Annotated in this window: 53 protein-coding genes, 1 tRNA gene and 1 riboswitch (2 of these 55 only partly in view); of the genes, 28 read left to right on the top strand and 26 right to left on the bottom strand. The window is 66.7% G+C overall.

All coding sequences use genetic code 11. The features are described 5' to 3' along the window. The 4 genes from AB4120_RS21750 to AB4120_RS21735 all read left to right on the top strand — a co-directional run. Positions 1 to 789, top strand: the end of a protein-coding gene (locus AB4120_RS21750; protein WP_149136456.1) for a DUF342 domain-containing protein. It extends 825 nt beyond the left edge of the window; only the last 789 of its 1614 coding nucleotides appear in the window; the start codon falls outside the window, past its left edge; it ends in the stop codon at positions 787 to 789. A gap of 189 nt (positions 790 to 978) precedes the next feature. Further along, entirely contained in the window at positions 979 to 1425 is a 447-nt protein-coding gene (locus AB4120_RS21745) for a response regulator transcription factor (protein ID WP_187645083.1), read from the top strand. Between the two features lie 398 nt (positions 1426 to 1823). Beyond that, positions 1824 to 2102: a type II toxin-antitoxin system RelE/ParE family toxin gene (locus AB4120_RS21740; protein ID WP_144201665.1), complete on the top strand. Its 279-nt coding sequence runs from the start codon at positions 1824 to 1826 to the stop codon at positions 2100 to 2102. 19 nt (positions 2103 to 2121) lie between these two features. Then, a complete protein-coding gene (locus AB4120_RS21735; protein WP_313818701.1) occupies positions 2122 to 2406 on the top strand; it encodes a HigA family addiction module antitoxin in 285 nt (94 codons plus the stop codon). 115 nt (positions 2407 to 2521) lie between these two features. On the opposite strand, the gene AB4120_RS21730 is transcribed toward AB4120_RS21735, so the two are convergent. Together AB4120_RS21730 and AB4120_RS21725 are read right to left on the bottom strand one after the other, a co-directional pair. Beyond that, positions 2522 to 2597: transfer RNA gene (locus AB4120_RS21730), tRNA-Thr, on the bottom strand. 179 nt (positions 2598 to 2776) lie between these two features. Then, positions 2777 to 3844: a porin gene (locus AB4120_RS21725; RefSeq protein WP_149136455.1), complete on the bottom strand. Its 1068-nt coding sequence runs from the start codon at positions 3842 to 3844 to the stop codon at positions 2777 to 2779. A 199-nt stretch (positions 3845 to 4043) separates the two neighbouring features. On the opposite strand from AB4120_RS21725, the gene AB4120_RS21720 reads away from it, so the two are divergent. The 7 genes from AB4120_RS21720 (at position 4044) to AB4120_RS21690 (ending at position 10166) form a co-directional block, all read left to right on the top strand. Continuing rightward, positions 4044 to 4376: a hypothetical protein gene (locus AB4120_RS21720; RefSeq protein ID WP_149136454.1), complete on the top strand. Its 333-nt coding sequence runs from the start codon at positions 4044 to 4046 to the stop codon at positions 4374 to 4376. A gap of 151 nt (positions 4377 to 4527) precedes the next feature. Continuing rightward, positions 4528 to 5364 carry an NAD-dependent epimerase/dehydratase family protein gene (locus tag AB4120_RS21715; RefSeq protein ID WP_149136453.1) on the top strand — a complete coding sequence of 279 codons (837 nt, stop codon included), beginning with the start codon at positions 4528 to 4530 and terminating at the stop codon, positions 5362 to 5364. Positions 5365 to 5407: 43 nt separating this feature from the next. Beyond that, positions 5408 to 6265 (top strand): SMP-30/gluconolactonase/LRE family protein, encoded by an 858-nt coding sequence (locus AB4120_RS21710; protein ID WP_149137568.1) that lies wholly within the window; start codon positions 5408 to 5410, stop codon positions 6263 to 6265. 149 nt (positions 6266 to 6414) lie between these two features. After that, positions 6415 to 7374 (top strand): TRAP transporter substrate-binding protein, encoded by a 960-nt coding sequence (locus AB4120_RS21705; RefSeq protein WP_441642821.1) that lies wholly within the window; start codon positions 6415 to 6417, stop codon positions 7372 to 7374. A gap of 142 nt (positions 7375 to 7516) precedes the next feature. Continuing rightward, positions 7517 to 7966 (top strand): TRAP transporter small permease, encoded by a 450-nt coding sequence (locus tag AB4120_RS21700; RefSeq protein WP_262389662.1) that lies wholly within the window; start codon positions 7517 to 7519, stop codon positions 7964 to 7966. Next, the gene (locus tag AB4120_RS21695) at positions 7957 to 9240 is read left to right on the top strand and encodes a TRAP transporter large permease (RefSeq protein ID WP_092292289.1); all 1284 of its coding nucleotides are present in this window, start codon (positions 7957 to 7959) and stop codon (positions 9238 to 9240) included. Before AB4120_RS21700 ends, AB4120_RS21695 begins: the two co-directional genes overlap by 10 nt. After that, positions 9213 to 10166: an aldose 1-epimerase gene (locus tag AB4120_RS21690; RefSeq protein ID WP_187645082.1), complete on the top strand. Its 954-nt coding sequence runs from the start codon at positions 9213 to 9215 to the stop codon at positions 10164 to 10166. The genes AB4120_RS21695 and AB4120_RS21690 overlap by 28 nt, the downstream gene beginning before the upstream one ends. A gap of 69 nt (positions 10167 to 10235) precedes the next feature. On the opposite strand, the gene AB4120_RS21685 is transcribed toward AB4120_RS21690, so the two are convergent. Both AB4120_RS21685 and pepN read right to left on the bottom strand, forming a co-directional pair. After that, positions 10236 to 11252, bottom strand: a complete 1017-nt coding sequence (locus AB4120_RS21685) for a class 1 fructose-bisphosphatase (protein WP_149136451.1) — start codon at positions 11250 to 11252, stop codon at positions 10236 to 10238. Positions 11253 to 11347: 95 nt separating this feature from the next. Continuing rightward, positions 11348 to 14059 carry an aminopeptidase N gene (gene pepN / locus AB4120_RS21680; protein ID WP_149136450.1) on the bottom strand — a complete coding sequence of 904 codons (2712 nt, stop codon included), beginning with the start codon at positions 14057 to 14059 and terminating at the stop codon, positions 11348 to 11350. Positions 14060 to 14244: 185 nt separating this feature from the next. On the opposite strand from pepN, the gene AB4120_RS21675 reads away from it, so the two are divergent. Together AB4120_RS21675 and AB4120_RS21670 are read left to right on the top strand one after the other, a co-directional pair. Continuing rightward, positions 14245 to 14967, top strand: a complete 723-nt coding sequence (locus AB4120_RS21675; protein ID WP_149136449.1) for a DUF4136 domain-containing protein — start codon at positions 14245 to 14247, stop codon at positions 14965 to 14967. A gap of 182 nt (positions 14968 to 15149) precedes the next feature. Continuing rightward, positions 15150 to 17471 carry an NADP-dependent malic enzyme gene (locus tag AB4120_RS21670; protein WP_149136448.1) on the top strand — a complete coding sequence of 774 codons (2322 nt, stop codon included), beginning with the start codon at positions 15150 to 15152 and terminating at the stop codon, positions 17469 to 17471. Positions 17472 to 17621: 150 nt separating this feature from the next. Here AB4120_RS21670 and AB4120_RS21665 read toward each other — a convergent pair whose 3' ends face one another. From AB4120_RS21665 to AB4120_RS21640, 6 genes are all read right to left on the bottom strand, one after another. Continuing rightward, on the bottom strand, positions 17622 to 17867 hold the full coding sequence (locus AB4120_RS21665; protein ID WP_149136447.1) for a hypothetical protein: 246 nt from the start codon (positions 17865 to 17867) through the stop codon (positions 17622 to 17624). Positions 17868 to 18089: 222 nt separating this feature from the next. Then, positions 18090 to 19205 (bottom strand): porin, encoded by a 1116-nt coding sequence (locus AB4120_RS21660; protein WP_149136446.1) that lies wholly within the window; start codon positions 19203 to 19205, stop codon positions 18090 to 18092. Between the two features lie 145 nt (positions 19206 to 19350). Beyond that, positions 19351 to 19872 carry a 2-oxo-4-hydroxy-4-carboxy-5-ureidoimidazoline decarboxylase gene (gene uraD / locus AB4120_RS21655; RefSeq protein ID WP_149136445.1) on the bottom strand — a complete coding sequence of 174 codons (522 nt, stop codon included), beginning with the start codon at positions 19870 to 19872 and terminating at the stop codon, positions 19351 to 19353. Beyond that, positions 19869 to 20813, bottom strand: coding sequence for an allantoinase PuuE (gene puuE, locus AB4120_RS21650; protein ID WP_149136444.1), 945 nt, complete (start codon positions 20811 to 20813; stop codon positions 19869 to 19871). The genes uraD and puuE overlap by 4 nt, the downstream gene beginning before the upstream one ends. Positions 20814 to 21041: 228 nt before the next feature. Beyond that, positions 21042 to 22448 carry a nucleobase:cation symporter-2 family protein gene (locus tag AB4120_RS21645; protein WP_144201638.1) on the bottom strand — a complete coding sequence of 469 codons (1407 nt, stop codon included), beginning with the start codon at positions 22446 to 22448 and terminating at the stop codon, positions 21042 to 21044. 171 nt (positions 22449 to 22619) lie between these two features. Then, positions 22620 to 23366, bottom strand: coding sequence for a GntR family transcriptional regulator (locus AB4120_RS21640; RefSeq protein ID WP_149136443.1), 747 nt, complete (start codon positions 23364 to 23366; stop codon positions 22620 to 22622). A gap of 355 nt (positions 23367 to 23721) precedes the next feature. Here AB4120_RS21640 and uraH point away from each other — a divergent pair, with 355 nt between their 5' ends. Both uraH and AB4120_RS21630 read left to right on the top strand, forming a co-directional pair. Further along, positions 23722 to 24075, top strand: a complete 354-nt coding sequence (uraH, locus tag AB4120_RS21635) for a hydroxyisourate hydrolase (RefSeq protein ID WP_144201634.1) — start codon at positions 23722 to 23724, stop codon at positions 24073 to 24075. Positions 24076 to 24106: 31 nt separating this feature from the next. Beyond that, positions 24107 to 25315 carry a urate hydroxylase PuuD gene (locus AB4120_RS21630; RefSeq protein ID WP_149136442.1) on the top strand — a complete coding sequence of 403 codons (1209 nt, stop codon included), beginning with the start codon at positions 24107 to 24109 and terminating at the stop codon, positions 25313 to 25315. Positions 25316 to 25443: 128 nt separating this feature from the next. Here AB4120_RS21630 and AB4120_RS21625 read toward each other — a convergent pair whose 3' ends face one another. The 7 genes from AB4120_RS21625 to xdhA form a co-directional block, all read right to left on the bottom strand. Continuing rightward, positions 25444 to 26022, bottom strand: a complete 579-nt coding sequence (locus tag AB4120_RS21625; RefSeq protein WP_149136441.1) for a TMEM165/GDT1 family protein — start codon at positions 26020 to 26022, stop codon at positions 25444 to 25446. Positions 26023 to 26118: 96 nt separating this feature from the next. Continuing rightward, a riboswitch (yybP-ykoY riboswitch) is annotated at positions 26119 to 26291 on the bottom strand. A gap of 68 nt (positions 26292 to 26359) precedes the next feature. Continuing rightward, on the bottom strand, positions 26360 to 27529 hold the full coding sequence (locus AB4120_RS21620) for a fatty acid desaturase (protein WP_149136440.1): 1170 nt from the start codon (positions 27527 to 27529) through the stop codon (positions 26360 to 26362). Between the two features lie 150 nt (positions 27530 to 27679). Next, positions 27680 to 29002, bottom strand: coding sequence for a guanine deaminase (guaD, locus tag AB4120_RS21615; RefSeq protein WP_441642820.1), 1323 nt, complete (start codon positions 29000 to 29002; stop codon positions 27680 to 27682). Between the two features lie 56 nt (positions 29003 to 29058). After that, the gene (locus AB4120_RS21610) at positions 29059 to 30114 is read right to left on the bottom strand and encodes an adenosine deaminase (protein ID WP_441642819.1); all 1056 of its coding nucleotides are present in this window, start codon (positions 30112 to 30114) and stop codon (positions 29059 to 29061) included. 48 nt (positions 30115 to 30162) lie between these two features. Next, positions 30163 to 31179, bottom strand: a complete 1017-nt coding sequence (gene xdhC, locus AB4120_RS21605) for a xanthine dehydrogenase accessory protein XdhC (RefSeq protein WP_149136438.1) — start codon at positions 31177 to 31179, stop codon at positions 30163 to 30165. Positions 31180 to 31189: 10 nt separating this feature from the next. Next, positions 31190 to 33535: a xanthine dehydrogenase molybdopterin binding subunit gene (xdhB, locus tag AB4120_RS21600; RefSeq protein WP_149136437.1), complete on the bottom strand. Its 2346-nt coding sequence runs from the start codon at positions 33533 to 33535 to the stop codon at positions 31190 to 31192. Positions 33536 to 33549: 14 nt separating this feature from the next. Then, positions 33550 to 35055 (bottom strand): xanthine dehydrogenase small subunit, encoded by a 1506-nt coding sequence (gene xdhA / locus AB4120_RS21595; RefSeq protein ID WP_441642818.1) that lies wholly within the window; start codon positions 35053 to 35055, stop codon positions 33550 to 33552. A gap of 276 nt (positions 35056 to 35331) precedes the next feature. Between xdhA and AB4120_RS21590 the strand changes: the two genes are divergently transcribed. Continuing rightward, entirely contained in the window at positions 35332 to 36279 is a 948-nt protein-coding gene (locus AB4120_RS21590) for a LysR substrate-binding domain-containing protein (RefSeq protein WP_149136436.1), read from the top strand. 15 nt (positions 36280 to 36294) lie between these two features. Here AB4120_RS21590 and AB4120_RS21585 read toward each other — a convergent pair whose 3' ends face one another. Beyond that, the gene (locus tag AB4120_RS21585; protein WP_187645181.1) at positions 36295 to 37104 is read right to left on the bottom strand and encodes an extracellular solute-binding protein; all 810 of its coding nucleotides are present in this window, start codon (positions 37102 to 37104) and stop codon (positions 36295 to 36297) included. Between the two features lie 178 nt (positions 37105 to 37282). On the opposite strand from AB4120_RS21585, the gene AB4120_RS21580 reads away from it, so the two are divergent. From AB4120_RS21580 to AB4120_RS21550, 7 genes are all read left to right on the top strand, one after another. Beyond that, positions 37283 to 38380: a substrate-binding domain-containing protein gene (locus AB4120_RS21580; RefSeq protein WP_149136434.1), complete on the top strand. Its 1098-nt coding sequence runs from the start codon at positions 37283 to 37285 to the stop codon at positions 38378 to 38380. 94 nt (positions 38381 to 38474) lie between these two features. Further along, positions 38475 to 39056, top strand: coding sequence for a DUF4126 domain-containing protein (locus AB4120_RS21575; RefSeq protein WP_149136433.1), 582 nt, complete (start codon positions 38475 to 38477; stop codon positions 39054 to 39056). Positions 39057 to 39089: 33 nt separating this feature from the next. Beyond that, on the top strand, positions 39090 to 41666 hold the full coding sequence (locus tag AB4120_RS21570) for an ABC transporter permease (protein ID WP_149136432.1): 2577 nt from the start codon (positions 39090 to 39092) through the stop codon (positions 41664 to 41666). A 30-nt stretch (positions 41667 to 41696) separates the two neighbouring features. After that, entirely contained in the window at positions 41697 to 42119 is a 423-nt protein-coding gene (locus AB4120_RS21565) for a group II truncated hemoglobin (RefSeq protein ID WP_144201609.1), read from the top strand. After that, positions 42106 to 42717 carry a DUF924 family protein gene (locus AB4120_RS21560; RefSeq protein WP_149136431.1) on the top strand — a complete coding sequence of 204 codons (612 nt, stop codon included), beginning with the start codon at positions 42106 to 42108 and terminating at the stop codon, positions 42715 to 42717. Before AB4120_RS21565 ends, AB4120_RS21560 begins: the two co-directional genes overlap by 14 nt. 104 nt (positions 42718 to 42821) lie before the next feature. After that, on the top strand, positions 42822 to 43535 hold the full coding sequence (locus tag AB4120_RS21555) for a TetR/AcrR family transcriptional regulator (protein WP_144201605.1): 714 nt from the start codon (positions 42822 to 42824) through the stop codon (positions 43533 to 43535). After that, positions 43532 to 44116 carry a TIGR00730 family Rossman fold protein gene (locus AB4120_RS21550; protein ID WP_149136430.1) on the top strand — a complete coding sequence of 195 codons (585 nt, stop codon included), beginning with the start codon at positions 43532 to 43534 and terminating at the stop codon, positions 44114 to 44116. Before AB4120_RS21555 ends, AB4120_RS21550 begins: the two co-directional genes overlap by 4 nt. A gap of 30 nt (positions 44117 to 44146) precedes the next feature. Here the strand turns inward: AB4120_RS21550 and AB4120_RS21545 are convergent, their stop codons facing one another. From AB4120_RS21545 to AB4120_RS21510, 8 genes are all read right to left on the bottom strand, one after another. After that, positions 44147 to 44602 carry a diacylglycerol kinase gene (locus AB4120_RS21545; protein ID WP_149136429.1) on the bottom strand — a complete coding sequence of 152 codons (456 nt, stop codon included), beginning with the start codon at positions 44600 to 44602 and terminating at the stop codon, positions 44147 to 44149. Next, positions 44559 to 45647, bottom strand: a complete 1089-nt coding sequence (locus AB4120_RS21540; RefSeq protein ID WP_149136428.1) for a glycosyltransferase family 4 protein — start codon at positions 45645 to 45647, stop codon at positions 44559 to 44561. Before AB4120_RS21540 ends, AB4120_RS21545 begins: the two co-directional genes overlap by 44 nt. A gap of 53 nt (positions 45648 to 45700) precedes the next feature. Continuing rightward, positions 45701 to 46696, bottom strand: coding sequence for a UDP-2,3-diacylglucosamine diphosphatase (locus tag AB4120_RS21535; protein ID WP_149136427.1), 996 nt, complete (start codon positions 46694 to 46696; stop codon positions 45701 to 45703). 72 nt (positions 46697 to 46768) lie between these two features. Beyond that, positions 46769 to 47794, bottom strand: a complete 1026-nt coding sequence (locus AB4120_RS21530) for an esterase/lipase family protein (RefSeq protein WP_149136426.1) — start codon at positions 47792 to 47794, stop codon at positions 46769 to 46771. Continuing rightward, positions 47791 to 48369 (bottom strand): RDD family protein, encoded by a 579-nt coding sequence (locus AB4120_RS21525; protein WP_149136425.1) that lies wholly within the window; start codon positions 48367 to 48369, stop codon positions 47791 to 47793. Before AB4120_RS21525 ends, AB4120_RS21530 begins: the two co-directional genes overlap by 4 nt. Positions 48370 to 48438: 69 nt before the next feature. Further along, the gene (locus AB4120_RS21520; protein WP_441642817.1) at positions 48439 to 49248 is read right to left on the bottom strand and encodes a DUF3106 domain-containing protein; all 810 of its coding nucleotides are present in this window, start codon (positions 49246 to 49248) and stop codon (positions 48439 to 48441) included. Between the two features lies 1 nt (position 49249). Further along, a complete protein-coding gene (locus AB4120_RS21515; protein ID WP_149136423.1) occupies positions 49250 to 49690 on the bottom strand; it encodes a DUF3619 family protein in 441 nt (146 codons plus the stop codon). Then, entirely contained in the window at positions 49687 to 50253 is a 567-nt protein-coding gene (locus AB4120_RS21510; RefSeq protein ID WP_092292361.1) for an RNA polymerase sigma factor, read from the bottom strand. Before AB4120_RS21510 ends, AB4120_RS21515 begins: the two co-directional genes overlap by 4 nt. Before the next feature lie 346 nt (positions 50254 to 50599). Here AB4120_RS21510 and AB4120_RS21505 point away from each other — a divergent pair, with 346 nt between their 5' ends. The 5 genes from AB4120_RS21505 to pssA form a co-directional block, all read left to right on the top strand. Next, positions 50600 to 52363 carry an acetolactate synthase 3 catalytic subunit gene (locus AB4120_RS21505; RefSeq protein WP_149136422.1) on the top strand — a complete coding sequence of 588 codons (1764 nt, stop codon included), beginning with the start codon at positions 50600 to 50602 and terminating at the stop codon, positions 52361 to 52363. Continuing rightward, positions 52363 to 52854 carry an acetolactate synthase small subunit gene (ilvN, locus tag AB4120_RS21500; protein WP_008643328.1) on the top strand — a complete coding sequence of 164 codons (492 nt, stop codon included), beginning with the start codon at positions 52363 to 52365 and terminating at the stop codon, positions 52852 to 52854. The genes AB4120_RS21505 and ilvN overlap by 1 nt, the downstream gene beginning before the upstream one ends. A 128-nt stretch (positions 52855 to 52982) precedes the next feature. Next, positions 52983 to 53999, top strand: coding sequence for a ketol-acid reductoisomerase (ilvC, locus tag AB4120_RS21495; protein WP_144201584.1), 1017 nt, complete (start codon positions 52983 to 52985; stop codon positions 53997 to 53999). Positions 54000 to 54265: 266 nt separating this feature from the next. Further along, complete coding sequence (locus AB4120_RS21490; RefSeq protein WP_144201582.1) at positions 54266 to 54928, top strand: phosphatidylserine decarboxylase; 663 nt, start codon at positions 54266 to 54268, stop codon at positions 54926 to 54928. Positions 54929 to 54962: 34 nt separating this feature from the next. Next, positions 54963 to 55359: the 5' portion of a CDP-diacylglycerol--serine O-phosphatidyltransferase gene (gene pssA, locus AB4120_RS21485; RefSeq protein ID WP_144201580.1), read on the top strand. 509 nt of this gene lie beyond the right edge of the window; 397 of the gene's 906 nt are visible here — the first part of the coding sequence; its start codon is at positions 54963 to 54965; its stop codon lies beyond the right edge, outside the window.

Below are 55359 nucleotides of genomic sequence, written 5' to 3'. Positions count from 1 at the left end.
GGCTCGCTGCGCGTGTCGGGCGACATTCGCACCGGCATGTCGGTGCGCGTGACCGGCGACGTGGTGGTCAGCGGCACGATCGAGGCGGCGCACGTGGAGGCCGGCGGCGACGTGATCGTCAAGGGCGGCATCATCGGCAAGGCCGAGACCGCGCACGGCGCCGATTCTGGCGAAATTGCGAGCGTGCGCAGCAAGGGCGCGGTGCATGCGCGCTATATCCAGAATGCGATTGTCGAGGCGGCCACCGAGGTGGTCGTGGAGAGCGGCATCCGCCAGAGCGACGTCTCGGCGGGCGAGCGCGTCACAGTAGGCAGCCCGACCGGCCAGGGCAGCATCAGCGGCGGCCGCACCCGCGCGCTGGCCAGCGTCAGCACGGCCATGCTCGGCGCGCCGGCGGGCACGGCCACGACCGTGCAGGTGGGCCTCAATCCGTTTGCCGACCAGCAGAAAGCGGAGCTGGAGGAGCAACGGCGCAAGATCCTGGAGGAGCAGGCCAAGCTCCAGCAGCTGGCCGCGTTTTTCGCGAAACATCCAGAGCGCGCCGTCGGCGACATCCGCGAGAAAGCGCGCGCGACGATGTACAAGATCAACCGCGACCTGTTCGAGCTGGACGCCGAGATCGCCAAGCTGGCCGAGCAGATGAAACCGTCGGACGAGGCGGTGATCGCCGTGGGGCGGCGCATTCATGGCGGCGTGACGATGCAGGTGGGCCACAAGATCCTCAAGGTGATGGAGGACAAGACCGGCGGCCAGGTACGTGTGGTGGACGACCGGATCTCGGTGACCTGAGCGGGGCCGTGTTACGGCGGGTTGGGTCGACGTTACGGCCGCCGTAACATTGGCGCGTCCCTCCGGCCGGCATGTCCGGCGGCGGGCTTCCCTTGTCCAGCAAGGGTTTGCGGGCCGATCGACGGCCCAGTCTTCCTTTGGCACGGCCTTTGCGGATGGCTCCCCGGCAAGACCAACGGGGAGACAGCCATGCGCGCGATCATCATCGACAGCCAGCCACTGGTGCGGATCGGCATCCTGCGGATGCTGGAACACCTGCCGGACATCGGCCTCATCCGCAGCACCGACCCCGAGTCCATCGGGACGCTGCCCGTGACCGACGAACGGGTGCTGGTGGTATACGGCATGTCTAGCGAGACCACAGACAACTGGGGGCTGCTGCGCCGGCTGCATCGCAGGATGCCGCAGGCGCGCATCCTGCTGCTCTCCGACAACGTCTGGCTGCACGTGCCGTCGTCGCTGCGGGTCTGCGGGGTGGTGGAGCAGGCCCCGAAATCGGCTTCCATCGAACGGCTGGAGGCGGCTATCCAGCACCTGCTGGGCAGCGCGGGCGCCCTGCCGCAGCCGGCACCCCGCTCGGACGCCTGGCAGCCGCTGCATCCGCCCCGGGCCCTGCTCGCCCCGGCTGCGCGCTGAGCACGCCGAATGACGCCCGCTGAAGGACACCCGCCGTCGCGGGAAATCTGCACTAAGCTGGAAGGGTGTCCTGGGGTGCCGCAGGATCCGCGACAGCTAGTTCCGGGCAGCGAATGAAGACGCGGTCCAGCACACTGCGAAGGCGTTACGCGGAACCGGATCACGAGGCACTGGAATCAGGAAAGCCAACCTGCGCAAGCGGTTGGCTTTTCTTTTTGGTGGGTGGCGAACTTGGAGAACGTGGTGATTGAGAGGAATCTGATTTTGCGGGGAGGGCGGTTGCGCGTGTGCGGGCGGTCCTAGAATCGGCCTTCCCTATTTCGATGGAAAGCACGATTGGCTGATTGCGTTGTGTAACCCTAAGGGTTACACTATCCGCCGACGATTGCCGTCTCACCATGATTCGCTCATTTGCGCACAAGGGTCTCGAACGCTTCTTCACCACAGGCAGCACGGCGGCGATTCCCGCGATGCACGTCAAGCGGTTGCGGCTGATCCTGGCGCTGCTGGACGAGGCAGGCTCCGCGCGCGATATGGATGCGCCCGGCTTGCGACTGCACGCGCTCAAGGGCGATCGCGCGGAGCTTTGGGCCGTGACGGTGCAGGCGAACTGGCGGGTGACCTTCCGGTTCGAGAACGGGGACGCGCACATCGTCAACTACATTGACTATCACTAGTGAGAGGGGCGCCATGCGCATGCACAATCCACCGCATCCGGGCGAGTTGCTTGCGGAGCTTTGGCTCGAGCCGCTGCGGCTGACGATTACCGATACCGCCGCGGCGCTCGATGTTTCGCGGAAGACGGTTTCCGAGATCGTGAATGGCCGGGCTGGCGTCACGCCGGAGATGGCGGTTCGGCTTGAACTGGCGTTCGGCAAGAGCGCCGAGTCTTGGCTCGCGCATCAGGCCGCGTACGACCTGTGGCAGGTGGACCAGTACCGCAGCGAGCTGCGCGTGCGCTCGCTCCAGCCCGCGACCTGAGCTTCGCCCCAAGTGCGCCGCCCATGAAGCGCCGCCCATGAAAAAACCCGCAGCGCTTGCGCGGTGCGGGTTTTTGAAGGCGACGCGGTAAAACTGGCGCCGCCGGTAATGCTGTTGGTGCCGAAGAGAGGAATCGAACCCCCGACCTTCTCATTACGAATGAGCTGCTCTACCGACTGAGCTACTTCGGCAACACCGTTGAGTGTTTCCAGCGCCTTGCGTTGCTTGCGAAACAATCGAACTGAGCCCGCAATCTTAGCGGTGAGTTTTGGGTTTGGCAAGACCCCAGTGCAGATTTTTTGCGCGATTCTTGCTGTGGCAACGTCGCCGGAGCAACGCGGAAAGCCGGCGACGCGCCACAGGCGTCACATCAGAACTTGTGGCGCAGGCCGGCCATCACGCCAACCCGGCTGCCGTGGCCGTAGAACGGGGTCTGGAACGTGGACTGGCCGCCCAGGGTGCGCCAGGCGTCGGTCAGGTTCGTGTAATCGGCCTCGATGTACACGTCCGTGCGCTTGCTGAATGCGTAGTCGAGCATCATGGCGCCGGTGAAGCGGTTGCCGGAATCGTCGCCGTGCTTCAGGTGGTCGTAGGTGCCGAGTGCGATCACGGACCACGCGTTGGTGAACGCGTATTGCAGGCCCAGGTAGCCGGCCTGGTTCTTGTAGCCGGCGTTGTCGACATTGCTGTTGGTGTAGCCGAGGTAGACCGTGGCCGCGCCGACCTTGTAGGTGCCGCCCAGCGTCCAGACCTTCTGGTCGCTCACGGGCACGGCCACGCCGTAGTACGCCGCCGTGTCGCGCATGATCTGGTAGCCGCCGCCGACCATGAACGGGCCCGAAGCGTAGCTCACGCTGGCGCCCGTGGAGGACGAGGTCGAGAAACTGCCCGCCACTTCGCCGAATGCGTGCTGCGCCGCGATCGAGAACCCGCCGAAGCGGCCCGAGTACTTGATCATGTTGTCCTGACGCACGCCACCCGTGTAGTTGCCGCCCTGGAAGCCGACGATGGCGAGGTTGGCCAGCGCCATCGCGTCGTAGCTGGCGATGACTTCGTGGATTACGGTGAACTGGCGGCCCAGCGTGACCGTGCCGAAGTCGCCCTGCAGGCCGACGTATGCCTTGCGGCCGAACAGGCGGTTGCCTTGCAGGCTCTGGCCGGCGTCGGGCGAGAAGCCCGATTCCAGCACGAACAGCGCCTGGTAGCCGCGGCCCAGGTCTTCCAGGCCGTACATGCCCCAACGGCTGCCGGTGAGCACGCCGTCGGTCATCTGGACCTTGCCGTTGCCGGCGGCGGATTCGTTCGAGGTGTAGCGGATCGTGGTGTCGACAATGCCGTACAGCGTGACATTGGATTGCGCGTGGGCGGGCGCCATGACGCCCAGTGCTACGGCGCCGAGTGCTGCGGTAGTGAAGAAGGGCGCGAGGGCTCGCTTCATGGTTTGTGTCTCCATCCTGGCTCGTTATGGGTTGTTGTTGCGGAATGGCCGGTGCCGGTTTTCTTTGTGGACTTCTGCGACGTCCTTGGCTCAGGCATTGACCTGCACCGGCGTGGCGTGAAGGCGGCCCTGGATTGGCAATCCAGGGCGCCGGGACTGCTGATTGCCGGGGCTGGGGAAAGGCAACTCAGGTCATCAGATGTCCTATGACATCGTACCTTACAGAAAAATAACGCCGCAAGACATAGGACGAGACATTAGTCGGCACGCAACACTAGAGCGGGGTGTCAGTTTTGCCAGGACGACTGGCCGAGGCCAGACATTTCGGCGTCGCCGGCGTGATGCCTTTGTCGGTGCAGGAACGATGCACGAAAGCCTGGGTGTCATCGATGGATTTGCGCCAATCCATGTGCAAAGCCAGTTTCCGGCCGATTGGCTGCGCGGCGTACTGCAAAAAGAAACCGTTTTCAAAGCGGTAAATTTGCCCAAAACACCAATACGCGCCAATTCGTTTCAGTTGTCTGCAAACTAAAACTTCTAGGGAATTCACTGACGTTGCACCGCCTTGACCGCAGGTTGACGGACGATTAGATTCCAGTCACGTTGTATGACGACAGATCAATCAACCTATCCAGTTATCCCGCGAGGCCCTTGGCGGGGCCACGCCAGCGCATCCCGAACCTATGTCTCTCGCACCCAAAGATCCGCTCGACGGTGTCGTCACCCGTTGCCATCGCATCCTGCTGACCGGCGCCGCCGGCAACCTCGGCAAAGTCCTGCGTGACCGCCTGAAGCGCTACGCAGACGTGGTGCGCATCTCCGATATCGCCGACCTTGGCCCGGCGGGTGCGCAGGAAGAAGTCGTGCCCTGCGATTTGTCAGATGCCAAGGCTGTCCACGCGCTGGTGGCGGGCGTCGATGCCATCGTCCATCTGGGTGGCGTGTCGGTGGAGCGTCCGTTCGAGGAGATCCTCCCGGCCAATATCCAGGGCACCTACCACCTTTACGAGGCGGCGCGGCGCCATGGTGTGCGGCGCATCGTGTTCGCCAGCTCCAATCACGTGATTGGCTTCTACAAGCAGGGCGAGGTGCTCGACGCCGATTCGCCGCCGCGCCCGGACGGCTATTACGGCGTGAGCAAGGCGTTCGGCGAGCAACTGGGCAGCTTCTACTTCGACCGCTACGGCATCGAGACCGTGGCGCTGCGCATCGGCTCGTCGTTCCCGGAGGCGAAGGACCGCCGCATGCTGGTCACCTGGCTCGGCTACGACGACCTGGAGCAGCTGGTCAAGCGCGCGGTCTTCGTGCCGGAAGTGGGCTTCACGATCGTCTACGGCGCCTCGGCCAACCGCGATAGCTGGTGGGACAACAGCAAGGCGGCGCGGCTTGGTTTCCGGCCGGTGGAGTCGTCGGAGCAGTTCCGGGCCAAGGTGGAATCGGTACCGCCGCTGCCGGCGGACGACGCGGCGGGCTGGTACCAGGGCGGCGCCTTCGTCAAGGCCGGTCCGTTCGGGGACTGACGCCGTGAGCGCCCCCATCTCTCAAGTCGAACGCATCGGCAATATGCGCTGCGGCGTGGGCGAGAGCCCCGTCTGGCATGCCGCCGAGGTTGCGCTGTACTGGACCGATATTCCCGGCCGCACGCTGTGGCGATACGACCCGTCCAGCGGCCAGACCGACCACTGGAGCCTGCCCGAGATGGCCGGCTGCATGGCGATGACGCCGGACGGCGGCTGGCTGCTGGCAATGGAAACCGGACTGTTCCGCGTGGCCCGGCTGGTGCCGGGGCAGGCCACGCCGCCGCTGCAACGCGTGGCCACGGTGGCGCATGCGCGTGCCGGCATGCGTTTCAACGATGGCCGCGCCGACCGCCAGGGCCGCTTCTGGGCCGGCACGATGGTCATGGACATGTCGCTGGCCGCGCCCGACGGCAAGCTCTATCGCCATGACCCGGCCACCGGCGCGCTGGATGTCATGCGTGACGGATTGATCACCCCCAACGGGCTCGCCTTCAGCCCCGATGGTCGCACGATGTATCTGTCCGATTCGCACCCCGCGCGGCAGGCCGTGTGGGCGTACGACTACGACACCAACACTGGCACGCCGTCCAACCCGCGCCTGTTTATCGACATGAACCGCTACCCGGGCCGCCCCGACGGTGCCGCCGTGGATGCCGATGGCGGCTACTGGATCTGCGGCAACGACGCCGGCCAGGTCCACCGTTTCACGCCCGATGGCCGGCTCGATCGGTCCCTGGCGGTACCCGTGGCCAAGCCGGCGATGTGCGCGTTCGGCGGGGCCGGGCTGGACACCCTTTATGTCACGTCGATCCGCACCGACGACACCGATCCGCTCTCGGGCGCGGTGTTCGCGCTGCAACCGGGCGTGCGCGGCCTCGAGGAGCCCACGCTGCGCGCGTGACACCCCAATCGCCGAATCGCCGAATTGCCGTATCGCTTGCCCGCAAGCACCCAAGTCTTGAAGTCTTGATCGAAAAACTACAAATCCGGAGGCACTTCATGTTTTCTACCCGACTCCCGCGCGTCCGCCTGGGCGCCCTGATAGCGGCCATGGCCGCAGCCGTTGCCACCGTTGCCACCGTGGCGATGCCGATGGCCGCGCAGGCCGCCGACATGCGCTCGGCTGATATCCACCCCGAGGACTACCCGACCGTGCTGGCCGTGCGCCACATGGGCGAGTTGCTCAAGCAGCGTTCCAATGGCCGGCTGACGGTCAAGGTGTTCGCGCAGGGTTCGCTGGGCAGCGAGAAGGATGCGATCGAGCAGACCAAGATCGGCGCGCTGTCGATGGTGCGCGTGAACTCGGCGGCCATGAACAACATCTGCGAGGCGACCATCGTCCCGACGATGCCGTTCCTGTTCCGCTCCACCGACCACATGCGCCACGTGCTGGACGGCCCGATCGGCGACGACATCCTGAAGTCGTGCGAGAAGAACGGGTTCATCGGCCTGGCCTGGTATGACAGTGGCTCGCGCTCGATGTACACCACCAAGCGCCCGATCCGCACGCTGGCCGATGCCCGCGGCATGAAGATCCGCGTGCAGCAGTCGGACCTCTGGGTCTCGCTGCTGGAGGCGATGCACGCCAACGCCACGCCGATGCCGTGGGGCGAGGTCTACACCGCGCTGAAGACCGGCCTGGTCGATGGCGCCGAGAACAACTGGCCCAGCTACGAAAGCTCGCGCCAGTTCGAGGTCGCCAAGTACTACTCGCTGACCGAGCACTCGATGGCGCCCGAGATGCTGCTGTTCTCGAAGGTGATGTGGGACCGCATGTCCAAGGACGACCAGGCGATGATCCGCCAGGCCGCCAAGGACTCGGTGCCGTACATGCGCAAGCTGTGGGACGAGCGCGAGCAGAAGTCGCGCAAGATGGTGGAGGCCGCCGGCGTGCAGATCATCAGCGTCGACAAGACCTCGTTCCAGGCCGCGATGAAGCCCGTCTACGACCGCTTCATCACCAGCGCCCAGATGAAGGACCTCGTGCGCCGCGCGCAGGATACGAAGTAAGGGTAAGGGCGCCATCATGCTTTCGTCTTCTCCCACCCCGGCCGCGCCGGTGGACGGCGCGCCGGGGCCCGCTCCGGCCCCTGTCTCCAGCCCTGCTGGCAGTCTCTACACCCGCTTCTGCGCCACGCTGGCCCGCGCCTGCATGGCGCTGGGCGTGACCGGGCTCGTGCTGCTGGTCATTGCCGTGCTCACGCAGGTGTTCGGCCGCTACGTGCTCAACGACACCCCCACCTGGGCCGAAACCATCGCCATGCTGCTCGTGCTCTACGTGACGATGCTCGGCACGGCGGTGGGCGTGCGCGACGCCGGCCACATCGGCCTGGAGTCCCTGCTGGTGATGCTGCCCGAGCGCATCCGAACCAGGATCGAGTTGCTGATCCACGTGCTGGTTGGCACCTTCGGCGCGGTCATGGCCTACAACTGCGCGCTGCTGGCGCTGTCCGTGGCGGACTACAAGCTGCCCACGCTCGGCATCTCCGAGGGCTGGCGCTACCTGCCGCCGGTAATCGCCGGCGCGCTGATCGTGCTGTTTTCGATCGAACACATCATTGCGGTGCTGAAAGGCACGGAAGTGGAGCCGGCATGGCACTGATCATTCTCTCCATCAGCTTCTTCGGGCTGCTGGTCCTTGGCGTGCCGGTGGCGTTCTCGATCGGCCTGTCGGCGGTCATCACCATCCTGTACGAGGGCCTGCCGCTGGCCGTGGTGTTCCAGCAGATGACCTCGGGCATGAACGCGTTCTCGTTCCTGGCCATCCCGTTCTTCATCTTCGCCGGCGAGCTGATGCTGTACGGCGGCATTGCGGACCGCATCGTCAACTTCGCCAAGTCGATGGCCGGCCATGTGCGCGGCGGGCTGGGCATGTCGAACGTGCTGGCGTGCACGCTGTTCGGCGGGGTTTCCGGCTCGCCGGTGGCCGATGTGTCGGCCATGGGCGCGGTGATGATCCCGATGATGAAGCGCGAGGGTTACCACGCCGACTACGCGGTCAACGTGACCACGCACGCGGCGCTGGTGGGCGCGCTGATGCCGACCAGCCACAACATGATCATCTACACGCTGGCCGCGGGTGGGAAGGTGTCGATTGCCGCGCTGATCCTGGCCGGTGTGCTGCCGGCGCTGATCCTGACGATCTGCAACCTGGCCGCCGCGTACTTCGTGGCGCGCAGCCGGGGCTATCCGGCGGGCAAGTTCCCGGGCTGGGACATCGTCGGCCATTCGCTGGCGGCGGCGCTGCCGGGGCTGTTCGTGGTGGTGCTGATCCTGGTGGGCATCCTGTCCGGCGTGTTCACGGCGACGGAGTCGGCGGCGGTGGCGGTGCTCTACGCGCTGGCGCTGACCGTGCTGGTGTACCGCTCGCTGACGCGCGAGCAGTTCGTCAAGGCCGCGGCCAAGGCGGTCAAGACCACCGGCGTGGTGCTGCTGCTGATCGGCATTTCCGGCACCTTCGGCTACCTGATCAGCCTCTATGGCGTGGCCGAGCTGACCGGGCAGTTCCTCAGTTCGCTGTCCACCAGTCCGTGGATGATCTTCCTGATGGTGAACGTAATGCTGTTCATCCTCGGCACCTTCCTGGACATGGCCGCGACCATCCTGATCTGCACGCCGATCTTCCTGCCGATCTGCCAGCACTTCGGCATGGGGCCGGTGCAGTTCGGCATGATGATGCTGATCAACTGCGCGCTGGGGCTGAACACACCGCCCGTGGGCACGACGCAGTTCGTCGGCTGCGCCATCGGCGGGGTGTCGGTGGGGCAGGTGATGAAGACGATCTGGCCGTTCTACGGGGCGTTGCTGGCGGCCCTGTTGATGGTCACCTACGTGCCGGCGTTCTCGATGTGGCTGCCGGACCTGCTGCTGAAGTGAGCGGCTGGCTGACCCCCGGCGCACTACACACCGTGCGCGCGGGCGCCCACGTTCTGACCGTGGCGCCCGCCGCCGGTGGCCGCATGGCCGCGCTGACCACCACGCGTGCCGATGGCAGCGCCATCGACTGGCTCGCGCCGATGCCGGACGAGGCGCTGCGCGACGGCTTCGAGAGCCGCGCCTGGCCCAAGGCCGGCAGCTATCCGCTGCTGCCGTACTCGAACCGCATCCGCGATGGCCGGTTCCGCTGGCAGGGGCGCGAGGTCCAGTTGCCGCCGCATCCGGGCCAGCCGCACGCGATGCATGGCTTCGGGCACGTCCGCCCCTGGCAGGTGGTGGAATCTCAGGAAAATGCAATCACGCTGGCGCTCCAGCATCCGCCCGGCATCGACTGGCCCTGGGCCGTGCTGGCGCGGCAGTCGCTGGTGCTGGGCGAGGAGGGCCTCGCCGCCGCGCTCGAAATCCGTAACGTGGGGGATGCGCCGATGCCCGTGGGTGGCGGCTTCCATCCGTTCTTTGCCCGGCCACCCGGCCTGCGCATCCAATTCGACGCGGCGCATGTCTGGCCGGCGGACGGCGGCGGGTTGGCCACGGGCCGCGCGGCCATCGGACGGCGCGAAGCCTTCCTGCGCGAGCGCCATCTGCCCGATGCGGACCTCTCTGTCTACTACAGCGGCTGGAAGCGCCAGGCCACGCTGCGGCGCACGGACGGCGCCACGCTGACCCTGCGCGCCGCCGAGCCGCTCGAACACCTGATCCTCCACGCGCCAGGCGGGTGCGACTTCGTTTGCCTGGAGCCGGTCTCCCACGTGGCGGACGCCGTCAACCTGTGCGCGCGGGGCTGGGAGGGCACCGGCCTGCGCGCGCTGGCGCCCGGGGAGTCGGTCACGTTCCGCATGCAGTGGCACATCGAGGTGCCGCGCTGACATGCAAACAGGGCGCCGGAGCGCCCTGTCTTGTCCTGCATCCCCCTATATATATAGAGAGAGACTGGCTTACGCCTTGCCTTCGGCTTCCCGGTGGTAGCGCGTGATGCGATCCACCTCGTTCCTGGAGCCGAGCACCACCGACACGCGCTGGTGCAGCTGGGTCGGCTGCACGTCCAGGATGCGGTCGTGGCCGTTGGTGGCCGCACCGCCGGCCTGTTCGACCAGGAACGCCATCGGGTTGGCCTCGTACATCAGGCGCAGCTTGCCCGGCTTCTCCGGCTCGCGCTTGTCCCACGGATACATGAACACGCCGCCGCGGGTCAGGATGCGGTGCACATCGGCCACCATCGACGCCACCCAGCGCATGTTGAAGTTCTTGCCGCGCGGGCCTTCCTCGCCGGCCAGGCATTCGTCGATGTATTCGCGCACGGGTGGGGCCCAGTGACGCATGTTCGACATATTGATGGCAAATTCCTTGGTGTCTTCCGGAATCTGCACGTCCGACTGGGTCAGCACGAAGCTGCCGGCCTCGCGGTCCAGCGTGAACATGTGCACGCCGTTGCCCACGGTCAGCACCAGCGTGGTCTGCGGGCCGTACACGGCATAGCCGGCTGCCACCTGGTGCGTGCCCGGCTGCAGGAAGTCGTGCTCGGTCACGGTCTGGCCCGGCTTGGGCATGTGCAGCACCGAGAAGATCGTGCCGATCGACACATTCACGTCGATATTCGACGAGCCGTCGAGCGGATCGAACAGCAGCAGGTACTCACCCTTCGGGTAGCGGTTCGGGATCTCGTAGAACGAGTCCATTTCCTCCGAGGCCATCGCGGCCAGGTGGCCGCCCCACTCGTTGGCGTCCAGCAGCACTTCGTTGGCGATGACGTCCAGCTTCTGCTGGGTCTCGCCCTGCACATTGCCGGTGCCGGCCGAGCCGAGTACGCCCGCGAGGGCGCCCTTGCTCACGGCGTTGGAAATGGCCTTGCAGGCGCGCGCCACCACCTCGATCAGCAGCCGGAGCTCCGGCTGGATCGTGTTGTGCTTGCGCTGCTCCTCGACCAGATAGCGGGTGAGGCTGATGCGTGTCATGTGGGTTCTCCTTCGATGGCCGCAATTCTACATGTCTGCCGCTACAGACATCGCAGTTTTACGAATGGTTGCCGCTCCGTCCTCAGCCGGCGGGGTCAGGCAGCCAGCGACTTGCCGACGATCTCCCGTACGTCCCGCGAGAGCGTCTGGCACGCCGCCACGCGCTCCAGCGCGGCGCGCATGCGGTCCCGCAGCGGCAGCGCGTATTTCTGCCAGCGATCCATCACCCGCGCCAGCCGGGCGGCCACCTGCGGGTTGATGGCGTCCAGCGCCAGCACCTGATCGGCCCAGAATTCGTAGCCGGAGCCGTCCTCGGCGTGGAACTGCGCCGGATTGCCCGAGCAGAAGCTGAAGATCAGCGAGCGCGCCCGGTTTGGGTTGCGCAGGTTGAAGGCGGGGTGGGCCATCAGCGCGCGCACGGTGTCGATGGTGCGCTTGCCGGCGTGCGGGCCCACGTCGCCGCGCTGCATGCCCTGGAGCGAGAACCACTTGTCGATGACCAGCGCGTCCTGCTCGAAGCGCTGGTAGAAGTCCGCCAGCGCGTGCTCGCGGCCCGGCGCGAAACTGTTGACGAGCGCCGAGAGCGCCGCGGCGCGGTCGGTCATGTTATCGGCCTGCTGGTAGTGGCTATCGGCCAGCGCCTGCATGGCGGCGTCGCCGCTGTCGGCCAGATAGCCGAGCGCCAGGTTGCGCAGCGCGCGGCGGGCCATCGCGTCCGCGTCGGGGCTGTACGCGCCCGGAGTGGCGTTGGCTTCATATGCGGCCAGCCATTCGCGCTGCAGCGCGCTGGCCAGGCCCTCGCGCATGAACAGGCGGGCGCGGTGGATCGCGGCCGGGTCGGCCACGCCCATGCGCTCGGCCAGATAGGCTTCGGCAGGCAGCATCAGCGCCTGCTCGCGGAACGCCGGGCTCAGCGAGCCGTCCGTCAACACGGCGCGGAAGGCAGCCACCAGCGCAGGGTCGAGCTTCAGTTCCCGGCCGGCCTGCACCTCGCCCACCAGTTTCAGCAGCGCGCGCGTGGCCAGGCGCTGGCCGGCTTCCCAGCGGTTGAACGCGTCGCTGTCGTGGGCCAGCAGGAAGGTCAGTTCGGCATCGGAGTACTCATAGTCGACGATGACCGGCGCGGAGAAGTCGCGCAGCAGCGACGGCAGGGGGGCCTTGTCGCCGCGCGGCAGCCCCGTGAAGCGGAAGGTCTGCTCGGCCTGCGTGAAGTCGAGCACGCGGGTGGTGCCACGCTGGGTGGCGTCCCCGGCGGACTCGCCTTCCAGGTGCAGCGGCAGGTCGGCGCCATCGGCACCGATCAGGCCCACCGCGAACGGGATGTGGAACGGCTGCTTTTCGGGCGTGCCCGCACGGGTCTCGATGCCGACCTTCGGGCAGCGCTGGGCCAGCGTCAGCGCCAGCGTGCCGGCGGCGCCGTCCCACGCGGTCTTCACGCTGACCACCGGCGTGCCTGCCTGGCTGTACCAGAGCCCGAACTGGGTCAGGTCGCGGCCGTTGGCGTCGGCCATGGCGGCGCGGAAGTCGTCGCAGGCCACGGCCTGGCCGTCATGGCGCTGGAAGTACAGGTCCATGCCCTTGCGGAAGCCGTCGCGGCCCAGCAGGGTCTGGTACATCCGCACGACTTCGGCGCCTTTCTCGTAGACCGTGACGGTGTAGAAGTTGTTGATCTCCTCGTAGCTGTCCGGGCGCACCGGGTGGGCCATCGGGCCGGCATCCTCGGGGAACTGCACCTGGCGCAGCACGCGCACGTCCTCGATCCGCTTCACCGCGCGGCCGGACTCGGAGCCCATCATGTCCGCCGAGAACTCCTGGTCGCGGAACACCGTCAGCCCTTCCTTGAGCGAGAGCTGGAACCAGTCGCGGCAGGTCACGCGGTTGCCGGTCCAGTTGTGGAAGTACTCGTGCCCCACCACAGATTCGATATTGGCGAAGTCCACGTCCGTGGCCGTCTGCGCATTGGCCAGCACGTACTTCGTATTGAAGATGTTCAGGCCCTTGTTCTCCATCGCCCCCATGTTGAAGTCGCTCACGGCGACGATCATGAAGCGGTCAAGGTCGAGTTCCAGCCCGAAGCGGCGCTCGTCCCAGCGGATGGCATGGATCAGGGAGTCCATGGCGTGGCGGGTCTTGTCGAGGTCCTGCGGCTCCACCCAGACCTGCAGCAGCTTTTCCTTGCCCGAGGCGCTGGTGATGCGCTCTTCCACGCAGGCCAGCTTGCCGGCCACCAGCGCGAACAGGTAGGACGGCTTGCGGAACGGGTCTTCCCAGACGGCTTCGTGGCGGCCATCGGGCAGCGCGCGCTCGGACAGCAGGTTGCCGTTGGAGAGCAGCACCGGACTGGCGGCGCGGTCGGCGCGCAGCGTGACGCGGTAGGTCGCCATCACGTCGGGCCGATCGAGGAAATAGGTGATGCGGCGGAAGCCTTCGGCTTCGCACTGGGTGAAGAAATTGCCGTTGGAGACATAGAGGCCCGACAGCGTGGTATTCGCCGCCGGGTTGCAGGCGGTGGTGATGGCGAGCGTGCCCTGCGCCGGCAGGCCGGTCAGCGTGAGCGTGCCGGCGTCTTCCTTCGCGCTGGTGAACGGCTGGCCGTCGAGGGTCACGCCGAGCAGATCCAGGGCCTCGCCCACCATGACCAGCGGGGCGTCGCCGGCCGCGCCGGACGCGCGCCGGAAGGTCAGCGTGCTGGTGACGACGGTGCGTTGCGGATCCAGATCCAGCACCAGATCGACGTGGTCGATGGCGAAGGCGGGCGGAGTATAGTCCTTGCGATAGACGGTAACGGGCGTATCGGTGCGCAGCATGGGGAATCCTGTCTTCGGGGTGACCGGGGGGCGGCCGCCACGGCGGGTGGCGGTGCGGAAGGGTCCGCGGAAGTCCCCATTGTAGCCAAGGGCGGCGGGGAATTCCGGGAGACCGCCCGTGTCTGAAGTCACGTGGGGCGAACGAACAAGAACGAGGTATCGCGATGTGGGATTTGGTAGCAGGGATGGGTCGACGGGCCGTGGTGGCGCTTGGGGCGCTGGGGGTGCTGGGTCTGGCTGGCTGCGCCAGCACGGTGACCACCGAGGTCACCGCCTTCCGGCAGGCCGGGTGGCAGAACGACGCGCCGCGCACCTACGCCTTCGAGCGTGCGCCGATGCAGGCGCCAGTGCAGGCGCCGGCTGCGCCGGCCGGGCAACCCGCCGCCCAGCAGGCCCCGCAGTTCCAGGCCCAGGATTCCCAACTCGAATATGAGACCTACCTGGCGTGGCTGGCCGAGGCGCTGGCCGGCGTGGGCTTCGAGCAGATGCCGCCGGGCCAGGCACGCTACCTTGTCAGCATGGACTACGGCGCCGTGCCTGGCATGGTGCGCGTGGCCGAAACCTATTATTCCGATCCCTGGTACGGCCCGTGGGGACCGTACTGGGGGCCGTACGGCGGCTACTACCGGCCCTATGGCCCGTGGGGCTGGGGGCCGGGCTATCCCGGCTATTGGCCGCCGCAGACCGTGGTGCGCGACGTGCCGGTAACGTTCTCCAGCCTGCGCATCTTCTTCAAGGACGCCGCGAGCGGCAAGCGCGTGTACCAGATCACCGCGCGCAACACCACCGAGGGTGGCAGTCTGGCGGGCGTGATGCCGTACATGATCCGCAGCGCGCTGACCGAATTCCCGTCGGAAAGCGGCCGGCCCCGGCGCGTAACGCTGGAAGTCGACAAGGACAAGAAGTAATCCCCGGCGCGGCGCATGGGACGCCCGCTGGTTCATCCATAAGACAAGGCGATTGCCTACCGTGCGGTAAAAGCAGTTTTACGCCAGATTCGCGCAAAACTGCTGCCGGCACGCGGCAAAGCGCAACCAGCCGCGAAATGGCTGGGCTAGAATGGCTCCTCGATTTTTTCCGGTACGAGCAAATGAGCAGCAAGACAAGCGGTGATGCACCGCAACATGCCCCCAATAGCCCTGAAGCGCAGTTGCGTCTCGCCGCGCTGGAATATCACCGCAGCCCGACCAAGGGCAAGATCCAGGTAACGGCCACCAAGGCGCTGTCCAACCAGCGCGACCTGTCGCTGGCCTACTCGCCGGGCGTGGCCTATGCCTGCGAGGAGATCGCCAAGGATCCGACCATGGCCGCCGAGTACACCTCGCGCGCCAATCTCGTGGCCGTGATCACCAACGGTACCGCCGTGCTTGGTCTGGGCGACATCGGCCCGCTGGCCGGCAAGCCGGTGATGGAAGGCAAGGGCTGCCTGTTCAAGAAGTTCGCCGGCATCGACGTGTTCGACATCGAACTCGATGCCCGCGACCCGGACAAGATCGTCGAGATCGTCGCGGCGCTGGAGCCCACGCTCGGCGGCGTGAACCTCGAGGACATCAAGGCGCCCGAGTGCTTCTATATCGAGAAGAAGCTGCGCGAGCGCATGAACATCCCCGTCTTCCACGACGATCAGCACGGTACGGCCATCATCTCGGCCGCGGCGCTGCTGAACGGCCTGAAGGTGGTGGGCAAGGACATCGGCAGCGTGAAGGTGGCCGTGTCGGGCGCCGGCGCCGCTGCCATCGCCTGCCTGGACACCATGGTGAGCCTGGGCCTGAAGCGCGAGAACATCTCCGTGGTGGACTCGAAGGGCGTGATCTATGTGGGCCGCGACGCCAACATGGAAGCCAACAAGGCCCGCTACGCGCAGGACACCGCCAACCGCACGCTGGCCGACATCGTCAACAACGCCGACGTGTTCCTGGGCTGCTCCACCGCTGGCGTGCTGACCGGCGAGATGGTCAAGACGATGGCCGACAAGCCCATCATCCTGGCGCTGGCGAACCCGGAACCGGAAATCCGCCCGGAAGTGGCCAAGGCCGCGCGCCCGGACTGCATCATCGCGACCGGCCGGTCGGACTATCCGAACCAGGTCAACAACGTGCTTTGCTTCCCGTACATCTTCCGTGGCGCGCTGGACTGCGGCGCGACGAAGATCACCGAGGAAATGAAGCTGGCCTGCGTGAAGGCGATTGCCGAGCTGGCCGAAGCCGAACTGAACGACGCCGTGGCCGCTGCCTACGGTGGCCGTGAGCTGAAGTTTGGCCCGGACTACATCATTCCCACGCCGTTCGACCAGCGCCTGATCGAGAAGATTGCGCCAGCCGTGGCGAAGGCCGCCGAGGAATCGGGCGTGGCCACGCGTCCGATCCAGGACCTGGAAGCCTATCGCCAGCAACTGACGCATTACGTCTACCACACCGGCCTGATCATGAAGCCGGTGTTCTCGGCTGCCAAGGCCGCGCCGAAGCGCGTGGCCTACGCCGAGGGTGAGGAAGAGCGCGTGCTGCGTGCCGTGCAGAGCGTGGTGGACGAGGGCCTGGCCAAGCCGATCCTGATCGGCCGCCCGCACGTGATCCAGATGCGCATCGAGAAGGCTGGCCTGCGCCTGCGCCCGGGCGTGGACTTCGAGCTGATCAACCCTGAGGACGATCCGCGCTACCGTGCCTATCACGAGGCCTACCACACGCTGCGCGGCCGCGACGGCGTGACGCCGGACATGGCCAAGGTGGCGCTGCGCCGCTCGAACACGCTGATCGGCACCATGCTGATGCATATGGGCGATGCCGATGCACTGCTGTGCGGCACCGTGGGCCGCTTCGAAGCCCACCTGGAGCACGTGCGCGACGTGATCGGCCTGGCGCCGGGCGCCAAGGTGTTCGCCGCCATGAACGCGCTGATGCTCGAGAAGTACACGCTGTTCATTACCGACACGTTCGTGAACGAGGACCCGACCGCCGAGGAACTGGCTGCCATCACCCAGCTGGCCGCCGAGGAAATCCAGCGTTTCGGCCTGCATCCGAAGGTGGCGATGATGTCGCACTCGATGTTTGGCTCGTCGAACCGCCCGTCGGCGCGCAAGATGCGCGACGCTGCCGCGATCCTGGCCAAGGTGGCCCCGCGGCTGGAAGTGGAAGGCGAGATGCAGGGCGATGCCGCGCTGGTCGAGGACGTGCGCCGTCACTTCCTGCCGAATACCAAGCTGGCCGGCAGCGCCAACCTGCTGGTCATGCCGACGCTGGACGCCGCTAATATCGCCTTCAACCTGCTCAAGATCACGGGCGGGCAGGGTGTGACGGTGGGCCCGATCCTGCTGGGCGCGGCCAAGCCGGTGCACATCCTGAATCCGCAGGCCACCACGCGGCGTATCGTCAACATGACGGCCGTGGCTGTCGCGGAGTCGAGCGCGGTGCGCTAAGTGTCTGGCGCGATGCGCTAGGCGGCTACTGGCGGGAAACCGCCCGTGCCAAAGAAAAACCGGGCCTGAGGAAACTCAGGCCCGGTTTTTTCATGTCGGTGCGCTGGCAGCGTCTGCCGGGGTTGCCAGCGCGTCGGCGGGGCGATTGCACTATTGCAGCACGTTGTACTGCTCCCGCATTACCACGATGATCGAGCGTGCCGCTGCCATGCGATGGGACAAGTCGTCAAAGGTATCCTCGCGAAAATCGACCTCAGCGCTCCAGTTGCAACCCGTATGGTCCGGCTGGTGCACACGCATGGCGTGGAGTTCCGCCTCGCCGCATTCAGGGTTGTTGTCCAGGCACTGGCTCAGGATAGCCATCAATTCCGACCGGGTCTTCGCAAAGCGCCTCATGAGTCACCTCTTTGGTTCGCCGCGGGATTCGCGCTGGTTCGTGGTCCGGCCCACAGTCCGGACAATCAATCTATGCAGCGGGCGGGGCAGTCGCCAATTGAATCCGTCTATGGAGCAGTCGTTTCCGATCCTCGCGCGGATGGCGGAAAATTGCCGCAACGCAGCATTGGCGGCAATAAAAAAGCCCGCCGAGGCGGGCTTTCGTCTGACCGGTGACGCAGATCAGAACTTGTGGCGCATGCCCACGCCGAAGGTATCGCCGTGCTCGAGGCCGGTGATCTTGTCGTAGAAATACGCTGCGTACACGTCGGTGCGCTTCGACAGGTTGTAGTCGTAGGCCACCGCGAACGTGTTGCGCTTGAAGCTGGCCACGTCGTTCAGCGTCTTCACGTAACCGTACGAAGCCAGCACGTTGCCCGCGCCCACCGGCACCGAGACGCCGGCCTGGCCGTCCATGTGCTTGATGTCGCCGTTGACGTTGGCGTTGACATCGCTCTTGATGTACTGGCCCTGCGCGAACACCTTCACGACCTTGAAGTCGTACGACAGGCCCACCTGCACGGCGTTCTGCTTGTCGAAGCCCTGGATGTACGGGCTGTTGGCGCTGCCGGTGGAGTTGGTCAGGTCACCCGGGGTGCTGTCGAACTTGACCTGCTGGTAGGCCACCGTCGCGGCGAAGTTGCCGGCGAAGTACGTCAGGTTGGCGCCGAACTTGTTCTTGCTGTTGTTGCCGGCCGACTCACCGAGGCTGTAGATGAAGTTGGCGGTCAGGCCGCCGAACGTCGGCGTGGAATAGACGATCGAGTTGTTCCAGCCCGAGTCGCCGATGATGCCCGGATCGTACAGCTGGCCGTTGTTGACCGTGAAGTACGTGTGGAAGATCTGCGGCGAGAACACGTACGAGTCGACCAGCGGGTTGAACAGGATCGTCGAGACGAAGTACGGCGTGGTGTTGCGGCCGAGCTTGACCGTGCCGTAGGTGTTGTTCTGCAGGCCGACATAGGCATTGCGGCTGAACATCGAGTCGCCGTTGAAGCGGCCCATCGAGCCGGAGTCGGTGCGGAAGAAGCCGTTCAGGTCGAAGATGGCCTTGGTGCCCATGCCCAGGTCTTCTACGCCCTTGATCCCCCAGTAGGACGTCTGCATGCCGCCCGAATTGGCCACAAAGGCCCGGTCGCCGTTGCCCGGGCTCTTGACGCCACCGACGAACATGTCGGCCTGGCCGTACAGCGTGACGCTGGACTGGGCCATGGCCGCGCCGGAAAAGAGCATGGCGGCGACGGCCGCCAGCTTGATCGCCGGCTTGGAAGCCGGCTTGTTGTTGTACTGCTTCTGCATGGTAAAGACCTCCGTGGTTGTGATGCCTGCTCAGAACGTTTCTTGTGTGTGCCGGAACCCTTCTGGGTCTCTCAGGTGTGCCGAACGTTGCTGCCCCTTCTTTCTCTCTCTTCTTCCAGTTGCCGCGCTATGGGTTACGCGGCAACTAAGTCGCGGATACTAAGTCGTTCAGCCGGAACTGCGCAATGCGATGAATCTGATTGATGCAAGTTTGCAACTCCACCTCGGGCGCGTTATCGAGGCGGCTTGCAAAAGCGTCGATGATGCCGTGGCGGTCATAGCCGCGAACGGCCAGGATGAACGGGAAGCCGAACTTCTGGTTGTAGGCGGCGTTGAGCGCCTGCAGCCGTTCGAACTCCTCGGCCGTGCATTGGTCGAGCCCCGCGCCGGCCTGCTCGCGCGTGGACTCCGCCGTCAGCTCGCCGCGTACCGCGGCCTTGCCGGCCAGCTCCGGGTGGGCGCGCACCAGCTTCAGCTGGGCGGCCTCGCCGGCGGCATCGACGGCACCGCGCAGCGCGGCGGCCAGCGCGGCGGCGTCGGCGAACGGACGCGCCTTGGCGGCGGTCTCGGCGAACCAGGGCGAATGCTCGTAGATGCCGCCTAGTACTTCGACGAATTCAGCCTCGGGCATCGCATTCAACTGGGCGAGGGTGTAGGTCGTGCTCATGCCTGGCTCCCGTGCGGATGGGTGTCGATCCAATGGCGGGCGATGTCCACGCGCCGGCAGATCCATACCTTGTCGTGCGCCTGCACGTAGTCGAGGAAGCGTTGCAGCGCGCGGAAACGGCCCGGGCGGCCGAGCAGCCGGCAGTGCATGCCGATCGACAGCATCTTGGGCCGGTCCTGGCCCTGGGGGTCGCCCTCGGCATAGAGCACGTCGAACGCGTCCTTCAGGTACTGGAAGAACTGGTCGCCCGTGTTGAAGCCCTGCGGCGTGGCGAAGCGCATGTCGTTCGAGTCGAGCGTGTACGGCACCACCAGATGCGGCTTCTTCTCGCCGCCGGTGACTTCCACCTCGGTCCAGAAGGGCAGGTCGTCGCCGTAGTAGTCGGCGTCGTACAGCAGGCCGCCGTGCTCCACTACCAGGCGGCGCGTGTTGGGGCTGTCCCGGCCCGTGTACCAGCCGAGCGGCATCTCGCCGGTCAGCTCCTTGATGATCTGCATGCCGATGCGCATGTGCTCGCGCTCGGTGGCTTCGTCGATGTTCTGGTAGTGAATCCAGCGCCAGCCATGGCAGGCGATTTCGTGGCCCAGCTCGACGAACGCGCGCGTCAGCTCGGGATGGCGCTGGAGCGCCATCGACACGCCGAAGATCGTCAGCGGCAGCTTGCGTTGCTCGAACTCGCGCAGGATGCGCCAGACCCCGGCGCGCGAGCCGTACTCGTACACGCCTTCCATGCTCATGTGCCGGTCGGGGTAGGCCGCGGCACCGATGATCTCGGACAGGAACTGCTCGGAGCCGGCGTCGCCGTGCAGCACGTTGTTCTCGCCGCCTTCCTCGTAATTGAGCACGAACTGCAGCGCGATGCGCGCGCCGCCCGGCCAGCGGGCGTGCGGCGGCTGGGCGCCGTAGCCGATGAGATCGCGTGGATAGTTATCGTGTGTCATCTCTTATGTGTCTGCTTCAGGAGAAATCTGCTGCTCGCATGAGCGAAGGTCTCGATTGTTGTCATCGCCCCTGGCTGAAGCGACTTCACTTACGCAAAGCGCGTGCCAGAGGCGTCTCATGCGAGTCCGCCGTTGTTGACATGTTTTAGCGATGGTTGCGTGCCAAATGCCGTCAAAAACTGTCGGACAAAAATGTTGAGTTCGATTGTTGAATCAGGATTGTCGGGCTCACTCCGTGCCGTGGGAGTTGGCCGCTGCGCTGCGCATGGCTTCGTCGGCAGATTGCATGCCGTTGAAGAACAGGTTCAGCACGACCGCGACGATGGTGCCCAGCACGATGCCGCTGTGCGTGAACGGATCGGTCCACTTGGGCAGGTACTGGAACAGCGTGGGCGAGAGCGTGGGGATCATCCCGAAGCCGATGGAGATCGCCACGATGAACAGGTTGTGCCGGTTGCGGGTGAAGTCGCAGCTACCCAGGATGCGGATGCCCGACGCGGCCACCATGCCGAACATCACGATGCCGGCGCCGCCGAGCACGAACTGGGGCACCGATGCCACGATGTGCGCCATCTTCGGGAACAGGCCGAACGCGATCAGGATCACGCCGCCGGCTGCCGCCACGTAGCGCGAGCGCACGCCGGTCACGGTGACCAGGCCCACGTTCTGCGAGAACGAGGTGTACGGGAAGGTGTTGAAGATGCCGCCGATGACGGTGCCCAGGCCGTCGGCGCGCAGGCCGGCGGTCAGGTCGTTGCGGCTCAGCTTGCGGCCGGTGATGTCGGACAGGGCCAGGAACATGCCGGTGGACTCGACCAGCGTGATCAGCATCACGATGCACATCGACAGGATGGCCGTGATCTCGAACGTCGGCATGCCGAAGTGCAGCGGCGTGATGATGGCCACGTAGCTGGCTTCGTTCAGGCCTTCGAACGAGACCTTGCCGAACGCCATCGCCACCACCGTGCCGATCACGATGCCGAGCAGCACCGCGCAGTTGGCGATCAGCCCCCGGCCATAGCGCGAGAGCAGCAGGATCACCAGCAGCACCAGGCCGGCGATGGCCAGGTTGCCGAGGTCGCCGTAGGCGAGGTTGGGCACGTCCTTGACCACGCCGTCGATCACGGTGCGCGTGGTGGGCTGGCCGCCGCCGGCCCAGTTGATGCCCACCCGCATCAGCGACACCCCGATCAGCGTGATCACCGTGCCGGTCACCACGGGCGGAAACAGCCCGAGCATGCGTCCCATCATTGGCGCAATCAGCACGCCAAACAGCCCTGACGCGATCACCGCGCCGTAGATGCCGAGCAGGCCCACGTTGGGGTCGTTGCCGATGGCGATCATCGGCGCCACCGAGGCAAACGTCACACCCATCATCACGGGCATGCGGATACCGAACTTCCAGAAGCCGATGGCCTGGATCAGCGTGGCGAGCCCGGCCGCGAACAGATCGGCATTGATCAGGAACGCCAGCTGGTCCTTGGGCAGCTTGAGCGCCCCGCCGACGATGAGCGGCACGGCAACGGTGCCGGCGTACATCACCAGCACGTGTTGCAGGCCCAGCGCCAGCAGGCGCCCGGAGGGCAGCCGCTCGTTGGTGAGGTCCGTGGGGACCGTTGTGCTTGGGGAAGTCATGGGTGTGTCTCCTCTCCTTTGGTTTTGATGGGAACGCGCGCCGGGGTCCATGGCCTCTTGTGGTTATGAGGGTCTCGTGCCGTGCCTCTGTCGGGCGTTGATGGCAACGAGATTTGTGGGCCTGGCATCGGCAACAGGGGTGTGCTGTTGTCCGGCGGCGGGAACATCGCGCTAGGTGGAGCGGCCCAGCACGCTGCGAAGATCGAAATTGCCGGGTTCGTCCGGCTGCACGCGGTCCGCGCAGGCGCCAAGGTGGTGCGCCATGCGCGACTGGGCGAGGGCGGCGTCGCCCTGTTCCAGTGCGTCGAGAATGTCGTCGTGTTCGTCGAACGAGCACGCGTTGTGGCCCGGGGACTCGACGCTGGCAATCATCAGCGTGGTGCGCGAGACCAGCCGGCGCATCATCGTCACCAGCAGCGCGTTGCCGGACAACTCGGCCAGCGCGGTGTGGAACTCGGCGGAGAGCCGGATCCAGCGCGGGCGCGCGTGCGTCAGGAAGGCCTGGCGCTCGGACTCCACCATCTTGCGCAGCGGGGCGATCACGGTGCGGACGTTGGGCAGGCTGGCGAGCTTCTCCAGCACGGCGCGCTCGAGCATCTGGCGCAGCTCGAACATGTCGTGCGCCTCGTCGGTGGACGGGCTGGCGATGAACGCGCCCCGGTTCGGCTCGAGGTCGACCATGCCGTCAGCGGCCAGCCGCGACAGCACCTTGCGCACGGTGTGGCGCGCGGTGGCATAGATCTCGCAAAGCGAATGCTCGGTCAGCTTGGTGCGCGGCGGCAGCCGGTGCTCCATGATCGCGTCGTAGATCTCGTGGTACATGCGCTCCTCCACGGAGCCCTTGCGGGCGGGCTTGTTATCGGAGGGGGTGGACTGGGCTTCGGCCACGGCGGCAATCAGTTTGAGATTCTTGGACATCCTGGGCACTCGCAAGGGAGACAGAGGGGATGATCGGGAGGAGCAACGATCGTAGCGAGTGGGTATCAAGTCGACATCAGGCGCCTTGATACCGGTCATACGGTCGCGTGGATCTAAAAATTGTTGACAATTATTTGGATATGCAAGCACTATTGTCAACAAAACCTGAGAAGGTTTTCGACAAGTACGGGAAATCCCCGAGTTGTCATACGGATTGGGCAGGCGCATTGTCGCCACGCACCAATCCAGCGCCGGGATGCGTTAAAAGACGTACCGAGCGGGCATCATTCCCACAAATGGTGCTAGTGAAGGCAGCGGCGCCCCTCACAACCCACACCCGCAAAGGAAGAACAGGATGGGACGCTTGACCACTCACGTTCTCGACACGGCCGCCGGCACACCCGGCAAGGCGATGTCGGTCACCCTTCATAAAATTGTCGACAATCGTCGCGAGACGCTGAAGCAACTCGTGACCAACCACGATGGCCGTTGTGACCAGCCGCTGCTGGAAGGCGATGCGCTCGTGGCAGGCGTGTACGAACTCGAGTTCGGCGCCGGCGACTATTTCCGTGCCCAGGGCGTGCAATTGCCCGATCCGGCATTCCTCGACGTGGTGACGCTGCGCTTCGGCATTGCCGACACCGCCGCGCACTACCACGTGCCCCTGCTGGTGTCGCCGTGGTCGTACTCGACCTACCGCGGCAGCTGAGCATCAGGCGGACGGGAAAAGGAGACAAGTCATGGAAGGCTACATTCTCGACTGGGCCAATCTGCTGCTGCGCTGGGTGCACGTCATCACGGCCATCGCGTGGATCGGTTCCTCGTTCTATTTTGTCTGGCTCGACAACAGCCTGACGCGCCCCGAAGATCCGGCCCTGAAGGAGAAGGGCGTTGGCGGGGAACTCTGGGCCGTGCACGGTGGCGGGTTCTACAACCCGCAGAAGTACCTGACCGCGCCCAAGTCGCTGCCCGAGAACCTGCACTGGTTCTACTGGGAGTCCTACTCCACGTGGATGACCGGCTTCGGCCTGCTGGTGGTGCTGTACCTGTTCAACGCCAGCACCTACCTGATCGACAAGAACGTGTTCGACATGTCGCCCGGCGCGGCAGTCGGCTTCGCGGTCTCGTACCTGGCCATCGGCTGGGTGGTCTATGACTCGATCTGCCGGCTGTTCGGCAAGAGCGACCGCGTGGTGGGCATCCTGGTGGCGGTGTTCGTGGGCGTGGCGGCGTATGCGGCCTGCCATATCTTCTCGGGCCGCGCGGCGTTCCTGCTGACTGGCGCGATGATCGCCACGATCATGAGCGCCAACGTCCTGATCTGGATCATCCCGGGCCAGCGCAAGGTCGTGGCGGCGCTGAAGGCCGGCCAGCCGGTGGACCCGATCCACGGCAAGCGCGGCAAGCAGCGTAGCGTGCACAACACTTACTTCACGCTGCCGGTGCTGTTCGCGATGTTGTCGAACCACTACAGCATGACGTACGCGCACAAGCAGAACTGGCTGGTGCTGATCCTGATCATGCTGGCCGGCGTGCTGATACGCCAGTTTTTCATCCTGAAGCACAAGGGCAAGATCAACGTGGCCTGGCCGGCCGCCGGCGTGGCGCTGCTGGGTGTGGTGGCAGTGATGATCGCGCCACAGCCGCGCCCGCAAGTGGCCAGCAACGCCGCTGGCGACGCCGCCAACGCGGTGAGCTTTGCCAAGGTGCAGGAAATTGTGAATGCCCGCTGCGTGCAGTGCCACGCCGAGGCGCCCAAGATGATGCCGACCGCCGCCAAGGGCATCAAGCTCGATACCGTTGACGAGATCAAGGCGCACGCGCAGCTGATCTACCAGCAGGCGGTGCAGCAGAAGGCCATGCCGCTGGGTAACGTCACGCAGATCACGGAAGACGAGCGCGCGCTGCTGGGCCAGTGGTTCGAGGGCGGCGCGAAGACCACCAACTGAATTTGACCGGGCATCGGTGATCGACGGTCCGGGGCTGTGCAGTCCCGGCAGCCGGCAGTACCGGACCGGCGAGGGTTTGAACGGGGCGCAAGCCCCGTTTTTTTATGGCGTGCCGACTCGGGCTGGTCTCAGTGGCCGCCGACGTTGAACAGCGCCAGCAAGCCGAGTACGAGGAAGATCACTGCGGCGATCTTGTGTACGAGGGCGATCGGCATCCGGTTGGCGAAGCGGTCGCCGAGCAGCACAGCAGGGGCGTTGGCCAGCATCATGCCGAACGTCGTGCCCGCCACGACGGCCAGTACTTCGCCATGGAAGCGCGCCGCCAGGGCCACGGTGGCGATTTGCGTCTTGTCGCCCATTTCGGCGAAGAAGAAGGCGACGATCGTGGTGCCGAGGATGCTCAGGGCGCCGTTTGCGGGCTTGGCTTCCTCTGCCTCGTCGAGCTTGTCGGGAATCAGCATCCAGCCCGCCATGGCGATAAAGCCGAGGCCGAGGATCCAGCGCAGCAGGTTGGCGCCAAGCACCTGCGTGATCCAGCCGCCGAGCGCACCGGCGAAACCATGGTTGACGACGGTGGCGATCAGGATGCCGGCGATGATCGGCAGGGGTTTGCGATAGCGCGCGGCCAGCACGAGTGACAGCAGTTGCGTCTTGTCGCCCATTTCTGCGAGCGCGACGATGCCTGTGGAGACGAGGAACGATTCCATTTTTATAGGATTGATACCGGGCCGCACGCATCGCGAGATGCCAATGACGCACACCTTTCCCGGCCCGGCCAGAAAGGTATGGTCATCGGTCTCGCCAGGCGTTGGACGCTTGAGTCAGGCACGAAGCCCGCCCGGGTCCTGCGCTGCGTACGCCATAACCGTTGATGCTGGACACCACGGTCAAGTCTGTTGACGTACGCCCCTGTCTGCCGTGTGCCGCATTGCGCGGCGCGGTGAGACGAGGGCGGCTACTCCCCAATGGAAGTCGTAATTGTACTAAAAGGCGGCGGACACTGTCCACCGCCTTTGGCATCGTTGCTGGGAAGCGCGGGTCAGGTCAGACCGGCACGGGCGAGTTGTCGCTGGTCTGGCGGCCGCGGAAGTCGGTCCAGCACAGGGCCTTGAAGTCGTACAGCTTGCAGCGGCGCGCGGTGCGGAAGTACCAGCGCCACGAGAAATTCTCGATGATGATGCGGCCCGGCAGTGCATGCTCCAGCAGGGCCTGGGCGCGTTTGAGCCGGTACAGCGGCACGCTCATGTCCACGTGGTGCGCGGTGTGCTCCATGATGTGGTGGAGCGCGGCGCCGATGCCGAAGCGGAAACGCAGGTGCACCGTGGTCGAGACGAACGGCTGGGCCTTGGCCCACATCGACTTGGTGTCATACCACGCCACGCTCGTGTGCGTGTGGTGGACATACAGCACGAAGCCCACGGTCAGGTTCCAGATCAGGAACGGCAGCACGAAGCCGGCGCCGACCAGGCCCAGGACCGACTGCTCCGTGGCCACGGCCAGCCACGCCAGCGCACCGATCCAGATGGCGCCGAAGCTGGCCACCAGCGTGCAGTCCCACATGAAGATCGCGCGGCGCGTGGCCATCTGGCGCTTGCTCGGGAAAAACAGCTTGAGCCACCAGATCTCGATCAGGTAATAGAGTCCGGCGCCGAAGCCATTGCGATAGACCCGCTCCATCACCCGGCGCCAGCGCGGCAGCGCGCGGAATTCCTCGAGCGAGTAGGGCGCCCAGACGAAATCGAAGCCCTTGAGGTTGGTGTACCCATGGTGGACCACGTTATGGCCGACTTCCCACAGGCTGTAGGGCGTGAGCGACGGCAGGAACGTCAGCCGGCCGAGCCATTTGTTCAGGCCGCGGCGGTCGGTCAGGCTCTGGTGGCAGGCATCGTGGCCGATGATGAACAGCCGGGCGATGACCAGGCCCAGCAGCACGCCGAGGCCCAGCTTGGCCCACCACTGCGGCGCCAGCACCACGCCGGCCAGCACGGCGGCGAAGATCGCGTAGTCGAGCGCGAACAGCGTCAGCGCGCGTGCCACGCTGCGCTCGCCGAGCGGAATCAGCCAGCCACGGATGGTCTTGCGGTTTGGGAACGGGGCCTCGAAGGCGATCGGTTCCGGCAGGGGAACGCCGGCGAGCTTGCGGGGCGGGTGGGCAGGGTTGGAAGCCGGCTCAGCGGTTTGGGCCGGCGATAAATCCAGAGGTCGGGCAGTCATGTCTGTCTTTTTGGGTCTGTCTTGGCGCACCCGATAGCCGGGGGCGGGCAATGCGACAGCCTAGAAGGCTTTGATGACGATTGTGTTGATGCTGGTCAAGGCGGACGGGCGACAACCCGTATTTGCGTGCCGTCCGTCGCCCATAAGCGATCAGCCCGCCAGTTCCCGCGTGGCTTCGCCCATGATGTAGACGTTGTCCACTACGCGGTCATCGCCCAGCATGGCAAAGGCGAACAATTGTTCCTCGAGCGTCTCGGAGCGGCTGCTGCGGCGTGCGATCAGCGGCGTGGCCTCGGGGTCCAGCACCAAGAAATCGGCCTCGCAGCCCACCGAGAAGCTGCCGATGCGGTCCGCCCAGCCCAGCGCCTCGGCGGCGCCGCGCGTGGCCAGGTAGAACATGCGCAGGGCGGTCAGGTGATAGCCGCCCATGCGCGCCACCTTGTGCGCCGCGTTCATCGTGCGGAACATCGAGAACGAGGTGCCGCCGCCCACGTCGGTGGCCAGCGTCACGTTCAGGCGGTGGGCATCGGACTGGTGGAAGTCATAGAAGCCGCTGCCCAGAAACAGGTTCGAGGTGGGGCAATGCGCCACGGCGGCGCCGCTGTCGGCCAGCCGGCGGCGGTCGTCCTGGTCGAGGTAGATCGCGTGGCCGTAGAACGCGCCGGGGCGCAGCAGGCTGTAGCGGTCGTACACGTCCAGGTAGCTGCGGGCGTCGGGGAACAGCTCGGCCACCCATTTCACCTCGTCGCGGTTCTCGGCCACGTGGGTCTGGATGAAGGCGTCCGGATGGGCACGCGCCAGTTCGCCGCAGGCGGCCAGTTGCGCCTCGGTGGAGGTCGGCGCGAAGCGCGGCGTGATGGCGTAGGCCAGCCGGCCCTTGTTGTGCCACTTCGAGATCAGGTCGGCGGAGTCGCGCGCACCGCTTTCGGCCGTGTCGCGCAGGAAGTCGGGGCAGTTGCGGTCCATCAGCACCTTGCCCGTGATCATGCGCAGGTTGCGGTCCTGGCTCGCGCCGAACAGCGCGTCTGCCGACGTGGCGTGCACCGTGCTCCAGACCATCGCCGTGGTGGTGCCGTTGCGCAGCAGTTCGTCGGTGAAGAACTCGGCCACGGCGCGCGCGTAGGCGGGCTCGCTGAAGCGGCGCTCCTCGGGGAAGGTGTAGGTGTCGAGCCAGTGCAGCAGGCCCGGCGACGGCGACGCGATGATGTCGGTCTGCGGATAGTGCACGTGGGTGTCGATGAAACCCGGCACGAGCAGCTTGCCGCGATGGTCGATCACCTCGGCGCCGGCCGGGATGTCGCGCGCCAGGTCCTCGTACAGCCCTACGGCGGCAATGCGGCCGTCCGTGACGAGCATCAGGCCATCTTCCCAATATTGATACGCCTCCTCATGGAACTGCGGATCGCGCAGGAAGTGGAGGATGCGGCCGCGGATGGCGCGGGTCGTGGCGGGATTGGGGGAAGTCGTGGTCATCTTCTCGTCTCAGGGGCGGCCGGACCTGGGGTCCGGCATCGTGTTTATGCGCCCGGTCAGGTCGTGGGAGCCGTCGCGGGCGGATTCTCGGGCGTGGCGGACCAGAAATGGTCCACTTCGGCCAGGTACTCGGCCTTCTGCTTGGCGGGCAGGAAAGCCGCTTCGAAACTGTTGCGGGCCAGCTTGTAGGCGTCGGCCGCGTCCAGCGGCAGCGCCGCGAACGAGGCCTCCCAGTTGGCGTTCATGTAGCCGCCGAAATAGGCCGGATCGTCCGAATGCAGCGTGACGGCCACGCCGGCATCGAGCAGGCGCTTCATCGGGTGGTCGCGCAGGTCGGGGTAGACCATCAGTTTCTGGTTCGACAGCGGGCAGACCGTCAGCGCGATGCGCTCGCGCGCCAGCCGCTGCACCAGGGCCTCGTCCTCGACGGCGCGCACGCCATGGTCGATCCGCTCTACATCGAGGATGTCGAGCGCATTGACCACGTACTGCGGCGGCCCTTCCTCGCCGGCATGGGCCACGCGGTGCAGCCCGAGCGCCTTGGCGCGGGCAAATACGCGCGCGAATTTTTCCGGCGGATGGCCTTTCTCGGACGAATCCAGCCCCACGCCGACAAAGCGGTCGCGGTAGGGCAGGGCAGCCTCGAGCGACTCCAGCGCGGCGTCCTCGGACAGGTGGCGCAGGAAGCAGAGGATCAGGCTGCTGGAAAAGTCGTACTCGGTGCGGGCCTGGGCCAGCGCATCGGCAATGCCGTCGATGATCACGCCCATCGGCACGCCGCGCTCGGTATGGGTCTGCGGATCGAAGAAGATCTCGGCATGGCGGACGTTGTCGGCGGCGGCGCGCTTGACGTAGTCCATCGTCATGTCGAAGAAGTCTTCCTCAGTCAGCAGCACGCTGGCGCCGGCGTAGTAGATGTCGAGGAAGGACTGGAGGTCGGTGAACGCGTAGGCCGCGCGCAGCGCCTCCACGTCGGGGTAGGCCAGCTTGACCTGGTTGCGCTGGGCCAGCCGGAAGATCAGCTCGGGTTCGAGCGTGCCTTCGATATGCACGTGCAGTTCGGCCTTGGGGGTGCGGCGGATGCTGTCCGCGAGCGCGGCATCGATGGTCATGGGGCCTCTTTTCTGTCTTTGGCGGCTGCCGGATCGCGGCGGCCGGGGTTACGGATGCATCGCTTCCGCCTGGCTGGCGGCCAGCGCCGCAGCGCGCTGGTCGCGCACCTGAAGCAGCTGGGCGACGATGGCTACCGCAATCATAGCCGGTGCCTTGTCCGTAATGCCGGAGACTCCCATGGGACATGTCATTTCCGGGAAGCGGGCCGGGTCGATCCCGTGCTCCGCCATCCGGTGTTCGAACTTCGCGCGCTTGGTTTTCGAGCCGATCAGGCCGAAGTAGGCGTAGTCCGTGCGGCGGAAGATGCGCTCGCAGAGCGCCTGGTCCAGCGCGTGGCTGTGGGTCATGACCAGGAAATACGCGCCGGGCGGGGCCTGGTCGACCACGGCCTCGGGGGTATCGGAGGCCTCGGCCTCGATGTTCTCGGGCAGGCCGCCCGGGAACAGCGTGTCGCGCTCGTCCACCCAATGCACGCGGCAGGGCAGCGTGGCGAGCACCTTGACCAGCGCATGGCCGACGTGGCCGGCGCCGAACAGCACCACGTGCATGTCGTCCGGTACCAGCGTGTCGGTCCAGGCGCCGTCGGGGCGCAGCGCCACGGATGGCAGCAGCGCGCGGCTCGGCGCCACGGTGACCGGGCCAGCGCCGGAGGCCGGCACGGACCGCTCCAGCGCGCGCCCGCTGGCGAAGGCGGCGTCCACGGCCTCGAGCCAGCCCAGGTCCTCGGCGCCCAGCACCTCGAAGGCGAGCTGCACCACGCCGCCGCAGCATTGCCCCAGCGAGGGCCCAAGCGGAATCCGCTCGATGCGGCGGGCGGCAGCGCCGGCGCCATGGGCACCCTCGCCGGCCATCATCGACCGGGCGATGTCCATCCCGCGCCATTCAAGGTGGCCGCCGCCGATCGTGCCGACCAGATCGCCGGCCGTGACCAGCATGCGGATGCCGGGCTCGCGCGGCGCGGAGCCCTTGACCTCGACGATGGTGACCATCGTCACAGGCACGCCGGCGCGCACCCAGCGGGCGGCGTCGGCGAAGCGGAACGGTTTGAGTGGGGCGTCCTGCATGATGACCGCCTCAGGCGCGCGCCGCCTGCACCGCTTCCACGGCATCGAGGATGGCCTCGCTCGTGGCCGGGGCGCGCAGCGGCGGGTTGATGCGATAGTCGCCCACCGCCGCGATGGCATCCCGGATCGCAAAGAACACCGAGAACGGCAGCAGCAGCGGCGGCTCGCCCACGGCCTTCGAGCGGTGGATGCTGTCCTCCACGTTGCTGTTCTGGAACAGCCGCACGTTGAAGGCCTCCGGGCAGTCGTTGATGGTCGGGATCTTGTAGGTGGACGGCGCGTGCGTCATCAGCTTGCCGTTCGGGTTCCACCACAGTTCCTCGGTGGTCAGCCAGCCCATGCCCTGGATGAACGCGCCCTCCACCTGGCCGATGTCGATGGCCGGGTTCAGGGACTTTCCGGCGTCGTGCAATGCATCGGCGCGCAGCAGCTTCCACTCACCGGTCAGCGTATCGACGAGCACTTCCGAGCACGCCGCGCCATAGGCGTAGTAATAGAACGGCCGGCCCTGCAGCGCCTTCTGGTCCCAGTGCAGCTTGGGCGTGGTGTAGAAGCCATCCGACCAGAGCTGCACGCGGGCCACGTAGGCTTCGCGCGCCAGGTCGCCGAAGGACAGGCGCAGCTCGCCGGCCACGACCAGGTCGTCGCCGAAGCGCACGGTGTCGGCCTCCACGCCCGCCTTGCGCGCGGCGAAGGCGGCCAGCCGCTCGCGGATCTGGCGCGCGGCGTCCTGCGCGGCCTTGCCGTTCAGGTCGGCGCCGGTGGAGGCGGCCGTCGCCGAGGTGTTGGCCACCTTGCTGGTATCGGTGGCCGTCACGCGCACGCGCTCCAGGCGGATGCCCAGCTCGTGCGCCACCACCATCGCCACCTTGGTGTTCAGGCCCTGGCCCATCTCGGTGCCGCCGTGGTTCACCAGCACCGAGCCGTCGTTGTACACGTGCACCAGCGCGCCGGCCTGGTTGAAGTGGGCCACGTTGAACGAGATGCCGAACTTCACCGGCGTGATGGCGATGCCCTTCTTGAGCACCGGGCTGGCCGCGTTGAACGCGCGCGTGGCGGCGCGCCGGGCCTGGTATTCGCTCGATGCCACCAGTTCGTCGATCAGCTCGTGGATGACGTTGTCTTCCACGGTCTGGCCGTACGGCGTGACATTGCGCTCGCCCTTGCCGTAGAAGTTGGCGCGGCGCACCTCCAGCGAGTCCTTGCCGACGTTACGGGCGATGTTGTCGAGGATGTACTCCACCGCGAACGCGCCCTGCGGGCCGCCGAAACCCCGGAAGGCGGTGTTGCTCTGCGTGTTGGTCTTGCCGCAGTAGCCGTCGATCTGCACGTTGGGCAGCCAGTAGGCGTTGTCGAAGTGGCAGATCGCGCGGGTCATCACCGGGCCGGACAGGTCCGCCGAGAAGCCGGCGCGCGACACCATCTCCACCTGCACGCCCTCGATGCGGCCCGCGTCGTCGTGGCCGACCTCGAAGTCGAACACGAAATCATGGCGCTTGCCGGTGATCATCATGTCGTCGTCGCGGTCCGGACGCAGCTTCACCGGGCACAGCAGCTTCCAGGCGGCCAGCGCGGCGCAGCAGGCGAACATCGCCGACTGCGACTCCTTGCCGCCAAAGCCGCCGCCCATGCGCCGGCATTCCACCAGCACCTGGTGCGCGTGCCAGTTGAGCATGTGCGCCACGGCGTGCTGCATCTCGGTGGGGTGCTGCGTGGAGCACCAGACGTGCATGCCGTCGTTCTCGCGCGGCGCGGCGTAGGCGATCTGGCCTTCGAGGTAGAACTGCTCCTGGCCGCCAAGCTGGATCTTGCCGGCGTCGCGATGGGCGGCGCCGTCGATGTGCGCGCGCGGCGCGCCACGCGTCAGGTGCATCGGCGGCAGCACATAGCTGCCGGCCGCGTGGGCGGCCCCGGGCGAGAGCACTGGCGGCAGGTCTTCGTAGTCGATCTCGGCCAGGCGGGCGGCGCGGCGTGCGGCGTCATGCGACGACGCCACCACCACGAAGATCGGCTGGCCGATGAACTGCACCACGTCGCGCGCCAGGATCGGGTCGTCGTGGATGATCGGGCCGCAGTCGTTCACGCCGGGGATGTCGTCCACGGTCAGCACGGCCACCACGCCCGGCGCGGCGCGCACCTTGTCGAGCGACACGGCACGCAGCCTGGCATGGGCGCGGGCGCTCATGCCCAGCGCGGCGTGCAGTGTGCCGGCCAGCTCGGGGATGTCGTCGGTATAGGTGGCGGTGCCGGCCACGTGCAGGTGGGCGGATTCGTGCGGGCGCGAGATGCCGACTTGCGGCGAGGCTTCGGCGGCCACGCTGGCGTCGAGCAGGAAGGGTTCGGTCTGCTTGTTCATGGTGCGGGCTCTCCTCAGGCGCTCACGGGTTCGCCGGCGCCCAGGGCGCGGACGTTGACCACGGCAGCGGGCAGCGCGTCGGCGCGCGTTTCCAGCCAGAAGCGATAGAGCAGGTTGGCGGCGCCGCGCGTACGGTAGGCGGCGGTGGCGCGCATATCGGTCAGCGGCTGGTAGTCCTGGCCGAGCGCGGCCATGCCGGCGCGGGCAGTGGCTTCGTTCCACGGCTGGCCGACCACGGCGGCTTCGGTGAGCGCGGCGCGCCTGGGCGTGGCGGCCATGCCGCCGAAGGCGATGCACGCCGCCGTGACGATGTTGTCTTCCACGGTGATGCCAAACGCGGCGCAGACGGCCGAGATGTCCTCGTCGAATCGCTTCGACAGCTTGTACGTCCTGAAATGCTGCGGGCCCCCCCGTCCCTTCACCGGCACGCGCAGCCCGGCCACGAACTCGCCCTCGCCCATCGCCGTCTTCTGGTAGGCCAGGTAGATGTCCTCGAGCGGCATCGTGCGGCGTATCCCGCCGCGCTGGAGCACCACCTCCGTGCCGAGCGCGATCAGCGCCGGCATCGAGTCGCCGATCGGTGATCCGTTGGCGATGTTCCCGCCCAGCGTGCCGGCGTTGCGGATCGGCAGCGAGGCAAAGCGCTTCCACATTTCGTCGAGTTCCGGGTGGGCGGCGGTCAGCGCGGCGTAGGCGCGCTCCAGCGTCACGGCGGCGCCGATCTCGATGAAGCCGTCGCGCTCGGCCACGGTGTTCAGGTCTTCCACCTGCCCCACATAGAGCAGGTTGCCAAGTTCGCGGAACTGCTTGGTCACCCAGAGGCCCACGTCGGTGCTGCCGGCCAGGATGCGGATGCCCGGCTCGGCGGCCTTGATCGCGCCGAATTCGGCAGCCGTGCGCGGGGCGTAGAAGTGCTGGCCGCGCGCGCTGTAGTGGAACGTCTCGCCGCGCTTGAGGTGGCGCAGGGTGTCGGCGATCTGTTTCGGATCGAGCTTGCTGGCGGTGGGCGCGGGCAGCGCCATCATGCGCTGGCCGGCGTCGATGATCGGCCGGTAGCCGGTGCAGCGGCACAGGTTGCCGGTCAGGGCGTCGCAGATCGCCTGGCGCGCCGGCGGCTCGCCGCCGGGCGTGTGCTGCTGGTACAGCGCCCACAGCGACATCACGAAGCCGGGCGTGCAGAAGCCGCACTGGGAGCCATGGCACTCCACCATGGCCTCCTGCACCGGGTGGAGCGTACCGTCCGCCTGGCGCAGGTCTTCCACGGTGATCAGGGCCTTGCCGTCGAGCGTGGGCAGGAACTGGATGCAGGCATTGACGGCCTTGAAGGCCACGTCGCCGCCGTCCTGCAACTCGCCGATCACGACGGTACAGGCGCCGCAGTCGCCTTCAGCGCAGCCTTCCTTGGTGCCGGTGCAGCGCACGTCCTCGCGCAGGTACTGCAGCACGGTGCGGGTCACCGGGGCGTCGGACACTTCCTGGACCTGGCCGCGGTGGAAAAAGCGGATGGTTTGCGTCTCCATGGTCTTCTCTCTTTCGGGGATGGCGGAAACATAGCACCGGCCACTTTCATGCAATATTCGGCCCAGGTGATATGCCCCATCAACGCGCGGCCGCTGGGGCGGTCCGGCGCCGTCTTCCCCGCCTGGAACCCAGCGCGGGCGCGGCTTGCCGGCGCACTCCGGGTCTTCCCGTAGTGCGCCGGCATTTGACCGCCCGTGGGGTGCCTGACATACACTATGCGCCGTTCCCATCCCCCACGCCAGCCACGCCCGCCCCCGGGTGCGCCGGCTCTCGCCATGCACGGACGCGACCATCTCGATACCTATTTGCTGCGGGTGCTGCACACCCTGCTCACCGAGCAGAGCGTGACCCGCACCGCCGTGCGCCTGGGCCAGTCGCAGCCGGCCATCAGCAACACGCTGAAGCGGCTGCGCGAGATCACCGGCGACGCCATTCTGGTGCGCGGCAAGAGCGGCATGGTGCCGACCGAGCGGGGCCGCGAGTTGCTGGCGCTGGCCGAGCAGAGCCTGGCGGCGATGGACCGCATCGCCCGGCCGCCGCAGCAGTTCGACCCGGCCACCACTACGCGCACCTTCCACCTGGGCGCGCCGGACTATCTGGATGCCTTCTTCCTGCCGAATATCGTCGAGCGGGTGCGACGGCTGGCGCCGGGGGCCAAGCTGTTCGTCCATCCGATGACGCAGTCGAGCGATTTCCTGGACGCGCTGGAGCAGGGCCACCTCGACATCGTGGTCGGCAACTGGCTGTCGCCGCCCGAGCACCTCCATATCTCGCCGCTGTTCGATGACGAGGTGGTCTGCATGCTCGGCGCCCAGCATCCGCTGGCCCGCAACGGGCTGACGCTGCGCCACTATCTGGAGATGCCGCATCTGGCCCCGGCGCCGTACGCGTCGATGCAGCGCAGCATGATCGACCAGGCGCTGGCCGAGCAGGGCTACAAGCGCAACATCCAGGTCACGCTGCCGTACTTCGGCCTGGTACCGTACGTGCTGATGAAGACGGATATGGTGTTCACCACGGGGCGCCAGTTCGCCGCGCACTACGCGCAGTACCTGCCGATCCGGATGGTGGCGTCGCCGGTGCCGTTCCCGCGCATGCGGTTCTACCAGCTGTGGCACGAGCGCTGCCACGCAGCGCCCGATGTGATGTGGATGCGGCGCATGATCGCCGAGGTGGCCGCCGACCTGCCGCAGCTGCCGCGGCTGGAAGCCACGGCAGTCTGAGCGGGTGGGGGTGACTTACTTCCCCTCGTAGCTTGGGAAGAACAACTGCTCGCCGTCCACCTTGTAGCTGGCGATGGTCTGCTGGCCTTCCTTCGAGGTGACCCACTCCACGAACTTCATGGCGTCCGTGTAGTTCGTGCCCGGGTGCTTGGCCGGGTTCACGGCGATCACGCCGTACGGGTTGAACATCTTCGGATCGCCCTCGATGGCGATCGCCAGCCCGGTCTTGGCGCGATAGGCGCCATAGGTGGCGCGGTCGCTCAGGGTGTAGCCGGGCATCTGCGCCGCCATGGTCAGCACCTCGCCCATGCCCAGGCCGGCATTCACGTACCACGGCTGGCCCTTCGGCTCGATGCCGGCGCGCTTCCAGTAGTCCTTTTCCATCACATCGGTGCCAGAGTTGTCACCGCGCGAGATGAACTTGCTGCCGCTCGCAGCCAGCTTCTTGAATCCGGCGATGACGTCCTTGCCGCCCTTGACGTGGGCCGGGTCGCTGGCCGGGCCGACGACGATGAAGTCGTTGTACATCACGTCGCGCCGGTTCACGCCGTAGCCGGCGGCCACGAATTCATCCTCCATCTTGCGGGCGTGCACCAGCAGCACGTCCACATCGCCCATCTCGCCCATCTTCATGGCCTTGCCGGAGCCCACGGCGATCACCTTCACCGTGACACCGGACTTCTGCTCGAACTTCGGCAGCAGGTATTTCAGCAGGCCGGAATTCTCCGTGCTGGTGGTGGTGGCCATCTTGATCTCGCCGGCCTGTGCAGCAGAAAGTGCCGACATCAGCACAAGCACGCCGGCGGCGCCCAATGCACGAGACATGATGCGGGGAAGGGGGAAGCCAGTGCGGGACATCGATCGTTCCTTTATTATGTTTTCGAAAACACAATTGCCACGGCGGTGATGCTTCGTGGAGAATGCCCGAACAAGCATCGTGAAACACAGGGCACACGATTGTTATCCGGCCACATTGCTCCTGTAAATATGCAAGGTATTTCATATGACGTTCAGGTTTGACCTGTTCCCGGTCATTGCTGCCGATGACAATCCACGCGCCAACAGCAAGGTGTTCCAGTTGCTGAAAGCCGTGCGCGAGACGGGCTCGCTGCACCGCGCCGCGCAGGAGATCGGGCTGTCGTACCGCCATGCCTGGGGCGTGATGCGTAGCTGGGAAGAGATGCTCGGCCGCAGCATGCTCGATATGGAGCGTGGGCGAGGCGCCTCGCTGACGCGCTTCGGGGAGCGGCTGCTGCGCGCCGAAGCCCGGCTGCGGGAGACCATCGACCCGGCTGTGCAGAAGGCCATGGCCGATTTCCTGCTCGAACTCGACGACGCCGTGCAGCCGCAAACCGTGGTGCATTTTTCGGGCAGCCACGATCCGGCCATGGAAGTGCTTTCCGCAGCACTGAAGGACGGGCCCAGCGCGCTCCAGCTCGATACCGTGTTCTGCGGCAGCGTGGAAGGGCTGATCTGCCTCCAGGAGCGGCAGTCGGAATTGGCCGGCTTCTATGTTTCGCCGATCCAGACCGCCGGCTCGGTCGCCCATGTGACGCTGCGCAAATGGCTGCGACCCGCCTCGGTGCGGCTGGTGCGGCTGGCGTGGCGCGAGCAGGGGCTGATCGTGGCGCCCGGGGTGGCGCGCGAGATCCGTGACCTGCGCGACCTCGTTCGCACCGGCGCGCGCTTTATCAATCGCCAGCGCAGTTCGGGCACGCGCATGCTGTTCGACCAGCTGCTGGCCGCGCAGGGCCTCTATCCAGACCAGATCACCGGCTACGAAGACCCCGAGTTCAGCAACGACAAGGTGGCGGAGGCCGTGCAGGCCGGCCGTGCGCAGGTGGGCTTCGGGCTGCGCATGAATGCCGAACAGCACGGGCTGGGCTTCGTGCCGCTCACGCGCGAGGCGTACTACCTGGCCCTGCGCAAGAACGATGCGACCGCGCCGTGGATGGGGGCGCTGCTGGCGCTGCTGGCCGATCCGGCCTTCGCGCGCCGGATCGAGGCGCTGCCCGGCTACACCGCCGCCGAGCCGGCCGGCATCCTCACCCCGCAGGAGGCGCTGCCCTGGTTCGGCCCGGACGGCAAGGAAGGCGCCTGAGCGGGGCCATGACCCCAATCCGCCAGCCCGCGTCGGCTCCCTTCCCCGGCCCGTATTACACTCCTCCACAATTACCCACGAGGAGTTCCGCCCCATGCTGGAAACCGCCGCGCTGGCTGCAGGCATGTCCTGGGCCAGCGGCCTGCGTCTCTACCTGGCCGTGCTGGCGGCCGGGGTGCTGGCGCGCCTGGGCTGGCTGGACCTGCCCACGGGGCTCCAGGTGCTGTCGTCGTGGTGGGTGATTGGCGTGGCCGGCGTGCTGGCCCTGGCCGAATTTGTTGCCGACAAGGTGCCCGGCTTCGATACCGCCTGGGACGGCATCCAGACCTTTATCCGCATTCCTGCCGGGGCGATCCTGGCCGCAGCGGCGTTCGGCGAACTCGATCCCCAGTGGATGGTGGCCGCCGGGCTCGTGGGCGGCACCCTGGCCGGCGCGGCGCATGCCACCAAGGCCGGCACGCGGGCGCTGATCAATGTCTCGCCGGAGCCGTTCTCGAACTGGGCGGCCTCGTTCACCGAGGACGTTGGCACCATGGGCGGCCTGCTGCTGGCGTTTTTCCTGCCCGTGGTGTTCCTGATCCTGCTGGGCGTATTCCTGATCCTGGCGATCTGGCTGATTCCCAAGCTCTGGCGCGGCGTGCGACGTCTGCACGCCAGCCTGCGCGGCCCGCGCTGACCCCCTCCCTGCCTCATTCCTAGCGATTTTCCGATGCCGACCGACTCCCCCGCCGTGCCCGCCGCTCACCGTTTCTCCGCCTGGCACCATGCGCTGCGCATGGCCCGGCGCGACTGGCTGGCGGGCGAGCTGACGCTGCTGCTGTTCGCGCTGGTGCTGGCCGTGGCCGCGCTGACCAGCGTCGGCTTCCTCGCGGATCGCATGCGGCTTGGCCTCGAGCGCGATGCGCGCCAGATGATCGGCGCCGATGTGCTGCTGGTGTCCGACCAGCCGTTCGATCCCGCGTTTGCCGACCGCGCCCGGCGCGACGGCCTGCGCGTGGCGCAGACGGTGACGTTCCCGAGTATGGCCACGGCCCGCACCAGTGGCGTACCGGCAGGCGCACCGCAGAGCGGCGAGGCGCCGAGCCAGCTGGGCGCCCTGAAGGCGGTGACCGATGGCTATCCGCTGCGCGGCCGGCTCAAGGTGCTGTCGCCCGATGGCGGCGCGGAGCAGGAGGCCGAAGGCATCCCCGCGCCGGGCACGGTCTGGGTGGATCAGGCGCTGCTGGACGGTCTCGGCCTGCGCCTGGGCGACAGCGTGCAGCTTGGCAGCAAGACCTTCCGCATCGAGCGCGTGATCACGCAGGAACTCGACCGTGGCGCGGGCTTCATGAACTTCGCGCCGCGCGTGATGCTGCCGCTGTCCGACCTCGACGCCACCAAGCTGATCGGCTGGGGCAGCCGGGTGACCTACCGCCTGCTCGTGGCCGGCCCGGACGCCGGCGCCGCCGCCTACCAGCGCTGGGCGACCGACGAGATCGAGCGCCGCCACCTGCGCAACACGCGCGTGGAATCGCTCGACTCCGGCCAGCCGCAGATGCGTGCCACGCTGGACCGTGCCGAGCGCTTCCTGTCGCTGGTGGCGGTGCTGTCGTCGATGATCGCGGCGGTGGCCATCGCCATGTCCGCGCGCCGATACATGCAGCGCCATACGGATGCCTGCGCGGTTTACAAATGCCTGGGCCTGTCGCGCGCGCAGTTGCTGGCCGCGTTTGGCATCGAATTCCTCCTGCTGGGCGCCGGGGGCGCGCTCGTCGGCGTGGCGCTGGGCTACCTTGCACACTACGGGCTGCTGCTGTCGCTGGGCGGATTGCTGCGCGTGTCGCTGCCGCAGCCGTCGGCCATCCCGGCGCTGACCGGGGTGGCGGCGGGGCTGGTACTGCTGGTGGGCTTCGCGCTGCCGCCGCTGCTGGCGCTGACGCGCGTGGCGCCGCTGCGCGTGCTCCGGCGCGACATCGGCCTGCCGCCGATCTCGGCCTGGGTGGCCTATGCGCTGGGCCTGGGCGCCTTCGTGGCACTGCTGATGGTGGCCGCGCGCGACCTGAAGCTCGGCCTGACCACGGCGGGCGGGTTTGTCGGCGCAGGGGTGGCGTTCGCGGTGCTGGCGCTGGGGCTGCTGCTGGCGCTTTCGCGCGGCATGCGCGGCCGGGCGCGCGGCAGCGTGGGCTGGCGCTTCGCGCTGGCCGTGCTCGAGCGCCGGCGCGGCGTGACCGTGCTCCAGACCGTGGCGCTGGCCGTGGGGCTGATGGCGCTGCTGCTGCTCGGCATGACGCGCAACGATCTGGTCGATTCCTGGCGCAACGCCACGCCGGCCGACGCCCCCAATCGCTTCATCATCAATATTCAGCCCGACCAGCGCGAGCCGCTGCGCGCGATGCTGGCCACCAACGGCATCCGCGACCTGCTCTACCCGATGGTGCGCGGCCGCCTGACGCATATCGACGATCGCCCGATCCAGGCCAGCACCTACCCGGACGGCCGGGCGCGCAATCTGGTCGAGCGGGAATTCAACCTCTCGTATACAGACAGGCTGCCCGAGGGCAACGAGGTGATTGCCGGGCGCTGGACCGGCGATGCCGGCGGGGCGTCCGTGGAGGAGGGCATCGCCAAGACGCTCCATATCAAGCTGGGCGACACGCTGCGCTTCGACGTGGCCGGCCAGACCGTGGAGGCGCCCGTCACCTCGCTGCGCAAGCTGGACTGGGGCTCGATGCGCGTGAACTTCTTCGTGATCCTGCCGACGGACAAGATGCAGGGCCTGCCCGAGACCTACATCACCGCCTTCCACCTGCCGCCGGCCAAGTCGGCGCTTGGCAACCGGCTCACGGCCAGCTTCCCGAACATCACCGTGGTCAACACGGATTTGATCCTGCGCCAGATCCAGGCGGTGCTCGATCAGGTGATCGCCGCCGTGGAGTTCCTGTTCGTCTTCACGTTGCTGGCCGGCGTGACGGTGCTGTATGCGGCGCTTTCCGGCGCGCGCGACGAGCGCAAGCGCGACGCCGGTCTGCTCAAGGCCCTTGGCGCCAGCGCCGCCACGGTGCGCCAGACGCAGTACGCCGAATTCCTTGTCGTGGGCGGGCTGGCGGGGCTGCTGGCCAGCCTCGGCGCCATCGCGGTGGGCTGGGCGCTGTCCCAGTTCGTATTCGATTTCCCGTACCGGTTCAACGTGTGGATCGTGCCGGTGGGGGTGGTTTCTGGCATGCTGTGCGCTTTTGCCGGCGGCTGGCTGGGCCTGCGCGAGGTGTTGCGGCAGCCGGCGCTGGCCACGCTGCGCGACGTGCAGTGACCGCCGTGCAGCGATTCTTCTCGATTTGACATGATTACCGAACCTTCCGAACCGACCGACGCCGCAACCCAGGAGGTCACCGCCTACGAACTGGTCGGCGGCGAGGCCCGCGTGCGCGAGCTGGTGGACCGCTTCTACGACCTGATGGACCTGGAGCCCGAGTTCAAGCAGCTCCGCTCGATCCATCCGCCTTCGCTCGATGGTTCCCGCGACAAGCTGTTCTGGTTCCTGTGCGGCTGGCTGGGCGGCCCGAACCATTTCATCGAGCGCTTTGGTCACCCGCGCCTGCGCGCACGCCATATGCCGTTCGAGATCGGCACGCTGGAACGCGACCAGTGGATGCGCGCCATGGCGCTGGCGATGCAGGACATCGGCTTGCCCGAAGACCTGCAACTGCGGCTGATGCAGGCGTTCTTCCAGACCGCCGACTGGATGCGTAATGTGCAGCGTTAAGCATGTGAAGGGTGCGCAGGACGTGCTGGACTTCTGGTTCGGCACGCCCGGCTCGGCCATCTGGAATACCGCGCGGAAGGAGTGGTTCACCAAGCGCGACGCCTTCGACGCCACCATCCGCGACACCTTCCTGCCCACCTGGCAGGCCGCGTACGAGGGGGTACATGACGGTGCGGCGGACGACTGGTCCGCCACGCCCGAAGGTACCTGCGCCCGCCTGATACTGCTCGACCAGTTCCCGCGCAACATGTTCCGGGGCGATCCGCGCACCTTCGCCACGGATGCGCAGGCGCAGGCGCTGGCCCGCCGGATGCTCGCGCAGGGCTGGGACCGCGAACTGCCCACGCCGTGGCATCGCATGTTCTGTTACCTGCCGTTCGAGCACGCCGAGTCGCCCGAGGCGCAGGACATCGCCGTGCGCGAGTACATCACGCTGCGCGAGGACACCGGCGGCGAAGTCGATAGCGTGGAGTGGGCCGTCAAGCATCAGGAAATCATCGCGCGCTTCGGCCGGTTTCCGCATCGCAACGCCGTGCTGGGCCGCGCCAGCACGGACGACGAACTGGCGTTCCTGAAGCAGCCCGGTTCCGCGTTTTGAGGGGCGTCGCCCCGCCAGTGGCGTTTTCGCCGCTTGGCGGGCCGTCCGCCCGACCCGATTGCTTATAATCCCAATCCTGCCGATTCGAGAGCCCGCCCGACCCCATGGAAGCCAAACCGCAAGCCGGCCCGCGCCGAACCCGAGACCGCATCCTCGACGTCTCGCTGCGCCTGTTCAATGAGCTGGGCGAGCCCAACGTCACCACCACGACGATTGCGGAAGCCATGGAGATCAGCCCCGGCAATCTCTATTACCACTTCCGCAACAAGGACGACATCATCAACTCCATCTTCGTGCGCTTCGAGCAGGAGATGGAGCGCCGCCTGAAGATGCCGGAGGACCACAAGGCCACGCTGGGCGAGAGCTGGGGCTACCTCCAGTACATGTCCGAGTTCCTGTGGAACTACCGCTTCCTGTACCGCGACATCAACGACCTGCTGGCGCGCAACCGGATGCTGGAGACCAACTTCAAGCGCATCGTGGAGCAGAAGAAGCGCTTCGCGCTGGAGATCTGCCGCCAGTTTCAGGAAGACGGCGACATGGAAGCCACGCCGGAGCAGGTGGATGCGGTTTGTACCAATATTGTTGTGATTGCCACGTACTGGCTGTCGTTCCAGTTCGTGCAGCATCCGCGCCAGTACAACGATCCCGAGCAGATCCGGGGCTACCTGCACGGTTCGAGCTATCACATCTTCTCGATCCTGGCCCCGTACCTGCGCGGCAAGGCGCGTGAAGCATTCGATCAACTGGCGCGCGAGTACGCCGTCTCCAAGGCGGAGGCCGAGGCCGCCGCTGCTGCGAAGAAGGAAAGACAGTGAAATCGGTTTGCGTGTATTGCGGGTCCAGCCCCGGCTTCCGCCCGGAATATGCCGAGGCGGCGCGCGTGCTGGGCGCCACCATGGCCCAACAGGGCCTTGCGCTGGTCTACGGCGGTGGCAAGGTCGGGCTGATGGGCATCGTGGCGGACAGCGTGCTGGCGCATGGCGGCACCGCCATCGGCGTGATTCCCGATGCGCTGATGCAGAAGGAAGTCGGTCATCGCGGCCTGACCGAGCTGCACGTGGTGCGCAACATGCACGAGCGCAAGCAGATGATGGCCGACCGCTCGGACGCTTTCATCGCCATGCCGGGCGGCGTTGGCACCTTCGAAGAGCTGTTTGAAACGTTCACCTGGGCCCAGCTCGGCTATCACGACAAGCCAGTGGGCCTGCTGAACGTGGCCGGCTTCTACGACGGCATGCTGGCCTTCCTGAACCACGCCGTGGGCGAGGGGTTCCTGAAGCAGGTGCACGCCGACATGCTGCACGTGTCCGACACGCCCGACGCGCTGCTCGGCAAGCTGGCCGCCGCCCCGCGGGTGCGCGTGGACAAGTGGATCGAGAAGCGCGACGAGACCTGACCCACCAGGGCTAGCCCCGGCGGGCCCAGCCTAGCCCAGCCAGCCGCCGATCCACCGCACCACGTGCGGCCCGCCGATGGCGATCCAGGTGCCGCCGCACAGCACGAGCGCCAGCATGACCGCCGCGCTGCCAAAGTCCTTGGCGCGCTTGGACAGGCCGTGCCGCTCGAGCGAGATGCGGTCCACGGCGGCCTCCACGCTGGAATTCAGCAATTCCACGATCAGCACCAGCAGCAGCGTCCCCAGCAGCAAGATCCGCTCGACCGCCGAGATCGGCAGCAGGAACGCGCAGGGCGTGAAGATCACCACCAGCGTCAGTTCCTGCCGGAACGCGCTCTCCTCGAGCACTGCGTAGCGCAGGCCGGACAGCGAGTTGATCGCCGCGTGCCAGGCGCGGCGGATACCGCGATTGCCTTTGTGGGGATTGTTCTCGACCGAGTACTCAGTCTCCGGAGCGGACGGCAGCGGGGGATGCGGTTTTGGCATGATCGTGCGCAGCGGTGGGAGCCGTGGAGTCTTGGGGGGCTGCCGACGCTGGCAACGGCCGCAGGTGAGCGAGGAACTGCTCGGACGCCGCGCGCCACGAGAACTTCTCGGCGTGGGCGCGAGCGGTGACGCGGTCGATGCGCAGCGCCTCGAGGCAGGCTTCGCGCAAATCCTCGTGCATCACGCCGGCCGGACTGTCGCCCAGCACATCGATCGGCCCGGTAACCGGGTACGCCGCCACGGGCAGGCCGCTCGCCAGCGCTTCCAGCAGCACCAGCCCGAAAGTATCGGTGCGGCTCGGGAACACGAAGACATCGGCAGAAGCATACACCTTGGCCAGATCCGGTTGCTTGAGCACGCCGAGATAGCTGGCGGACGGATAGCGCGCCTTCAACCCGGCCAGCGCCGGGCCATCGCCCACCACCCACTTCGAGCCGGGCAGGTCGAGCTGGAGGAAGGCCTCCACGTTCTTCTCCACGGCCACGCGGCCCACGTAGAGGAAGATCGGGTGGGCGGTGTTGAGTACGTTGGCGCGCTCGGGGGTGAAGACGTCGAGGTCCACGCCGCGCGTCCACAGCACGCCGTGGGTGATGCCGTATTGATGCAGGTCGTGCAGCACCACCGGCGTGGGCGCCATCACCGCGCGCGCCGGGCCGTGGAACCAGCGCAGGAAGCGGTAGGTCCACGCCAGCGGGATGCCGAAGCGGGCCTGCACGTACTCGGGGAAGCGCGTGTGATAGGCCGTGGTGAACGGCAGGCCGTGGCGCATGGCGTAACGGCGCGCGGCCAGGCCGAGCGGGCCTTCGGTGGCGATGTGCAGCGCCTCCGGGCGGAAGGCGTCGATCCGGGCGCGTACCTTGGCCGTGGGCAGCAGCGACAGGCGGATCTCCGGGTACGTCGGGCATGGCACGGTGCGGAATTCCAGCGGCGTCAGCAGGTCCACCGTGTGGCCCATCGCCTCCAGTTCGCGGCGCGTGGACTTGAGCGTGCGCACCACGCCGTTGACCTGGGGTTCCCAGGCATCCGTGACAATCATGACTCGCATCGAATCTCCTTGCGGCAGTGTGGCCGGGTGAGGTGTCGTGGGGGCGGGGCGTGTCAAAGCGCCATCTCGGTGGCGCGGCGGCGGCGGCGTCCGACTGGCTCGGGCGGATCGAGCAGCGTGGTCCAGTAGACGATCTTGAGTTCGCCTTCCACGGTCTCGACCAGCGCCGAGAGGCTTTCCACCCAGTCGCCGTCATTGCAGTAGAGCTGGCCGTCCACCTCGCGGATCTCGGCCTTGTGGATGTGGCCGCAGACCACGCCGTCGCAGCCGCGCCGGCGCGCCTCGTCCACCATCGCGTGCTCGAACGAGTTGATGTAGCTGACCGCGTTCTTGACCTGGTGCTTCAGGAATTGCGAGATCGACCAGTACTCGAAGCCGAGCCGGGTGCGGATGCGGTTGAAATGGCGATTCAGCGCCAGGATCATCGTGTAGAGCGAGTCGCCGAGGTAGGCCAGCCAGCGCGCGTGCTGCACCACGCCGTCGAACAGGTCGCCGTGCACCACCCAGAGCCGGCGCCCGGTGGCGGTCACGTGGATGGCGTCCTCGCGCACGGTGATGTCGCCAAAGGCCATGCCATCGAACTGGCGCGCCACTTCGTCGTGGTTGCCGGGCACGTAGATCACTTCCGTACCCTTGCGCGCCTTGCGCAGCAGCTTCTGCACCACGTCGTTGTGGCTCTGCGGCCAGTACCAGCCCCGGCGCAGTTGCCAGCCGTCGATGATGTCTCCCACCAGGTAGAGCACGTCGGATTCGTTGTGCTTGAGGAAGTCGAGCAGATAGGTGGCCTGGCAGCCCGGCGTGCCGAGGTGGATATCGGACAGCCAGATGGCGCGGTAGCGGTGCGTGGGAGGTTCCGTGGCGGAGGCGGGGCGGTTGCCTGATTCGGCGTGGAAGGCCGGGGCGGCGGGAGCGGGCGGCGACAGTTCCGTCGGCGGCGGCATGAAGGCCGCCAGTGCGGCGGACAGCGAGAGCGTGGTGTCAGGCTTGCCGCGCAGGCGTTGCGCGGCCCTCGACAGACGCCCCCGAGCAAACTGGAGAGCTTGAACCATGGCGGCCCCGGTATCGGCGATGGGTGCATTGAGCCCTTGCCGCGTGACGGTGCCGTGACGGAAACATGAATGTCACATGAAGATCGAGGTGTGCTGCGGGGCTTGTTGCGGCACCGGCGCCGGGGTGCGCAGCGAGGCGAGCGCGGCCAGGGTGGCGTCCACGGCGCGCGGGTGGCGCAGCAGCGACACATGGCCGATGCCGGCCAGCGGCACGTTGCGCGCACCGTCGAGCCACGAGGTGCCGGGCGGCCCGGCGATGGAGTCGTGCCAGCTGAACACCGAGACGATGCACGCGCGCAGGGCCGGCGTCTCGGCCAGCGCCAGCGCCTGCAGCCACGGGCTGTGCCATCGCATCTGGCGCGCATTGCGGCCGCTGCCGAAGCGGGCGAGGGCACAGCCATGATGGGGCGAGCCGAGCGTGACGATGCCCGCGCAGGGCGGTGCCGGATCGGCGCCAACCTCAGCCTCCCGCGACGCCAGCACCTGCGCGGCCCGTGCGGCGAGCCCGCCCATGCTGTGGCAAATCACCAGCGGCGGCTGGCCGGTGCGCGCAGTGATCTCGCGCATGCGGGCGAGCAGGGTCGGGGCGTAGTCGTCGATATCGCCCAGCACGGGTTCGAGGTCGATCCCTTCGCAGCGATAGCCGGCGGCGGCCAGTGCGGGCGCCATATCGAGCCAGATCGCATGGTTGCAGCCGTAGCCGTGCACCAGCAGCACTGTGGGCCCATCGTCAGTGGCGGGCGGGGCGAAGGTAATGCGCGAGCGGAACGGCTGGAGCCAGTTGAACATGCGGAAGACCGCACGGCATTCGGAGAGATAGCAGGCGAGCGCGCCTGAGAGGCCGAGCGGCTGGCGCGGGGGGGCATCGGGCGGATGGGGCAGGCGCGCGTCCGGCGGGATGCCGGCGCCGCCCAGCGTGGCGACAAAGGCAATCCCCACGCCGATGCCGAAGCCCACCGGCACGGCCAGCAGCGCTGCGCCAATGGCGAGCGGCCACGGCCAGCCGGCCCCTTCGGCCAAGCCGGCCGCGATGCCGCCGGCCGCCAGCGTCTGCGCGGCCACGGCCACGCGGCGCAGCGCGGCCGCCGTCAGGCTCATGACTTCGAGGCGGGGCGCGGGTCGCGCAGGTCAATCAGGCGCGTGCCGGCCAGCCGGTCGTGCAGGAACTGGCGGCGCGGGTCGAGCCACGCCAGCGCAATCCACACCAGCAGGCCGGCCACCAGCACGCCGACGAACGGCCCGCGCGTGAGCCCGAGCGCATGGCCGACCGCCGCAGCGGGCGGCAGCCACAGCCAGGCGAGCACATAGCGGAGCAGTGCGCGGGTCCAGTGCGGCGGCTCGCCGGCCGCTGTTTCGAGGCGGATGCGCCACGTCTGCATCGCCAGCGTCTGGCCGTTGCGCTGCCAGAACCACGTGAAGTAGCACGCCAGCACGACGAACATCCAGGCCTGATCGACATAGGGCTGGTCAAGGCCGAGGCGTTGCAGGCCCGGACGCGCCAGCAGATAGACCGCGCTGGCGGCCATCAGCACGCCGAACAGCAACACGCCCTCATAGAGCATGCAGGTCAGGCGGCGGCGCAGCGTGGGCGTGCGCGGGGCGCGCGACGCCATGGAAGCGGGAGGGGCGGGAGGGGCGGGAGGAGCAGGGGTGGCAGGGCTGGCGGCGGGCATGGCGCGGGTTCCGGGTGAGCGGCAATTATGCCAAATCCGGGGCGGCGCGCCGCGCGGCCGGGGCGGGTGTTACTGGCGGGGGGTGTCGGGCGGGTTGATCGGGATGTCGGTGGCCGCCTCGCCCGTGACGGGCGGTGAGAGCGACTCGGGGGCGGGTTGTGCTGCGGGTGCGGAAGCCGGCACTTCTGGCGACGTGGCGGGGGCGGCCGGCGCGGGCGCGGCGGCGACAGGGGCCGAGGCGGGTACCGCCGGTGTCGATGCGGTCAGCGCCGGCGGCAGCGCGGCGGCCGCGCTGGCGGGCTTGTTGGCGCGGATCTGGTGGCCAGTATCGGTCGGCAGGCGCTTGCCGGACGGTAGTCCGCTCACCGCGCCGGGGCGACGCGGCACCTTCTCGGCTGCCGCCAGTTCCTTTTTCTGCGCCTCGGGAAGCTGTTGGTAACGGTCCCACGCATCGGCCTTCTTCTCGGCCGGCACCGTGCGGGTGATCTGGTAGTTCTCGCGCGCCACGCGGCGCTGCTGGGGCGTCATCTTGACCCATTCGGCCATCCGTTCCTGCAGCCGGGCCTGTTCCTCGGGCTTCAGCGACGGGTAGCGGTCGGCAATGCGCTRCCACTTGCGGCGGTTCAGCTCGGGAATGGTGTCCCAGAGCGGGCGCAGCGGGGCGAGGATCTGCTGGTGCGCCGGGGTCAGTTCGACCCACGTCGGATGGACATGGAACACGGGCGGCGCCGAGGCGCCCGCGCGGACCTCGTGGGCTTCGGCCGCCTGCGTCAGCTCGCCCGTGGCCAGCACGGCCACGGCGCCAAGGCTGGCGCACAGCGCGGTGAATCGGGCCAGCCGGCGCGGGGTGACGGCGGAGCGGAAGTGAGCGCGCGCCATCCTATTGATCGCGGTCGTGCTTGAGGAACACGTGGAAGCCCTGGTCGGCATAGGCCGTGGGCGGCAGGTCGTCGAGCAGCATGGCGGCGTCCACATCGGCGAGCTCTTCCACGCGCTTCTGCTGCTGCCACTGGTAGATGCCAGTCACGCCGGCGACCAGCGCCACCAGCGTCCAGAGCAGGGCAAGCCGGCGCAGCCAGGCGCCAGCGCGGTGCAGCGGCGAGCCGTCGTCATCGTCGAAGATGGCGCCATGGCTGCCGGGCAGGGCGAATTGCGGCACCGTGGCCGGTGCCTCGGCTTTCTTTGCGGCCAGCGCCATGCGCCGCGCGGCGGCGAGCCGTTCGGCAATGTCCGCCGGCACGGCATCCGCCGAGGCATCGAGTGCCGAGCGGATCTCGCGGGCGAAGCGGCGTTCCTGTATATCTCGTTGGTTTCGGCTCATAGTCGGACCCCCCGTGCGCGCAAGGCCTGCGCCAGTGTGTGCGTTGCACGGGAACAGTGCGTCTTGACGCTGCCTTCCGAGCAGCCCATCGCGGCTGCCGTCTCGGCCACATCCATATCCTCCCAGTAACGCATCAGGAAAGCTTCGCGTTGACGCGTGGGCAGACGCTGGATTTCCTGCTCGATGATGTGCATGACCTGTGCCCGCTCGACCTTGTCGGCGCTGCTTTCCGCGGATTCTGACCCGGCCTGGGCCTCGAGAGTTTCCAGCAGGTCGTTGTCATCGCCTTCGCGGTCGTCGCGCAGGTTCGAGAACAGCGTTACCCACGTGTTGCGTACTTTCTGGCGGCGGAAGTAGTCGTGGATCGTATTCTGCAGGATGCGCTGGAATAACGGCGCCAGTTCGGCGGCATGCTTGTCGCCGTACTTTTCGGCCAGCTTGATCATGGCGTCCTGCACGATGTCCAGCGCGGCTTCGTCATCCCGCACGGCGAATACGGCCTGCTTGAAGGCACGGCGTTCCACGCTGGAGAGAAAGTCTGAGAGTTCCTGGTCGGTGGCCATGCAGGCAGGAATGTGCCGCGAAAGTCGCGCGGCGGGTCGCAAATGTCTGCGATGCTAGCAAAAAACAGCCGGCTTGGGCGATGCTGTATTGGTTTGCAGACAATATGCCGGAGGGGTCGCTTGCGGCCGTTGGACCATCGTGGTGCACGTGCAAAAAAGTCTCCGGCAGGCCATAGACCACACTGGTGCATTGCAGTATCATCATCGGTTCACGACATCAGTGGTTGTCTCATCAGACCGCTTATAAGGCGGTCTCTTCATGCAGACGCGCACCGCTTGAACCCGAGCCACAAGCCCGGCAGAGAGCATCCAAACAATTTTTTGCCGAAAATTGCAAAGGACTGAAATGAACATGCCCAGCGCGGAGTTCTCCCACGCAGACAGCAATTCATCTGCCGCACCCGAAATGATCGGTGCGGAAATTCTCTGTCACGCACTCGCCGAAGAAGGCGTCGAATACGTCTGGGGCTACCCCGGCGGCGCGGTGCTGTACATCTACGACGAGCTCCACAAGCAAAAGAAGTTCGAGCACATCCTGGTGCGCCACGAGCAGGCTGCGGTCCATGCCGCGGATGGCTACGCGCGCGCCACGGGCAAGGTCGGCGTCGCCCTGGTGACTTCCGGCCCGGGCGTGACCAATGCCGTGACCGGCATCGCCACCGCCTACCTGGACTCGATCCCGATGGTGGTGATCACCGGCAACGTGCCGACCCATGCCATCGGCCAGGATGCCTTCCAGGAATGCGACACCGTCGGCATCACGCGCCCGATCGTCAAGCACAACTTCCTCGTGAAGGACGTGCGCGATCTCGCCGCGACGATCAAGAAGGCGTTCTTCATCGCTGCCACCGGCCGTCCCGGCCCCGTGGTGGTCGATATTCCGAAGGATGTCTCCCGGAATGCGTGCAAGTACGAGTACCCGAAGTCGATCGACATGCGCTCGTACAACCCCGTGAACAAGGGGCACTCGGGTCAGATCCGCAAGGCCGTGGCGCTGCTGCAGGGCGCCGAGCGTCCGTATATCTATACGGGCGGCGGCGTGGTGCTGGCCAATGCCAGCGAGGAGCTGCGCCAGCTGGCCGCCATCACGGGCCATCCGGTCACCAACACGCTGATGGGCCTGGGCGCGTTCCCGGGCACGCACAAGCAGTTCCTCGGCATGCTCGGCATGCACGGGACGTATGAAGCCAACATGGCCATGCAGAACTGCGACGTGCTGATCGCCATCGGCGCCCGTTTCGACGACCGCGTGATCGGCAACCCGGCGCACTTCACCGCGCAGGCACGCAAGATCATCCATATCGATATCGACCCCTCGTCGATCTCGAAGCGCGTGAAGGTCGACATCCCCATCGTCGGCAACGTCAAGGACGTGCTCCAGGAACTGATCGCCCAGCTGCAGGCCAGCGACGTGAAGCCCAAGCGCGAGGCCCTGGCCAAGTGGTGGGACCAGATCGAGCAATGGCGTTCGGTGGACTGCCTCAAGTACGACCGCAACAGCGAGATCATCAAGCCGCAGTACGTGGTGGAAAAGATCTGGGAACTGACCAAGGGCGACGCATTCATTTGCTCCGACGTGGGCCAGCACCAGATGTGGGCCGCGCAGTTCTACAAGTTCAACGAGCCGCGCCGCTGGATCAACTCCGGCGGCCTGGGCACGATGGGCGTGGGCCTGCCGTACGCGATGGGCATCAAGAAGGCGTTCCCGGACAAGGAAGTGGTCACGATCACGGGCGAAGGCTCGATCCAGATGTGCATCCAGGAACTGTCCACCTGCCTCCAGTACGACACCCCGGTCAAGATCTGCTCGCTGAACAACGGCTACCTGGGCATGGTGCGCCAGTGGCAGGAGATCGAGTACGACAACCGCTACTCGCACTCCTACATGACCGCGCTGCCTGACTTCGTCAAGCTGGCCGAGGCCTTCGGCCACGTGGGTATCCGCGTGGAGAAGACGGCCGACGTCGAGCCGGCGCTGCGCGAGGCGTTCCGCCTCAAGGACCGCACCGTGTTCCTGGACTTCCAGACCGACCCCACGGAAAACGTGTGGCCGATGGTCCAGGCCGGCAAGGGCATCTCCGAAATGCTGCTCGGCGCGGAGGACCTGTAATGCGACACATCATTTCGGTCCTGCTGGAAAACGAACCTGGCGCGCTGTCGCGCGTAGTGGGGCTGTTCTCGGCGCGCGGCTACAACATCGAGACGCTCACGGTGGCCCCCACCGAGGATGCGTCGCTGTCGCGGATGACCATCGTCACTACCGGCTCGGATGACGTGATCGAACAGATCACCAAGCACCTGAACCGCCTGGTGGAAGTGGTCAAGGTGGTGGACCTGACGGAAGGCGCGCACATCGAGCGCGAGCTGATGCTCGTGAAGGTGCGCGCGGTGGGCAAGGAGCGCGAGGAAATGAAGCGCACCGCCGACATCTTCCGGGGCCGCATCATCGACGTGACCGAGAAGACGTACACCATCGAGCTGACCGGCAACGGCGGCAAGCTGGATGCGTTCCTCGATGCCATCGACCGCACCGCGATCCTGGAAACCGTCCGTACGGGCGGCTCCGGCATCGGCCGCGGCGAACGCATCCTGAAGGTCTGACCGGCGCACCCGGCAGCGGCCACAAGCCAACCGCAGTATCCCCGGCGGCGCGACGCGTGAATCGGAACCAACGCCCGCGCCACGCCGCCACCCCTTACACGCAGACTTAGAAAATCGAAGGAATCATCATGAAAGTGTTTTACGACAAGGACGCCGACCTCTCCCTGATCAAGGGCAAGAACGTCACCATCATCGGCTACGGCTCGCAAGGCCACGCCCACGCACTGAACCTGAAGGACTCGGGCGTGAACGTGACGGTCGGTCTGCGCAAGAGCGGCGCGTCGTGGAACAAGGCCGTCAACGCCGGCCTGCAGGTCAAGGAAGTGGGCGAGGCTGTCAAGAACGCCGACGTGGTCATGATCCTGCTGCCGGACGAGCAGATCGCCGACGTGTACAAGAACGAAGTACACGACAACATCAAGGAAGGCGCCGCGCTGGCCTTCGCGCACGGCTTCAACGTGCACTACGGCGCCGTGATCCCGCGTGCCGACCTGGACGTGATCATGATCGCCCCGAAGGCCCCGGGCCACACGGTGCGCTCGACGTACTCGCAGGGTGGCGGCGTGCCGCACCTGATCGCCGTGCATCAGAACAAGTCCGGCGCCGCCCGTGACATCGCGCTGTCGTACGCCACCGCCAACGGCGGCGGCCGTGCCGGCATCATCGAGACCAACTTCCGCGAAGAAACCGAAACCGACCTGTTCGGCGAGCAGGCCGTGCTGTGCGGCGGTACCGTCGAGCTGATCAAGGCTGGCTTCGAGACGCTGGTGGAAGCCGGCTACGCGCCGGAAATGGCCTACTTCGAGTGCCTGCACGAGCTGAAGCTGATCGTCGACCTGATCTACGAAGGCGGCATCGCCAACATGAACTACTCGATCTCGAACAACGCCGAATATGGCGAATACGTCACCGGCCCGCGCGTCGTGACGGAAGAGACCAAGAAGGCCATGAAGCAGTGCCTGACGGACATCCAGACCGGCGAGTACGCCAAGAGCTTCCTGCTCGAGAACAAGGCCGGCGCCCCGACCCTGATCTCGCGCCGTCGCCTGACGTCCGAGCATCAGATCGAGGAAGTGGGTGCCAAGCTGCGCGCGATGATGCCGTGGATTGCCAAGAACAAGCTGGTCGACCAGTCGAAGAACTAAGCTGACGACAGCTGGCAGGGCGGGGCCCCCGGGGCCCGCCGCCCTCGGCCGTCCAGCCCGCCGCCGGCCCCGCGCAGTGTTGCGTGAGGCATTTTGGCGGAGGCTGGACGGCTTTTTGTTATCCTTGTCGGACTTTATTCGGGCGCTGGCTCGAATCTTTCTTATTATTCGCGGCGATACCCCTACAAAGCCCCGACGGCGGCCAGTCCATGGCGCCGACCCGGCACGGCGTATCGTTTCTACCTGAACTTCAGACCAAGTCTTGCATGAACTATCCTCATCCGCTGATCGCCCGTGAAGGCTGGCCATTCCTGGCCGGCGCATTCGTCATCTCGCTGCTGGTGCATGTCAGCGCAGGTTTCTGGTGGGCACTGCCGCTGTGGATTCTCACGATCTTCGTGCTCCAGTTCTTCCGCGATCCGCCCCGGCCGATTCCGTCGGCGCCCAACGCGGTGCTGGCTCCCGCCGACGGCCGCATCGTCGTGGTGGAGAAGACCCAGGACCCGTACGCCGGGCGCGAGGCGCTCAAGATCAGCGTGTTCATGAACGTGTTCAACGTGCATTCGAACCGCGTTTCGGTGGATGGCAAGGTCGAGAAGCTCGAATACTTCCCGGGCAAGTTCGTCAATGCCGATCTGGACAAGGCGTCGGTGGAGAACGAGCGCAACGCTATCGTGATCCGCCGCGCGCAGGACGGCAAGGTGGTCACGCTGGTCCAGGTGGCCGGGCTGGTGGCACGCCGGATCCTGTGCTACACCAAAGTGGGCGACACGCTCTCGCGTGGCCAGCGTTACGGCTTCATCCGCTTCGGCTCCCGCGTGGACGTGTACCTGCCCGTCGATGCGCGCCCGCGCGTGACGATTGGCGAGAAGGTGTCCGCCTCGTCGACCGTGCTGGCCGAACTGGACGTGCAGGGCGCGCAGCAGTAAGCCGCCGCCGTCCACACTGATAGGAGAGGCTGGCATGGGTGCCTTTAATCGACGGAACAAGCGCGTCAGCATCGGCAACGTGACGCATCTGCGACCGTTCCGCCGCAACCAGTTGCGCAACGACCCCGGCTACGACGAGGCCGAGGAAGGGCCCGACATCGAGTACGTGCGCCCGCGCCGGCGCGGCATCTACCTGCTGCCCAACGCGTTCACCACCGCCGCGCTGTTCGCCGGCTTCTACGCCATCGTGGCGGCGATGAACGGCCACTTCGACTCGGCCGCCATCGCCATCTTCGCGGCCATGGTGCTGGACGGCATGGATGGCCGCGTGGCGCGCATCACCAACACGCAGAGCGCATTCGGCGAGCAGTACGACTCGCTCTCGGACATGACCTCGTTCGGCGTGGCGCCGGCGCTGGTCATGTACACCT

Origin of the sequence: Cupriavidus sp. 2KB_3 (genome assembly GCF_052115685.1) — a bacterium.
GTDB classification, from domain to species: Bacteria; Pseudomonadota; Gammaproteobacteria; order Burkholderiales; family Burkholderiaceae; genus Cupriavidus; species Cupriavidus campinensis.
This window is presented reverse-complemented; position numbering and strand designations above follow the sequence as displayed.

What these genes read in the sequence shown, in the direction of transcription:
- AB4120_RS21745 (WP_187645083.1), top strand. Translation starts at nt 979, where the DNA reads ATGCGCGCGATCATCATCGACAGCCAGCCACTGGTGCGGATCGGCATC.
- AB4120_RS21740 (WP_144201665.1), top strand. Translation starts at nt 1,824, where the DNA reads ATGATTCGCTCATTTGCGCACAAGGGTCTCGAACGCTTCTTCACCACA.
- AB4120_RS21735 (WP_313818701.1), top strand. Translation starts at nt 2,122, where the DNA reads ATGCACAATCCACCGCATCCGGGCGAGTTGCTTGCGGAGCTTTGGCTC.
- AB4120_RS21725 (WP_149136455.1), bottom strand. Translation starts at nt 3,844, where the DNA reads ATGAAGCGAGCCCTCGCGCCCTTCTTCACTACCGCAGCACTCGGCGCC.
- AB4120_RS21720 (WP_149136454.1), top strand. Translation starts at nt 4,044, where the DNA reads ATGTCCTATGACATCGTACCTTACAGAAAAATAACGCCGCAAGACATA.
- AB4120_RS21715 (WP_149136453.1), top strand. Translation starts at nt 4,528, where the DNA reads ATGTCTCTCGCACCCAAAGATCCGCTCGACGGTGTCGTCACCCGTTGC.
- AB4120_RS21710 (WP_149137568.1), top strand. Translation starts at nt 5,408, where the DNA reads ATGCGCTGCGGCGTGGGCGAGAGCCCCGTCTGGCATGCCGCCGAGGTT.
- AB4120_RS21705 (WP_441642821.1), top strand. Translation starts at nt 6,415, where the DNA reads ATGGCCGCAGCCGTTGCCACCGTTGCCACCGTGGCGATGCCGATGGCC.
- AB4120_RS21700 (WP_262389662.1), top strand. Translation starts at nt 7,517, where the DNA reads ATGGCGCTGGGCGTGACCGGGCTCGTGCTGCTGGTCATTGCCGTGCTC.
- AB4120_RS21695 (WP_092292289.1), top strand. Translation starts at nt 7,957, where the DNA reads ATGGCACTGATCATTCTCTCCATCAGCTTCTTCGGGCTGCTGGTCCTT.
- AB4120_RS21685 (WP_149136451.1), bottom strand. Translation starts at nt 11,252, where the DNA reads ATGACACGCATCAGCCTCACCCGCTATCTGGTCGAGGAGCAGCGCAAG.
- pepN (WP_149136450.1), bottom strand. Translation starts at nt 14,059, where the DNA reads ATGCTGCGCACCGATACGCCCGTTACCGTCTATCGCAAGGACTATACT.
- AB4120_RS21675 (WP_149136449.1), top strand. Translation starts at nt 14,245, where the DNA reads ATGGGTCGACGGGCCGTGGTGGCGCTTGGGGCGCTGGGGGTGCTGGGT.
- AB4120_RS21670 (WP_149136448.1), top strand. Translation starts at nt 15,150, where the DNA reads ATGAGCAGCAAGACAAGCGGTGATGCACCGCAACATGCCCCCAATAGC.
- AB4120_RS21665 (WP_149136447.1), bottom strand. Translation starts at nt 17,867, where the DNA reads ATGAGGCGCTTTGCGAAGACCCGGTCGGAATTGATGGCTATCCTGAGC.
- AB4120_RS21660 (WP_149136446.1), bottom strand. Translation starts at nt 19,205, where the DNA reads ATGCAGAAGCAGTACAACAACAAGCCGGCTTCCAAGCCGGCGATCAAG.
- uraD (WP_149136445.1), bottom strand. Translation starts at nt 19,872, where the DNA reads ATGAGCACGACCTACACCCTCGCCCAGTTGAATGCGATGCCCGAGGCT.
- puuE (WP_149136444.1), bottom strand. Translation starts at nt 20,813, where the DNA reads ATGACACACGATAACTATCCACGCGATCTCATCGGCTACGGCGCCCAG.
- AB4120_RS21645 (WP_144201638.1), bottom strand. Translation starts at nt 22,448, where the DNA reads ATGACTTCCCCAAGCACAACGGTCCCCACGGACCTCACCAACGAGCGG.
- AB4120_RS21640 (WP_149136443.1), bottom strand. Translation starts at nt 23,366, where the DNA reads ATGTCCAAGAATCTCAAACTGATTGCCGCCGTGGCCGAAGCCCAGTCC.
- uraH (WP_144201634.1), top strand. Translation starts at nt 23,722, where the DNA reads ATGGGACGCTTGACCACTCACGTTCTCGACACGGCCGCCGGCACACCC.
- AB4120_RS21630 (WP_149136442.1), top strand. Translation starts at nt 24,107, where the DNA reads ATGGAAGGCTACATTCTCGACTGGGCCAATCTGCTGCTGCGCTGGGTG.
- AB4120_RS21625 (WP_149136441.1), bottom strand. Translation starts at nt 26,022, where the DNA reads ATGGAATCGTTCCTCGTCTCCACAGGCATCGTCGCGCTCGCAGAAATG.
- AB4120_RS21620 (WP_149136440.1), bottom strand. Translation starts at nt 27,529, where the DNA reads ATGACTGCCCGACCTCTGGATTTATCGCCGGCCCAAACCGCTGAGCCG.
- guaD (WP_441642820.1), bottom strand. Translation starts at nt 29,002, where the DNA reads ATGACCACGACTTCCCCCAATCCCGCCACGACCCGCGCCATCCGCGGC.
- AB4120_RS21610 (WP_441642819.1), bottom strand. Translation starts at nt 30,114, where the DNA reads ATGACCATCGATGCCGCGCTCGCGGACAGCATCCGCCGCACCCCCAAG.
- xdhC (WP_149136438.1), bottom strand. Translation starts at nt 31,179, where the DNA reads ATGCAGGACGCCCCACTCAAACCGTTCCGCTTCGCCGACGCCGCCCGC.
- xdhB (WP_149136437.1), bottom strand. Translation starts at nt 33,535, where the DNA reads ATGAACAAGCAGACCGAACCCTTCCTGCTCGACGCCAGCGTGGCCGCC.
- xdhA (WP_441642818.1), bottom strand. Translation starts at nt 35,055, where the DNA reads ATGGAGACGCAAACCATCCGCTTTTTCCACCGCGGCCAGGTCCAGGAA.
- AB4120_RS21590 (WP_149136436.1), top strand. Translation starts at nt 35,332, where the DNA reads ATGCACGGACGCGACCATCTCGATACCTATTTGCTGCGGGTGCTGCAC.
- AB4120_RS21585 (WP_187645181.1), bottom strand. Translation starts at nt 37,104, where the DNA reads ATGTCTCGTGCATTGGGCGCCGCCGGCGTGCTTGTGCTGATGTCGGCA.
- AB4120_RS21580 (WP_149136434.1), top strand. Translation starts at nt 37,283, where the DNA reads ATGACGTTCAGGTTTGACCTGTTCCCGGTCATTGCTGCCGATGACAAT.
- AB4120_RS21575 (WP_149136433.1), top strand. Translation starts at nt 38,475, where the DNA reads ATGCTGGAAACCGCCGCGCTGGCTGCAGGCATGTCCTGGGCCAGCGGC.
- AB4120_RS21570 (WP_149136432.1), top strand. Translation starts at nt 39,090, where the DNA reads ATGCCGACCGACTCCCCCGCCGTGCCCGCCGCTCACCGTTTCTCCGCC.
- AB4120_RS21565 (WP_144201609.1), top strand. Translation starts at nt 41,697, where the DNA reads ATGATTACCGAACCTTCCGAACCGACCGACGCCGCAACCCAGGAGGTC.
- AB4120_RS21560 (WP_149136431.1), top strand. Translation starts at nt 42,106, where the DNA reads ATGTGCAGCGTTAAGCATGTGAAGGGTGCGCAGGACGTGCTGGACTTC.
- AB4120_RS21555 (WP_144201605.1), top strand. Translation starts at nt 42,822, where the DNA reads ATGGAAGCCAAACCGCAAGCCGGCCCGCGCCGAACCCGAGACCGCATC.
- AB4120_RS21545 (WP_149136429.1), bottom strand. Translation starts at nt 44,602, where the DNA reads ATGCCAAAACCGCATCCCCCGCTGCCGTCCGCTCCGGAGACTGAGTAC.
- AB4120_RS21540 (WP_149136428.1), bottom strand. Translation starts at nt 45,647, where the DNA reads ATGCGAGTCATGATTGTCACGGATGCCTGGGAACCCCAGGTCAACGGC.
- AB4120_RS21535 (WP_149136427.1), bottom strand. Translation starts at nt 46,696, where the DNA reads ATGGTTCAAGCTCTCCAGTTTGCTCGGGGGCGTCTGTCGAGGGCCGCG.
- AB4120_RS21530 (WP_149136426.1), bottom strand. Translation starts at nt 47,794, where the DNA reads ATGAGCCTGACGGCGGCCGCGCTGCGCCGCGTGGCCGTGGCCGCGCAG.
- AB4120_RS21525 (WP_149136425.1), bottom strand. Translation starts at nt 48,369, where the DNA reads ATGCCCGCCGCCAGCCCTGCCACCCCTGCTCCTCCCGCCCCTCCCGCC.
- AB4120_RS21515 (WP_149136423.1), bottom strand. Translation starts at nt 49,690, where the DNA reads ATGAGCCGAAACCAACGAGATATACAGGAACGCCGCTTCGCCCGCGAG.
- AB4120_RS21510 (WP_092292361.1), bottom strand. Translation starts at nt 50,253, where the DNA reads ATGGCCACCGACCAGGAACTCTCAGACTTTCTCTCCAGCGTGGAACGC.
- AB4120_RS21505 (WP_149136422.1), top strand. Translation starts at nt 50,600, where the DNA reads ATGAACATGCCCAGCGCGGAGTTCTCCCACGCAGACAGCAATTCATCT.
- ilvN (WP_008643328.1), top strand. Translation starts at nt 52,363, where the DNA reads ATGCGACACATCATTTCGGTCCTGCTGGAAAACGAACCTGGCGCGCTG.
- ilvC (WP_144201584.1), top strand. Translation starts at nt 52,983, where the DNA reads ATGAAAGTGTTTTACGACAAGGACGCCGACCTCTCCCTGATCAAGGGC.
- AB4120_RS21490 (WP_144201582.1), top strand. Translation starts at nt 54,266, where the DNA reads ATGAACTATCCTCATCCGCTGATCGCCCGTGAAGGCTGGCCATTCCTG.